The sequence below is a fragment of the Chromobacterium sp. CCUG 30098 genome (assembly GCF_059916605.1).
The window spans coordinates 954,375-1,010,878 of sequence record NZ_JAUCGS010000001.1 but is presented as its reverse complement, the minus strand read 5'-3'; the positions used below and the strand labels follow the sequence as shown (position 1 = coordinate 1,010,878).

Annotated in this window: 52 protein-coding genes and 2 tRNA genes (2 of these 54 cut by a window edge); 19 read left to right on the top strand and 35 right to left on the bottom strand. The window is 63.8% G+C overall.

The genetic code is table 11. From position 1 onward, the window contains the following. The 3 genes in view from QUG03_RS04775 to QUG03_RS04765 are tightly spaced (at most 13 nt apart) and all read left to right on the top strand, a layout consistent with a single transcriptional unit that may run on beyond the window. Positions 1-500, top strand: the 3' portion of a protein-coding gene (locus tag QUG03_RS04775) for a chemotaxis protein CheD (protein ID WP_107800496.1). Its footprint begins 25 nt before the window's first position; only the last 500 of its 525 coding nucleotides appear in the window; its start codon lies off the left edge, out of view; it ends in the stop codon at positions 498-500. Then, a complete protein-coding gene (locus tag QUG03_RS04770; RefSeq protein ID WP_107800497.1) occupies positions 497-1,597 on the top strand; it encodes a protein-glutamate methylesterase/protein-glutamine glutaminase in 1,101 nt (366 codons plus the stop codon). Before QUG03_RS04775 ends, QUG03_RS04770 begins: the two co-directional genes overlap by 4 nt. Before the next feature lie 13 nt (positions 1,598-1,610). Further along, entirely contained in the window at positions 1,611-2,813 is a 1,203-nt protein-coding gene (locus QUG03_RS04765) for an EAL domain-containing response regulator (RefSeq protein ID WP_235086801.1), read from the top strand. 9 nt (positions 2,814-2,822) lie between these two features. Here the strand turns inward: QUG03_RS04765 and QUG03_RS04760 are convergent, their stop codons facing one another. Next, complete coding sequence (locus QUG03_RS04760) at positions 2,823-3,812, bottom strand: serine/threonine protein kinase (protein WP_107800498.1); 990 nt, start codon at positions 3,810-3,812, stop codon at positions 2,823-2,825. A gap of 79 nt (positions 3,813-3,891) precedes the next feature. Between QUG03_RS04760 and selA the strand changes: the two genes are divergently transcribed. Beyond that, entirely contained in the window at positions 3,892-5,298 is a 1,407-nt protein-coding gene (gene selA, locus QUG03_RS04755) for an L-seryl-tRNA(Sec) selenium transferase (RefSeq protein ID WP_500819518.1), read from the top strand. On the opposite strand, the gene QUG03_RS04750 is transcribed toward selA, so the two are convergent. Beyond that, entirely contained in the window at positions 5,281-5,613 is a 333-nt protein-coding gene (locus QUG03_RS04750; RefSeq protein WP_107800500.1) for a GlpM family protein, read from the bottom strand. The genes selA and QUG03_RS04750 overlap by 18 nt on opposite strands. 166 nt (positions 5,614-5,779) lie before the next feature. Here QUG03_RS04750 and QUG03_RS04745 point away from each other — a divergent pair, with 166 nt between their 5' ends. Continuing rightward, on the top strand, positions 5,780-6,709 hold the full coding sequence (locus QUG03_RS04745) for a cation diffusion facilitator family transporter (protein ID WP_500819517.1): 930 nt from the start codon (positions 5,780-5,782) through the stop codon (positions 6,707-6,709). Between the two features lie 69 nt (positions 6,710-6,778). Then, entirely contained in the window at positions 6,779-8,662 is a 1,884-nt protein-coding gene (selB, locus tag QUG03_RS04740) for a selenocysteine-specific translation elongation factor (protein WP_500819515.1), read from the top strand. On the opposite strand, the gene QUG03_RS04735 is transcribed toward selB, so the two are convergent. Both QUG03_RS04735 and QUG03_RS04730 read right to left on the bottom strand, forming a co-directional pair. Further along, positions 8,659-10,413, bottom strand: a complete 1,755-nt coding sequence (locus tag QUG03_RS04735; protein WP_500819513.1) for an ATP-binding response regulator — start codon at positions 10,411-10,413, stop codon at positions 8,659-8,661. The genes selB and QUG03_RS04735 overlap by 4 nt on opposite strands. Positions 10,414-10,445: 32 nt before the next feature. Next, on the bottom strand, positions 10,446-10,946 hold the full coding sequence (locus QUG03_RS04730; protein ID WP_107800504.1) for a putative pterin-binding protein: 501 nt from the start codon (positions 10,944-10,946) through the stop codon (positions 10,446-10,448). A 723-nt stretch (positions 10,947-11,669) separates the two neighbouring features. On the opposite strand from QUG03_RS04730, the gene QUG03_RS04725 reads away from it, so the two are divergent. Beyond that, a tRNA-Sec gene (locus tag QUG03_RS04725) sits at positions 11,670-11,764 on the top strand. A gap of 357 nt (positions 11,765-12,121) precedes the next feature. On the opposite strand, the gene QUG03_RS04720 is transcribed toward QUG03_RS04725, so the two are convergent. The 5 genes from QUG03_RS04720 to flgA form a co-directional block, all read right to left on the bottom strand. After that, positions 12,122-13,459, bottom strand: coding sequence for a DEAD/DEAH box helicase (locus QUG03_RS04720; RefSeq protein ID WP_227104872.1), 1,338 nt, complete (start codon positions 13,457-13,459; stop codon positions 12,122-12,124). A 115-nt stretch (positions 13,460-13,574) separates the two neighbouring features. Beyond that, positions 13,575-14,495, bottom strand: a complete 921-nt coding sequence (locus QUG03_RS04715) for a CobD/CbiB family protein (RefSeq protein ID WP_107800507.1) — start codon at positions 14,493-14,495, stop codon at positions 13,575-13,577. Between the two features lie 162 nt (positions 14,496-14,657). Further along, positions 14,658-15,122, bottom strand: a complete 465-nt coding sequence (locus QUG03_RS04710; RefSeq protein WP_107800508.1) for a flagella synthesis protein FlgN — start codon at positions 15,120-15,122, stop codon at positions 14,658-14,660. Positions 15,123-15,145: 23 nt separating this feature from the next. Next, positions 15,146-15,442, bottom strand: a complete 297-nt coding sequence (gene flgM, locus QUG03_RS04705; RefSeq protein ID WP_019100618.1) for a flagellar biosynthesis anti-sigma factor FlgM — start codon at positions 15,440-15,442, stop codon at positions 15,146-15,148. 119 nt (positions 15,443-15,561) lie between these two features. Then, positions 15,562-16,236 (bottom strand): flagellar basal body P-ring formation chaperone FlgA, encoded by a 675-nt coding sequence (gene flgA / locus QUG03_RS04700; protein WP_227104876.1) that lies wholly within the window; start codon positions 16,234-16,236, stop codon positions 15,562-15,564. Between the two features lie 153 nt (positions 16,237-16,389). Between flgA and QUG03_RS04695 the strand changes: the two genes are divergently transcribed. Next, positions 16,390-18,498 (top strand): autotransporter outer membrane beta-barrel domain-containing protein, encoded by a 2,109-nt coding sequence (locus QUG03_RS04695; RefSeq protein ID WP_500819512.1) that lies wholly within the window; start codon positions 16,390-16,392, stop codon positions 18,496-18,498. A gap of 123 nt (positions 18,499-18,621) precedes the next feature. Here QUG03_RS04695 and thrC read toward each other — a convergent pair whose 3' ends face one another. The 4 genes from thrC to QUG03_RS04675 all read right to left on the bottom strand — a co-directional run bounded on the left by thrC (position 18,622) and on the right by QUG03_RS04675 (position 23,136). Further along, positions 18,622-20,031, bottom strand: coding sequence for a threonine synthase (gene thrC / locus QUG03_RS04690; RefSeq protein WP_500819510.1), 1,410 nt, complete (start codon positions 20,029-20,031; stop codon positions 18,622-18,624). Beyond that, entirely contained in the window at positions 20,031-20,363 is a 333-nt protein-coding gene (locus QUG03_RS04685) for a hypothetical protein (RefSeq protein WP_107800512.1), read from the bottom strand. Before QUG03_RS04685 ends, thrC begins: the two co-directional genes overlap by 1 nt. After that, entirely contained in the window at positions 20,356-21,666 is a 1,311-nt protein-coding gene (locus QUG03_RS04680; RefSeq protein WP_107800513.1) for a homoserine dehydrogenase, read from the bottom strand. Before QUG03_RS04680 ends, QUG03_RS04685 begins: the two co-directional genes overlap by 8 nt. A 237-nt stretch (positions 21,667-21,903) precedes the next feature. After that, the gene (locus QUG03_RS04675; protein ID WP_227108608.1) at positions 21,904-23,136 is read right to left on the bottom strand and encodes a pyridoxal phosphate-dependent aminotransferase; all 1,233 of its coding nucleotides are present in this window, start codon (positions 23,134-23,136) and stop codon (positions 21,904-21,906) included. Between the two features lie 247 nt (positions 23,137-23,383). On the opposite strand from QUG03_RS04675, the gene QUG03_RS04670 reads away from it, so the two are divergent. Beyond that, the gene (locus QUG03_RS04670) at positions 23,384-23,752 is read left to right on the top strand and encodes an Mth938-like domain-containing protein (RefSeq protein WP_227104880.1); all 369 of its coding nucleotides are present in this window, start codon (positions 23,384-23,386) and stop codon (positions 23,750-23,752) included. Position 23,753: 1 nt separating this feature from the next. On the opposite strand, the gene QUG03_RS04665 is transcribed toward QUG03_RS04670, so the two are convergent. From QUG03_RS04665 to QUG03_RS04655, 3 genes are all read right to left on the bottom strand, one after another. Further along, complete coding sequence (locus QUG03_RS04665) at positions 23,754-25,076, bottom strand: MFS transporter (protein ID WP_500819508.1); 1,323 nt, start codon at positions 25,074-25,076, stop codon at positions 23,754-23,756. 114 nt (positions 25,077-25,190) lie between these two features. Beyond that, positions 25,191-26,507, bottom strand: a complete 1,317-nt coding sequence (locus tag QUG03_RS04660) for an NAD(P)/FAD-dependent oxidoreductase (RefSeq protein ID WP_107800516.1) — start codon at positions 26,505-26,507, stop codon at positions 25,191-25,193. 289 nt (positions 26,508-26,796) lie between these two features. Beyond that, positions 26,797-27,471 carry a pseudouridine synthase gene (locus tag QUG03_RS04655; protein ID WP_107800517.1) on the bottom strand — a complete coding sequence of 225 codons (675 nt, stop codon included), beginning with the start codon at positions 27,469-27,471 and terminating at the stop codon, positions 26,797-26,799. Positions 27,472-27,667: 196 nt separating this feature from the next. On the opposite strand from QUG03_RS04655, the gene QUG03_RS04650 reads away from it, so the two are divergent. Further along, on the top strand, positions 27,668-28,375 hold the full coding sequence (locus QUG03_RS04650; protein WP_500819507.1) for an alanyl-tRNA editing protein: 708 nt from the start codon (positions 27,668-27,670) through the stop codon (positions 28,373-28,375). Positions 28,376-28,427: 52 nt separating this feature from the next. Here QUG03_RS04650 and QUG03_RS04645 read toward each other — a convergent pair whose 3' ends face one another. Next, on the bottom strand, positions 28,428-29,348 hold the full coding sequence (locus QUG03_RS04645; RefSeq protein ID WP_500819506.1) for a LysR family transcriptional regulator: 921 nt from the start codon (positions 29,346-29,348) through the stop codon (positions 28,428-28,430). A gap of 152 nt (positions 29,349-29,500) precedes the next feature. On the opposite strand from QUG03_RS04645, the gene lysA reads away from it, so the two are divergent. Continuing rightward, positions 29,501-30,739 (top strand): diaminopimelate decarboxylase, encoded by a 1,239-nt coding sequence (gene lysA, locus QUG03_RS04640; protein ID WP_500819505.1) that lies wholly within the window; start codon positions 29,501-29,503, stop codon positions 30,737-30,739. A 4-nt stretch (positions 30,740-30,743) separates the two neighbouring features. Here the strand turns inward: lysA and QUG03_RS04635 are convergent, their stop codons facing one another. Beyond that, positions 30,744-31,040 carry a hypothetical protein gene (locus QUG03_RS04635; protein ID WP_227104885.1) on the bottom strand — a complete coding sequence of 99 codons (297 nt, stop codon included), beginning with the start codon at positions 31,038-31,040 and terminating at the stop codon, positions 30,744-30,746. 242 nt (positions 31,041-31,282) lie between these two features. Further along, positions 31,283-31,576 (bottom strand): BON domain-containing protein, encoded by a 294-nt coding sequence (locus QUG03_RS04630; protein ID WP_158274334.1) that lies wholly within the window; start codon positions 31,574-31,576, stop codon positions 31,283-31,285. 250 nt (positions 31,577-31,826) lie between these two features. Between QUG03_RS04630 and mltA the strand changes: the two genes are divergently transcribed. The 5 genes from mltA to tyrS all read left to right on the top strand — a co-directional run bounded on the left by mltA (position 31,827) and on the right by tyrS (position 39,680). Continuing rightward, entirely contained in the window at positions 31,827-33,056 is a 1,230-nt protein-coding gene (gene mltA / locus QUG03_RS04625) for a murein transglycosylase A (RefSeq protein WP_227104886.1), read from the top strand. Positions 33,057-33,544: 488 nt separating this feature from the next. Further along, positions 33,545-35,011 (top strand): amino acid permease, encoded by a 1,467-nt coding sequence (locus QUG03_RS04620; RefSeq protein ID WP_158274335.1) that lies wholly within the window; start codon positions 33,545-33,547, stop codon positions 35,009-35,011. Positions 35,012-35,051: 40 nt separating this feature from the next. Next, positions 35,052-36,980, top strand: coding sequence for a pyridoxal phosphate-dependent decarboxylase family protein (locus QUG03_RS04615; protein WP_227104888.1), 1,929 nt, complete (start codon positions 35,052-35,054; stop codon positions 36,978-36,980). A gap of 124 nt (positions 36,981-37,104) precedes the next feature. After that, positions 37,105-38,334, top strand: coding sequence for an amino acid permease (locus QUG03_RS04610; protein WP_235086655.1), 1,230 nt, complete (start codon positions 37,105-37,107; stop codon positions 38,332-38,334). Between the two features lie 71 nt (positions 38,335-38,405). Then, a complete protein-coding gene (gene tyrS, locus QUG03_RS04605) occupies positions 38,406-39,680 on the top strand; it encodes a tyrosine--tRNA ligase (protein WP_500819503.1) in 1,275 nt (424 codons plus the stop codon). 88 nt (positions 39,681-39,768) lie between these two features. Here tyrS and QUG03_RS04600 read toward each other — a convergent pair whose 3' ends face one another. The 11 genes from QUG03_RS04600 to gmk form a co-directional block, all read right to left on the bottom strand. Continuing rightward, complete coding sequence (locus QUG03_RS04600; RefSeq protein WP_107800528.1) at positions 39,769-40,470, bottom strand: FCD domain-containing protein; 702 nt, start codon at positions 40,468-40,470, stop codon at positions 39,769-39,771. Between the two features lie 268 nt (positions 40,471-40,738). After that, positions 40,739-40,817, bottom strand: a tRNA-Ile gene (locus QUG03_RS04595). Positions 40,818-40,928: 111 nt separating this feature from the next. Then, entirely contained in the window at positions 40,929-42,860 is a 1,932-nt protein-coding gene (rpoD, locus tag QUG03_RS04590; RefSeq protein ID WP_107800529.1) for an RNA polymerase sigma factor RpoD, read from the bottom strand. A 165-nt stretch (positions 42,861-43,025) separates the two neighbouring features. Beyond that, positions 43,026-44,810, bottom strand: a complete 1,785-nt coding sequence (dnaG, locus tag QUG03_RS04585; protein ID WP_107800530.1) for a DNA primase — start codon at positions 44,808-44,810, stop codon at positions 43,026-43,028. A 45-nt stretch (positions 44,811-44,855) separates the two neighbouring features. After that, on the bottom strand, positions 44,856-45,302 hold the full coding sequence (locus QUG03_RS04580) for a GatB/YqeY domain-containing protein (protein ID WP_107800531.1): 447 nt from the start codon (positions 45,300-45,302) through the stop codon (positions 44,856-44,858). A gap of 189 nt (positions 45,303-45,491) precedes the next feature. Then, complete coding sequence (rpsU, locus tag QUG03_RS04575; protein ID WP_039756346.1) at positions 45,492-45,704, bottom strand: 30S ribosomal protein S21; 213 nt, start codon at positions 45,702-45,704, stop codon at positions 45,492-45,494. 129 nt (positions 45,705-45,833) lie between these two features. Next, positions 45,834-46,628 (bottom strand): thiazole synthase, encoded by a 795-nt coding sequence (locus QUG03_RS04570; RefSeq protein WP_199225925.1) that lies wholly within the window; start codon positions 46,626-46,628, stop codon positions 45,834-45,836. A gap of 26 nt (positions 46,629-46,654) precedes the next feature. Beyond that, positions 46,655-46,858, bottom strand: coding sequence for a sulfur carrier protein ThiS (gene thiS, locus QUG03_RS04565; protein WP_500819501.1), 204 nt, complete (start codon positions 46,856-46,858; stop codon positions 46,655-46,657). Position 46,859: 1 nt separating this feature from the next. Beyond that, positions 46,860-49,016 (bottom strand): RelA/SpoT family protein, encoded by a 2,157-nt coding sequence (locus tag QUG03_RS04560; RefSeq protein ID WP_500819500.1) that lies wholly within the window; start codon positions 49,014-49,016, stop codon positions 46,860-46,862. 20 nt (positions 49,017-49,036) lie between these two features. Next, positions 49,037-49,243, bottom strand: coding sequence for a DNA-directed RNA polymerase subunit omega (gene rpoZ / locus QUG03_RS04555; RefSeq protein WP_019103869.1), 207 nt, complete (start codon positions 49,241-49,243; stop codon positions 49,037-49,039). Between the two features lie 118 nt (positions 49,244-49,361). Beyond that, a complete protein-coding gene (gene gmk, locus QUG03_RS04550) occupies positions 49,362-49,988 on the bottom strand; it encodes a guanylate kinase (protein WP_107800535.1) in 627 nt (208 codons plus the stop codon). Positions 49,989-50,151: 163 nt separating this feature from the next. Between gmk and QUG03_RS04545 the strand changes: the two genes are divergently transcribed. Both QUG03_RS04545 and QUG03_RS04540 read left to right on the top strand, forming a co-directional pair. Further along, positions 50,152-51,450: an NCS2 family permease gene (locus QUG03_RS04545; protein ID WP_107800536.1), complete on the top strand. Its 1,299-nt coding sequence runs from the start codon at positions 50,152-50,154 to the stop codon at positions 51,448-51,450. A gap of 103 nt (positions 51,451-51,553) precedes the next feature. Continuing rightward, entirely contained in the window at positions 51,554-52,102 is a 549-nt protein-coding gene (locus tag QUG03_RS04540) for an adenine phosphoribosyltransferase (RefSeq protein WP_019103866.1), read from the top strand. 59 nt (positions 52,103-52,161) lie between these two features. On the opposite strand, the gene QUG03_RS04535 is transcribed toward QUG03_RS04540, so the two are convergent. The 4 genes from QUG03_RS04535 to QUG03_RS04520 are packed head-to-tail and all read right to left on the bottom strand — an operon-like array spanning position 52,162 to position 54,741. Beyond that, positions 52,162-52,929, bottom strand: coding sequence for a hypothetical protein (locus QUG03_RS04535; RefSeq protein WP_227104896.1), 768 nt, complete (start codon positions 52,927-52,929; stop codon positions 52,162-52,164). A gap of 56 nt (positions 52,930-52,985) precedes the next feature. Continuing rightward, positions 52,986-53,276, bottom strand: coding sequence for a DUF1700 domain-containing protein (locus QUG03_RS04530; RefSeq protein WP_146176709.1), 291 nt, complete (start codon positions 53,274-53,276; stop codon positions 52,986-52,988). A gap of 35 nt (positions 53,277-53,311) precedes the next feature. Next, on the bottom strand, positions 53,312-54,400 hold the full coding sequence (locus tag QUG03_RS04525) for a DUF1700 domain-containing protein (protein WP_500819498.1): 1,089 nt from the start codon (positions 54,398-54,400) through the stop codon (positions 53,312-53,314). Then, entirely contained in the window at positions 54,397-54,741 is a 345-nt protein-coding gene (locus QUG03_RS04520; RefSeq protein WP_107800540.1) for a PadR family transcriptional regulator, read from the bottom strand. Before QUG03_RS04520 ends, QUG03_RS04525 begins: the two co-directional genes overlap by 4 nt. A 318-nt stretch (positions 54,742-55,059) precedes the next feature. Between QUG03_RS04520 and QUG03_RS04515 the strand changes: the two genes are divergently transcribed. Beyond that, positions 55,060-56,097, top strand: a complete 1,038-nt coding sequence (locus tag QUG03_RS04515; protein WP_107800541.1) for a patatin-like phospholipase family protein — start codon at positions 55,060-55,062, stop codon at positions 56,095-56,097. Positions 56,098-56,161: 64 nt separating this feature from the next. Here QUG03_RS04515 and arcC read toward each other — a convergent pair whose 3' ends face one another. Then, positions 56,162-56,504: the 3' portion of a carbamate kinase gene (gene arcC / locus QUG03_RS04510; RefSeq protein ID WP_107800542.1), read on the bottom strand. It continues 602 nt past the right edge of the window; the window shows 343 of its 945 coding nt (coding positions 603-945); its start codon lies off the right edge, out of view — the gene reads right to left on this strand; the stop codon is at positions 56,162-56,164.

The window sequence follows — 56,504 nt, the reverse complement described above, 5'->3', positions numbered from 1 at the left end:
TCCTGCATCCCGGCGATTGGTACTTCGGCGACAAGCACCACAAGATCCGCACGCTGCTCGGCTCCTGCGTCTCGATCACGCTGTGGCACCCCAAGGCCAAGATCGGCGGCATGTGCCACTACCTGCTGGCGCGGCGCACCGACCGCAGACCGACGGCGCTGTCCGGCCGCTACGGCGACGAAGCCATGCTGCTGATGCTGCACGAGGTGCTGGCCTCCGGCCTGCCCTTGCAGGAATTCCACGCCAAGCTGGTGGGCGGCGCCGCGGTGCTGGCCGGGGTCGAGCGCGATCAGCCGCACGACGTGCCCTCGCGCAATATCGACATGGCCTACCAGTTGGTCAAGCAGCTCGGACTATCGGTGCAGGCGGAGGATTTGGGCGGCAACAGCCCGCGGTTGGTGATGTTCGACCTGGCCACGGGCGATGTGTGGGTAAAACAGACGCAGGACGCGGACATGAGCAGGATTTCCGCACACCATAAGGCAAGGACTCGGGCATGACTATCAAAGTGCTGATCGTGGACGACTCTGCAGTGGTTCGCCAGGTGCTGAGCCAGGTTTTCAGCCAGGCAACCGGCATGACGGTGATGGATGTGGCCACCGACCCCATCGCCGCGATGGAAAAAATGAAGCAGCAATGGCCGGACGTCATCGTGCTGGACATCGAGATGCCGCGCATGGACGGCATCACCTTTCTCAAACAGCTGATGGCCAGCCGGCCCACGCCGGTGGTGATCTGCTCCTCGCTGACGCAGAAAGGCACCGACATCAGCATGCAGGCGATGGCCGCCGGCGCGGTGGAGGTGATCGCCAAGCCCATGGCCGGGGTCAAGGGCTTCCTGGAGGAAAGCGCCAATCAGCTGGTGCACGCGGTGCGCAGCGCCGCCGCCGCCCGGATGAATCGGGTGCGGGTGATGCCCTCGGCCGGCGGCTCCGCGCCCGGCGGCGCCGCGCCGGCGTCCAACCCGCTGGAGACCCGGCCCAAGCTGTCCGCCGACGCCATCCTGTCCGCGCCCACCGGCGGCAATATGTTCGCCACCACCGAACGCATCATCGCCGTGGGCACCTCCACCGGCGGCACCCAGGCGCTGGAAACCGTGCTCACCGCGCTGCCGCGCACCTGCCCCGGCCTCGCCATCGTCCAGCACATGCCGGAAAAATTCACCCGCTCCTTCGCCGAGCGGCTGGACAGCCTGTCCCAGATCGAAGTCAAGGAAGCGAGCAACGGCGACCGCATCCTGCCGGGCCGCGCGCTGATCGCCCCCGGCGGCAAGCACATGATGATCAAGCGCAGCGGCGCTTTTTATCTAGTGGAGGTGGTGGACGGCCCGCTGGTCAGCCGCCACAAGCCCTCGGTGGACGTGCTGTTCCGCTCCGCCGCCAAGTTCGCCGGCAAGAACGCGCTGGGCATCATCATGACCGGCATGGGCGACGACGGCGCCAAGGGCTTGAAGGAAATGCACGACTGCGGCGCCAAGACCATCGCCCAGGACGAGGAAAGCTGCGTGGTCTTCGGCATGCCCAAGGAGGCGATCCGCCTGGGCGCGGCCGACGAAGTGATGCCGCTGGACACCATCGCCAAGGCGATTTGCCGTTGAACGAGGAAACACCATGCAACTGGATATCCAGGACGTCCTGATCATCGACGACAGCACCTTGCAGCGTCAGCACGGCTGCGAGATCTGCCAAGGCCTAGGCGCGCAGCAGATCCGCCAGGCCGCCAACGGCGAGGAAGGCCTGGAGCGGATGCGCGAGCAGCTTCCCAGCCTGATCCTGCTGGATTTGGAAATGCCCAAGCTGGACGGCGTGCAAGTAATGCAGCACATGGCCAAAGAAGGCCTGGGCGCGCCGCTGGTGGTCACCTCCAGCAAGGATTACCTGCTGATCTCCACCGTGGAGCTGATGGGGCGGGAACTGGGCCTGCCGGTGCTCGGCGGCCTAAAGAAGCCGCTGCGCCAGCCCGAGCTGCTGGACCTGCTCAAACGGGTGTGGACGCCAAAGGGCGGCGACGACCATCACGCCGAACTGTTCAGCGAGGTGGAAGTGCGCGAAGCGCTGGACAAGGGCGAGATCATTCCCTACTACCAGCCCAAGGTCACCCTCAACGGCGGCCTGCTCAAGGGCGCGGAAATGCTGGCGCGCTGGCAGCACCCGGAACTCGGCATCGTCTCCCCCGCCCGTTTCATCCCGGTGGTGGAGGCCAGCGGCTGGGCCACCGAACTGACGCTGAGCATGCTGGACCAGGGCCTGAAGCAATGGCAGGAATGGGCGCGCCGCGGCCTGCGGCTGCCGCTGTCGGTCAATCTGTCGGCGCTGTCGCTCAAGGGTGACGACCTGACCCAGCAAATCGAACAACGGCTGCTCAGCACCCATGTGCCGCCGCGCTTCATCATTTTCGAAGTGACGGAAACCGCCATCGCCGACAATCTGGCCGAAGCCATCGGCATCGCCGCCCGGCTGCGCCTGGGCGGCCTGGGCCTGTCCATCGACGACTTCGGCACCGGCTTCGCCACCTTGCAGCAACTGACCCGTTTCCCGTTCACCGAACTGAAAATCGACCAGTCGCTGGTCACCTCGGTGTCCACCAAGCCTCATCTGGAGGCGGTGCTCAACAGCGTGATCGAACTGGCCCAGCGCATGCAGCTGACCACGGTGGCCGAAGGCATAGAAACCACCACCGATCTGGACTTCATGGGCAACCGCGGCTGCTTGATGGGCCAGGGCTATTTCATCGCCAAGCCGATGGACGCGCCCCACTTCGAAAGCTGGGTCAAGGAAAGAATGCAGCAAAGCAAGGAAGCCAGCACCGGCTGAACCGCACGCTCAGGCAGACCACAGCGGCGGCTCGTCCAGCAGCGCAATCTGTTCGCGCAGCGTCAGTATCTGCTCCTCCCAGTAACGCTGGCTGTTGAACCAGGGGAAGGCGGCCGGGAAGGCCGGATCGTGCCAGCGCCGCGCCAGCCAGGCGCTGTAATGGATCAAGCGCAGGGTGCGCAGCGCCTCCAGCAGATGCAGCTCGCGCAGATCGAACTCGCAGAAATCCTCGTAGCCGGCCAGCACCTCGGCCAGTTGCGCCGACTGCTCCTCGCGGCTGCCGGACAACAGCATCCACAAATCCTGCACCGCCGGCCCCATGCGGCTGTCGTCGAAGTCGACGAAATGCGGGCCGTCGTCGGTCCACAGCATATTCCCGACATGGCAATCGCCGTGCAGCCGCAGCGCGCTCACCGCGCCGGCGCGCTGGTAAGCGCGGTCGACGCCGGCCAGCGCCTGCTCCAGCACGCCGCGGAAGACTTCGCGCAGTTCCGGCGGCAAGTCCGCGTGCCGCAATAGATAGTCCGCCGGCTCGCGGCCGAAGCTGTCCGCGTCCAAAGCCGGCCGCCGCGCGTAATCCTCCACCCGGCCCAAGGCGTGGATCCGGCCCAGAAAGCGGCCTATCCATTCCAGCGTGCGCGCGTCGCCCAACTCCGGCACCCGGCCGCCGCGACGCGGAAACAAAGCAAAACGGAAACCGCCGTGATGATGCAAGGTGGCGCCCTTGAAGGCCAGCGGCGGCACCACCGGAATCTCGCGCTCCGCCAATTGCAGCGAAAACGCGTGTTCCTCCAGAATCTGCTCATCGCTCCAGCGCTCCGGCCGGTAAAACTTGGCCACCAGCGGCGCGGCGTCGTCGATGCCTATCTGGTAAACCCGGTTCTCATAGCTGTTCAGCGCCAGCAGGCTGCCGGAGCTGTAAAGGCCAAGGCTGTCCACGGCGTCGAGAATGGCGTCCGGCGTCAGGCCGGCGAAGGGAGGCGTTTGATGTGTCTGCATCCAGGCATTATACGCAGCCGGCAGCGCTCGAGCGTAAGCGGGTAAAATGAAGGAATCTGACCTTGCGCCGGAAGCCTCCATGGACCTGAAGAACCTGTACACCCGCCTGCCCTCCGTTGACCGCCTGCTGGGCCACGAGCGCCTGGCCCGCCTGCTGGGCCGCCACGGCAACGCCGCGCTGGCCGAGGCCGTGCGCCAGACGCTGGAGCAGGCGCGCCGGACCATACGCGAACAACAGGCGCTGCCCGCCTGGGCCGACAGCGACGACAGCCTGGCCGCCGCCGTCGGCGACCGGGTCGCCGAACGGCAACGCATGCGGATGCGGCCGGTGTTCAATCTGTCCGGCACCGTATTGCACACCAATCTGGGCCGCGCGCCGATGGCCGAAGCCGCGGTGGAAGCCGTCGCCGCGGCGATGCGCGAAGCCGCCACGCTGGAATTCGATCTGCAAGGCGCCGGCCGCGGCCACCGCGACCAGGCGGTCAGCGAGCTGCTGCGCGAACTCACCGGCGCCGAAGCCGCCTGCGTGGTCAACAACAACGCGGCCGCAGTGCTCATCATGCTGTCCACCGTCGCCGCCGGCCGCGAGGTGATCCTGTCCCGCGGCGAGATGGTGGAGATCGGCGGCGCCTTCCGCATGCCAGACGTGATGCGCCAGGCCGGCTGCCGGCTGGTGGAAGTGGGCGCCACCAACCGCACCCATCTGAAGGACTATCGCAACGCCGTCACCGCGGAAACCGGTCTCCTGCTCAAGGTCCACACCAGCAATTACGCGATTCAGGGCTTCGCCAGCAGCGTGGCGGAGGCGGAACTGGCCGAACTGGCGCGCGAACGCGGCCTGCCGGTGGCCACCGACCTGGGCTCCGGCGCGCTGATCGACCTGGCCGCCTACGGCCTGCCGCACGAGCCTATGCCGCAACAGATGATCGCCGCCGGCGTTGACCTGGTCAGCTTCTCCGGCGACAAGCTGCTGGGCGGCCCGCAGGCCGGCCTGATCATCGGCAAGCGCGAATGGATAGACAAGATTCAGCAGCACCCGCTCAAACGCGCGCTGCGCTGCGACAAGATGACGCTGGCGGCGCTGGAAGCCACGCTGCGGCTTTATCTGGAACCGGACCGGCTGGCCGACACGCTGCCGACGCTGCGCCGGCTGAGCCGCCCGCAAGCGGCGATGCGCGCCAGCGCCGAGCGCTTGCTCGCTCCGCTGAGCGCGGTGTTGGGAACGGACTACCTGGTGGAAGGCGCCGCCTGCCTGTCCCAGATCGGCAGCGGCTCGCTGCCGGTGGATAGGCTGCCCAGCTGGGCGCTGGCGGTTTCGCCGGTCGACGGCCGTGGCGGCACGCTGGAACGGCTGGCCGAAGCGCTGCGCGCGCTGCCGCAGCCGGTGATCGGCCGGCTGGCCGACGGCAGGCTGTGGCTGGACCTGCGCTGTCTGGAGGACGAAGCCGGCTTCATCGCCAATCTGGCCTCATTGGCGCGTCCATAGCCAGATCAAGACGCCGGCGGCCGCGGCCCAGCACGCCGCCGCGCCCAGCAAGGCCGCGCCCAGCCGCCAGCGGTCTATCAGCCAATACAGGGCCAGCAAATAGATGAAATAAGGCAGCAGCGAAGCCATGCCGAACAGCAAGGTGGTTTTCAGCTCGGCCGCGCCGCGCTCGCTGCCGACAATATAGTGCGCGATCAACGCGAAAGTGGGGAACAGCGGCACCAGGCCGGCGATATAGTAATTCCTGGACCTGGCCAACACGCTGATCAACAGCACCGCCAGCGCGCCCAAGGCGCTTTTCAGCAATAAAGCCATTCCCCTCCCCGTTCCCGGAAAACCCCAATTGTGTCACAAGGCGTCCCCGCCGCGGCTGAGGTTCATTCTTGTTCTCATTCTCATTAATAAAAACAATCAATTTTTTAAAATTAATAGCCTTTGTGCGATAATCAGGGCATCCTACCCACTGCCGGACTGCACTGCCATGGCCCACACTCATCACGCCGTCGACGGCGACAGCGTAGAGAAACGCCGCGCCGGCCGCGTCAGCACGCTGGTCAGCGTCGCGGTCAACCTGATCCTCTCCACCACCCAGATCGTGGTGGGCGCGCTGGCGCACTCCTCCGCCTTGATCGCCGACGGCCTGCACTCGCTGTCCGACCTGATCGCCGACTTCGTAGTCTTGCTGGCCGGCAAACACAGCCACAAGGCGCCGGACAACGATCACCACTACGGCCATCACCGCTACGAGAACGCCGCCTCGCTGATCCTGGGCCTGCTCTTGCTGGGCGTCGGCCTGGGCATGCTGTACAGCGCCGCCGCGAAATTCCACGACCCCGCCTCCATTCCCACCGTCCACGCCGTCGCCCTGTGGGTGGCGCTGCTGGCCTTGGCGGTCAAGGAAGCGCTGTTCCGCTACATGCTGGCGGTGGCTAAGCGCGTGCGCTCCAGCATGCTGGTGGCCAATGCCTGGCACGCGCGCTCCGACGCGGCCTCCTCGCTGGTGGTGGCGCTGGGCATCATCGGCAGCCTGATGGGCTATCCGCTGCTGGACCCGGTGGCCGCCCTGCTGGTGGGCCTGCTGGTCGCCCGCATGGGCTGGCGCTTCGGCTGGGACGCGATGCACGACCTGATGGACCGCGCCGCCGACGACGACGCCGTCGCCGCCATCCGCCAGACCCTGCTGAGCACCCCGGGCATTCACGGCGTGCACGATCTGCGCACCCGCAAGATGGGCGACCTGATCCAGGTGGACGTGCACCTGGAAGTGGACGGCGCCATCAGCGTGGAACAGGCCCACGCCATCTCGGAAGCCGCGCGCCACCGCGTGCTTGAACGGCACCCGGTGCTGGACGTGCTCGCCCACATCGACCCCGCCGGCCATTATCTGCCGGACCCCTCGCCCGCCCGCTGAGCCCAGCCCATGGCCAAGTCCGCCGTTTCTGGCGATACTTGGCCTTTTACCCCTGCCGCTTCGCCCGCCATGATTATCGCCACCGCCGGACACGTAGACCACGGCAAGACCGCCCTGCTTCACGCCCTGACCGGCACCGACGCCGACCGCCTGCCGGAAGAAAAAAAGCGCGGCATGACCATAGACCTGGGCTATGCCTATCTGCCGACGCCCGAGGGCGGCGCGATCGGCTTCATCGACGTGCCCGGCCATGAGCGTTTCCTGAGCAATATGCTGGCCGGCGTCGGCGGCGTGCGCCACGCGCTGCTGGTGATCGCCGCCGACGACGGCGTGATGCCGCAAACCCGAGAACACCTGGCCATCCTGCAATTGCTGCAACTGGACAGCCTGACCGTGGCCATCAGCAAAAGCGACCTGGCCGGCCCGGAAGCGCTGGAAGGCGTCATGGACGAGGCGCGGCGGGCGCTGGCCGAACACGGCCTGCGCGCGGCTGCGCTGCTGCCGGTTTCCGCGCGCAGCGGCGCCGGCGTCGACGTCTTGCGGCGGCATCTGCTGCAACTGCGCGACCAAGCCGCCGGAACCGAACGCCGCTTCCGCCTGGCGATAGACCGCGCCTTCACCATAGGCGGCGCCGGCCTGGTGGTGACCGGCACCGCCTGGGGCGGCCGCGTGAACGTGGGCGACGCCCTATGGCTGAGCGGCAAGGACGTCGCCGTCCGCGTGCGCGGCCTGCACGTGCAAAACCAGCCGGCGCGGCAAGGCCAGGCCGGCCAGCGCATTGCGCTCAACCTGGTCGGCGACATCGACAAACGACAGATTCAACGCGGCGACTGGCTGCTGGAGCAAGCGGCGCCGGCGCCGGCCGTCCGCGTCAGCGTGCGCTTGCGCCTGGCCCCGGCCGCTCACGCCACTTTGCGCCACTGGCAGGCCGTCCATCTCCATCACGCCGCCAGCCACTCCACCGGTCGGGTGGCCCTGCTGGAACGTCCGCAACTCCATCCCGGCGACGAGGGACTGGCTGAACTGAGCCTGGACCGGCCGCTGCACCTGGCCGACGGCGACAAGCTGATCCTGCGCGACGCCGGCGCGCAGCACACCCTGGCCTGCGCCACGGTGCTGGAACGGCAGCCGCCTACGCGCGGCAAGCGCCAAGACGAACGGCTGGCCCATCTGCGCGCTCTGGCCGCGGCCGGAAGCGACAACGTCCAGAACCTGCGGCTGCGCCTGAGCCGACAGGCGCTTTCCCTGCCCGATCTCGCCTGGGACCGGCAATTGAGCGAAGCCGGGCTGGCGGAGCTGCTGCGCGCCGCCCCGCTGCTCACCGCCGGCCAGCACGCTTACGCGCCGGAACACTGGGCGGAGTTGCAAGGACAGCTGCTGGAACGGCTGGCGGCGCTGCATCTCCAGCAGCCGGACCAGCTGGGCGCCAGCCGCGGCCGCGCGCGCCGGCTGGCGCTGCCGCAGGAAAGCGAGGCCGCGGTCAATTTGATGATCGATCAATTGCTGGCGGAGGGAAGGCTGGCCAATACCCGCGGCTGGCTGCATCTGCCCGGCCACGTGCTGGCTTTCGACGCGGAAGAGACCGCGCTGTGGCGGCGTTTGGAACCGGCTTTCACCGATCAGGGACAGCCGCATTGGGTGCGGGATTTGGCCGCGGCGGCCGGCGTGGAGGAGGACACGGCGCGCGCCGTGCTGCGCAAAGCCGCGAGGCTGGGCCATGTCCACGCCGTGGTGCGGGACCGCTATTTCTCCAGCGCGGCGATCCGCGGCATGGCGGCCATCGTGCACAGCCTGAATCAGGACGCCGGCTACGCCGACGCCGCCAACTTCCGCGACCAACTGGGCTGCGGCCGCAAGCTGGCGATTCAAATCCTGGAGTATTTCGACCGCTGCGGCTTCACCCGCCGCCTGGGGGACAGGCATTTGCTGCGCGAAGCGCGGCTGTTCGACTAACCTGCGTGTCCAGGGCCGGACGGCGATTCCAGCGCCCGGCCCAACACCGCGCGCAACCGGCTGATATCGAAAGGCTTCTCCAGCCGCGCGGCGAACCAGGCGGCGCGCGGATCGGCGTATTCCTCGGGGTAAGCGGTCATCGCGATGATTTTCACGTCGCGGTGGCGCACGCTGCGCTTCAGCGCCTCCGCCACCGAATAACCGCTCTCATTGCCCAGCTGCATGTCCAGCAAGACCACGTTGAAGCTGGCTTGTTGCAGCTTCTGACAGGCTTCCGCCACCGAGCTGGCGGTGGACACCGCGTAGCCGTTCATTTGCAGGCAATCGGAAAACGGCTCTCGGATATTCTTGTCGTCGTCCACCACTAGCACCGAACGTTCCGGCCCCGGCGGCTGATCCGGCACCACGATGGGCAAGCGGACGATGAACTCGGAGCCCACGCCCACCACGCTCTTCAGCTCCAGCTCCCCGCCCAGCAAGGACACCAGTTCCTTGACCACCGCCAGGCCCAGCCCGCTGCTGCCCACCCGGCGCGCGTGCCCCTGGAAAAACGGCTGGAAGATGCGCGATTGAAACTCCTCCGGCACGCCGATGCCGGTGTCTATCACGCGGATATCCAGGATATTGCGACCGTCGGCGCTGTCCACGCCGGCCTCCACCGTGACCGTGCCGTGATCGGTGTAGCGGATGGCGTTGGTCAGCAGATTGCCGACGATCTGCCGCAAGCGGTCGCCGTCCAGTTTCACCGTCTCAGGCAATTCGCCCAGCCGCACATGCAGGCCCAGGCCCTTGCCGTCCAACTGCGCGCGATGCACGTCGATCACCTCGTTCAAGGTCGCCGCCACGTCCACATCGCCGATATGCAGCCGGAACTGCATATTCTTGATCGCGGAGATGTCCATGATGTCGCGCACCTGGGTCATCAGATGCGCCATGCAGGTTTTCAAGCGTCCCACCGCCTTGGCGGCCTTGCCGGCCGGATCGATGTCCGGCTCGATCAACTCCACGCACACCTGCATGGTCTGCAGCGGCGAGCGGATCTCGTGGCTTAGCGTGGCGAGGAAGGTGGTGCGGTCCAGCTCCGCGTTCACCGTGGCCTTGTGCGCCGCCCGCTCCTGCTCCAGCAGCTGCTGGCGCGCGGCGGCGTCGCGACGCGCGCCCTGATAGCGGTACAGCAGCACGAAAATCACCATGCAGATGCCGCCCAGCGCAAACCACAGCGAGGCGACCAATTGCTGGTTGTGCCGCAAGTCCTTGTTGCGCGCGTCGCGCGAAGACACCTCGGCCACGCGCGCCTGGACCGCGAACTCCGCCAGCGACGGCCGGATGCTGTCGATGCGGTCTATGTTCTGCTGCGCGCTCCGGACGCTGGGATGCAGGATGTTTTCGTCCTCGAAGAAATCCTGCAGCAGGCTGGCTGTGCCTTTGAAGCCATCGACGCGGCTCAGCATCTCCTGCATCTTGGACGGCGTGACGAAATCCAGGAAACGGCTGTTGGCCACCGCCAGCCGGAATTGCACCTGAGACTCGGGGACTTCCCCCGCCTTCAAACGCAATAAGTCAGCGCGCGCTTTCTCCAGCTCAAGCTGCATCTGCGCCACCGACCAGTACAAATCCTCGCTGCGCCCCTCAAAGCTGCGCGCCGGCACATAACGCTCGATCGCCATGTAAACGCCGATGCCCAGCAGCAAAAAGCCGAGCAAGGCCAGCGCCGGGATGCCCTTCCAGCCGGACAGCATCGACTTGTTCATCGCTCGTCCCGAGCCCTCCTGGCCGGCCGGCATCAGAACACCACCAGGCGGTTGATCTGCCACACCAGCTTGGCGTCCATCACCGGCCCTTTCTTGTCCTCCGGCATTTGATCCAGCGGATACATCAGCCATAAGGGACCGCGGTTGGTGATGTCCAAAGGCTTGTTGTTGACCGAGCGCGCCAACACCACGTCGAAGTCGTAGAACTCGCGGCGGTCTATCCAGTACACGTAATCGTTCAGGGCCCGCAGCTTGACCTTCTGGCCGCTGGCGCCCACCTTGGCCAGAATGTCCCGCATCAGCGGCCCGCTGAACACCGATTGCGGCGTCCAGGTGGTCCGGGTCACCACCGAATGCTGACGCAAGCTCTGCAAGTCCTGCTCGCGGAACTCGTACACATTCTTTTCTTTATTGGTGAACTGGCTGATCTTGCCCGACACCGTCAACACCACAGGCCCCGGCGCGGCATGAAGCGCGGCCACGCAACACGCCAGCGCCACTCCGCTCAAGACCGCCTTCCCGCTCTTCCCCATGCCAAGCTCCCAACCCTGCTCATCCCGCGCCCTTGGCCCGGCGGCTTCACGCGCCGGACTCATGACATTTGAACTTTGATTTCACAAGCAAAATAATTGAATCTAATTAGAACAAAAATGCCATTAAAATATTTACGGCCAATATATCAAGCCGTCCAACAAAACGCTATCCGCCCGCATCCAGACCAGTCCCATGGGACAGTAGCCGCGACCCGCCGCCAGGGCGGCGCGCCGCGCGCAATGAAAAAGCGGCCCCTTGGGCCGCTTTTTCTTGGCTCCGCCGGCGTCGCCGGCCATGCTTTACTTGCCGCGACGCAAGCCCGGACGGCCTGCGACATGGCAAAGCTGGATAAACAGGGAAAGAACGTGCTTCATGCTGATTTCCTTTATTCTCGGTAGACGGAATGCCCCGGCGCTCTTGCGGCGCGTTCGGCGGGGCCCTCCATTCTAACGGCATGAGGCGAGGCCAAGACATTCATTTTATTTATAAGGCATAAAATTAACTTATCGCCGGTTCACCCTCTCGCCAGCAAGACAAGGCAGGCCGGCAGCGGCGGAGGAAGCGGATCGCACTAGCCGCGCATCCGCGTTTCAAAGCGGTGCTCAAGGCCCTTTCCCCGTCTCCTTGCCGCGCGACAGATCGTGAACGGGTTCCGCGATTCCGCGATATAATGCGCGCTGGCGTCCCCGGACGCCATCGGGCCAAGAGCCCGCTCGCTCGCAGGAAGAGACGCGTCCCCGGTGGGGCGGCTGGTCTTCAAAATCAGATGGGGCCGCCAGCGGTCCCGGGCAGGTTCGACTCCTGTTCTCTTCCGCCATTCGCTTCGGCCACGCCCAGCCCCAGGCACAGCGAGCAATGGCATTGGATCGCATGCTGTTTCACCAGCGCGCGCAGACGCTCCAGCCGCTGCACCTCCGCCAGCATCACCGACACCGGCGCGGGTTTGGCTTCGGTTTTTCTCGACGCCGGCCAAGCCGTCGTCGTCGCTCCCGCCGCCGCGCCAACGCCCAACATCGCGCCGCCCACACCGATATGCCGCCATTTCACCCGCATCGCGCTCTCCTCGCCCTTGGGCAAACCGCCCAGACATCCGACTCCGCGGCCGGCGGGAAGTGCCGTCGACGCCCATAAAAAAACGGCCCCGTTCGGGACCGTTCCTTGCTCGTTCGCCAAATCAGCGAATGATTTCCACCTTGTAGCGCGGCGGCAGCAACAGCGCCGGCACTTCCCGCTTCGCCTTGCGGCTGCGGCGGCCGTTCAAGGGCTTCTTCACGCCCTCGGAGGAGCCGGCCAGAACCGAAGCCTCCGGCTTGGGCGGCGCAGACGGGCGCTCCCGTTCGCGTTCGCGCTCGTTGGGGCGCGCCAGCCAGGAGGGACGGAAGCCGTCCACGATCTGCGGCGTCAGCGTCTGCTTGGTCAGCTTCTCGATGGAGTCGTGCTGGCGGGTTTCTTCCGGAGACATCAAAGAGATCGCCACGCCCTTGGCGCCGGCGCGGCCGGTGCGGCCAATCCGGTGCACATAGTCTTCCGGGGCGTTCGGCAGCTCGAAGTTGACCACATAGGGCAGCTCCGTCACGTCCAGGCCGCGGGCGGCGACATCGGTGGCCACCAACACGCGCAGCTTGCCTTCCTTGAACGAGGCTAGCGTTTCCAGACGCGCGCCCTGCGCCTTGTCGCCGTGAATGGCTTCGGCTTGCAGACCGTCGCGCTGCAACTCGCGCGCCAGACGGTCGGCGCTGAGCTTGGTCTTACAGAACACGATGACCTGGCTCATGTCGCGGGACTTGATCAGATGCGTCAGCAGATGACGCTTCTTGAAGGCGTCCACCGAGTAAACGATCTGCTCGACCTGATCGTTGGTGGCGTTCTGACGCGCCACCTCCACCGTTTGCGGCGACTTCATGAAGTCGGCGGCCAGCCGCTTGATCTCCGGCGCGAAAGTGGCGGAGAACAGCAGGGTCTGACGCTCTTTGGGCAGCATGCCCATGATCTTGCGGATGTCCTGGATGAAGCCCATGTCCAGCATGCGGTCGCCTTCGTCCAACACCAGCACTTCCACCTTGTTCAATTGAACGGTTTTTTGCTGGATGTGGTCGAGCAGGCGGCCCGGCGTGGCGATCAGGATCTCAACGCCGCGGCGCAGTTCCTGAGTTTGCGGGTCCATATTGACCCCGCCGAACACCGTGGTGGCGCGCAGCGGCAGGTATTTGGTGTAGCTCTTGACGTTGACGCCGATCTGATCCGCCAACTCGCGGGTTGGCGACAACACCAAGGCGCGCAGCGGATGCATCGCCGGCGATACGCTGGTGTTGGCGTATTTCTTCAGGCGCTCCAGAATGGGCAGCATGAAGGCCGCGGTCTTGCCGGTGCCGGTTTGAGCGGCGGCCAGCAAATCGCGGCTGGACAAGACCAGAGGAATCGCCTTTTCCTGAATCGGGGTGGGCTGGGAATAGCCCTGTTCTTCGATGGCGCGCAGAATCTCGGGAGACAACCCGAGTTCGGAAAACAGCATGGACAACACTCCTGCAAAACTCGCGGGGCCTGTTGCGCGCATGCGCCAACACGCCCCCGTATTCAAATGACACGAACGGACAAGGCAACGCCGCCCGGACGGCGGCGTTGGGTCGTCAGCCCATGTGGCTTGCGACGCTGAGCAGCAGGATTACGGCCAACCATAGCAAGGCGGAACGCCAGACCAGACCAACCGCGCTTTTCAGGTAGTTGGGGTCCGCTTCGTCGCCCAAGCCCAGTTCGGGCCGGAAGCGTATGGAGTAATCCTGTCTGAGCGGATCGCCCAATTTCACGCCGATCGCACCCGCGGCCGAAGCCAACAAAATGCCATTAGCGTAGTTCCCCCATGTTTTGGCCTGGGAGCGCCAGCAATACACCGCATCCTCGAAATCGCCCATGATGGCGAAGCTGGCGGCGGTCAAACGCACCGGAATCCAGTCCAGCCAAGCGGCGGCGCTGGCCGAGAAACGGCCGAACGGGTCCTCGTTCGCGTCGCGGTTGCCCCATTTCTGATTCAGCATAGAACAGAGGCGGTACAACAGCGCGCCGGCCGGACCCGGCAACAGCACGAACCAGAACATGGTGCCGAACACGTGGCGGTAACTGTCCACCACCCCCTGCTCGATCGCCAGCCGGGAAATCTCCTCAACCGACAACTCCGCGGTGCCCTGTCCGGTCCAGTTCGCCAAGGAGGCGCGCGCGTCCAGATCCCGCCCTTCGGCCAAGGCCTGGGAGATTTCGGAGAACGCGCTGGAGAAATGGCGGAAACCCATGGTCAGATACAAGACCAGGACATTCCACAACATCGCCAGAATCGGACTCAAGGCGTGCAGCGCGTAATAGATCAGCAAGCTGAGCAAGACCGCAGGCACGATCGCCAAGGACCACGCCAACACGCCATGACGGTTGGAGCCGGCATTCAGATTGCGTTCCAAATGATTGGCGTAGCGGGTGAACAGCAGCCAGACGCGATTGCGATTGCCCAAGGGCCGCAACTGCTCCAGTGCCAGAGCGATAATCAAGGAAATCAGGGTCATTGGTTCCGGATAGTGGTTTTCTCAGGCCCGGAGAGGAAGATACCATAAAGGCCAGGGCATTCCCACTGCTCCTTGAGAATAGACTCTAAAACCGTCGGACGGAAACGCCAAGAGCGCCGCAACGGCGCTCTTGCATGCCCCCTCGGGAACGGCTTCAAACGCTCAGGCGGAGCCGAGAAAGCGTCGCCCGGCGGCCAGTTCCGGCAATTGGCCGGCCTTGTCGTAGCCCACGGTGGACGCGGCGGCGTCCTTCAAGGTGTTCAGCGCGCCCTCCACCAGCGACAAGCGCTGATCGATGAAGCTGCCGTTGAGCTGATTGATGCTCTGCGCCCGCTGGATCGCCTCTTCCAGCCCGGTCCAGGCCAGGCTGGCCTCCGGCTTGTCCGCCAGCCAGATGTAAACCGTCTCGCTGTCCTGCACGCCGATCCGCCGCATCAATTCGCCGCGCTGGGCGGCGCTGACGGCCAATAGGTCCAACACGCCGCTCTTGCTCTCGGCCAGGGCGTCCAGCTGAACGTCAAAGCCCTGCACCAGCACCTTCTGTTCCTGCTCCAGCAACGCGATCAGCCGGGCGACGAGAGCGCTCTCGGCCCGGCACAGCTGGCAGAATTCTTCAACAACGTTCATGCCTGACTCTCACCTGCGCGCGCTCAGCGCGCCAACAATTCCTTGGTGGAGGCGATCAAGCCGTCGGCGATCTTCTCCGGATTGACGTTGAAGGTGCCCGCGGCTATCGCCGACTTGATCGCGGCCACTTTGCCTGCGTCGAAGCCGGAATCGCCGCTGACCTTGCTTTCCACCGCGCTCAGACGGCTGGCCAAAGGGTTGATCGTCACGCTGTCGGATCCACTGGCGGCAGGGTTGGCGTTGGCGGCCGCGTCGCGCGGCGCCGCCTTGTTCTGGGTGCTGTAGCTTGCTGACAGCTTGCCCGAGTTATCTACTTTCATGGCATGGCCTTCCCAAAGGGAACCTGGATTACCTCTATTATCGGACGGAAAAACAATATCTTGAAGACTTTCGCCCAATTATCCGCCGCTGCGCGCCGAGACCTGCCGGCGAACCGTCTCTAATATATCACCATCACGCTGCCGTCCGCTTGAACTTGCCCGCGTATCACCCGCCCGGAAGCCATGCGCACCGACACTTGCTCGCCCTCGGCGGCATTGCCTATCGCCAAACCGTCGGCCGCCGCGGCGAAGCCCTCGCCCGAGGCCACCACTTTGACCCGCTGGTTGCTGTTCACCAGATAAGGCGCGCGCACCATGAAGCTGCGCAGCCAGGCGCCGGCCGGCGCGCCGGAGCGCATGGTCTTGCCTATCGCCTGCTGCAGATCGTCCAGCACATTGCGCGCCAGGCTGGGGTTGGCCACCTCGACCAGGCGCAGGTCGGCGGCGCTCAGCACCTCGCCGGCCGCCACCGCGCGGCTCAAAGCCACGCCCATTTTCTTTTCATTGATCCGCACCGGAATCCGCAGCGCCCACCCCAGTTCCGGGCAGGACACCGCGACGAAGGTGGAACCGGTGGTCACCCCCGGCGTCGCCCAATCCGCCTTGGGCTGCGCGCAGGCCGGCACCGCCAGCTTGCGGTCCAGCTGCCCCAGCGTCCAGGTGGCCGGCCGCATCGACAACTCGTGCTTGAGAAAGTCGCCGGCCAAAGCCTCCAGCCGCCCCAGATCCTGCATGGCGGCCGACGCCGCCACGCTCCAGGCGCAGCACATCATCCACAGTAGTAAACGTCGCATTCCCGCATTCTAGCGCAAGCGGGCCCAGGGCTGCAGCCTGGGGCCGCTATTGACAATGCGATGCATACATTCAAATAATCGTTCGAATAGAGCTTAGACTCTTAAATCTAAATTAAATAAAACCAAAGTTTTATCCGGAAGGGGACATTCCAAATGCGCAAGCGCCTGAACACGCTGGCCGTGGCCACTCTGCTGGCCCTGCCGGCCGCCGCCAACGCCTATAGCAATTTCTATTTTTTCGGGGACAGTCTTTCGGACGTCGGAGCTTTCGGCGGCCTGGGCGGTCTGCCGTCCAACGCTCGCTGGACCACCGGCAACGGAGCCAACTGGACCGACGCGCTGGCAGCACGATACGGTTTGAAATCCATTGCCAACAACTCCAGCAATCCAAACACAAGTCCGAGCGGCAACAATTACGCCCAAGGCGGCGCTGTGGCTCAACTCTACAGCGACATTACCGTCTTTCCCGGCACCACTGGCGCCAATGGCTCGGTCGAACAATTCGGCCCGGACAAAACCACCGCCATTCAGGAGCTGCCGCAGCAAATCAGCGCCTACTTGGCCGCCAGCGACGGCAAAGCGAACCCCAACGCCATTTATTCAGTCTGGATCGGGGGCAACGACATTGCCGCCGCCGCCGGCACCGTCACTGCGGACCCCACTAAAGCGAGCGCCACCAAACTGCTGATGAGTTCAGCGAATTCGACCAGCTCCGTGATAGGTCAATTGCAAAGCGCGGGAGCCCAGACCATCATCGTGCCCAATGTCCCCAATCTGGCCTCCACTCCCGCCGTGATTTACCAAACGGTGCAGGGCGTGGCGACAAAGATCGGCACGATGAACGGCTTGAGCGGGACCGCGCTGAGCAACTACGTCACCCAGGCCGTCGGCGCTGCCTGGCAGGTGTTGAGCAGCAACGCGTCAACCTCCGGCAATCAAAACACGGTTATCCAACAGGCTCTCGCCGCGGCCAACGCCGCCATCGGCCTGCCTGACTCAGCCACCACCCTCACCTCAAGCTACAATACGGCCTCCGCCGGATTGCAAGAACTGAGCAACGGCTACAACGCGTTGGTGGATAACGCCTTGCTAAGCAGCGGCCGGCAACACGGCATCGTCCGCGCCAACATCTCATTGCTGTTTCAGGAGGTGCTGGCAAATCCGGCAAAGTACGGTTTCACCAATGTACTGGGTTCATCCTGCCCCCAATCTGCGATCAACTGCCCCGCGAACATCCTTCCCGCGCAAAACTATCTGTTCAGCGACGCGCTACACCCAACCCCAATCGCTCACGCGATGATCGGTGAGTACATTTACGGCCTGCTGCAAGCGCCCTATTTCGCCGGCGCGCTGCCGGAATCCGCGCTGAACAACGCCCGCCAGTTGGGCGGGACGCTGGACAGCCGCTACCAGGCCATCCGCGCGCAGAAGCGCGAAGTCGGCGCGGTCAGCGCCTTCGTCAGCGGCGCCTTCAACGACGACAAGGTCGGCTACGACGACGTATCCGCCAAGCCGCAAGGCCGGCTGTACACCGTGGGTCTGGACTTCCAGGCCAGTCCGGCGCTGAGCCTGGGACTGGCGATGTCCCGCCAGAACGGCAAGACCGACATCAACGGCATCGCCACGCCGGGCAGCGTAGACGACCGCAGCACCTTGATGAGCGCGCTGTTCAGCTATAAGCAGGAGCGGTTCTGGCTGGACGGCGACGCCCATATCGGCGCCGGCGATATCGACACCCGTCGCCAGGTCTCGCTGGGCGCGGCCCGGATCACGCTGAACGGCAGCGCGCGCCAGAGCCAATACGGCCTGCGCGTAGCCGGCGGCTATCTGATGCCGCTGGGCGCCTACCGCACCGGCCCCATCGCCGGCCTGGACTACGCCCACGTCAAGGTGAACGGCTTCACCGAGCAAGGAGGCAACAGCAGCAGCATGGCCTTCAACGCGCAAAACGGCACGTCCCTGGTGGCGCGCGTCGGCTGGCAGCTGGAAGCCGACATCGGCCGTTTCAGCCCCTACGCAAAACTCAGCTACGCGCACGAGTTCAAGCGCGACGACCGCGTGGTCACCGCCGGCCTGGCCACCACCCTGGGCGATTACAGCGTCAAGCTGGGCAAACCCAAGGCGGACTGGCTGGAATGGACCGCCGGTCTCAGCGCTCAATTGAGCAAGAGCGTGTCGATGTTCGGCCAGCTCAGCGCCGCCAGCGGCCGCAGCGGCAGCAATCAGACCGCCGGCAATGTCGGCGTGGCGCTGACGTTTTAAGAGCCTGTTCAATGTCTGTCGCGCGTCGGCGAGAGGGATGGAACGGGGCCTTGAACAGGCTCTAACGCCGCGGCGGACGCAAAAAAACGGCCCCTTTGGGGCCGTTTTTTCGTCCGACGCGCGTCAGCTCAAACTCCGCTCGATAAAGGCTTTGACCTCGCCCGCGTCCGCCGGGAACACCGACACTTTTTGCGGCAAGTCCTCCAGGCCGTCGAAACCGGCCGGCCGCGGCGGATCGCGGTCCAGCGCTTCGCGTATGGTGGCGGCGAACTTGGCCGGCAAGGCGGTTTCCAGGCAAACCACGGTTTCGCCGGGGCGGCGCAGCTCGCGCGCCACCTTGACGCCGTCGGCGGTATGGGTGTCCACCACCACGCCGTCTTCGCGGTCCAGCTGGCGAATGGTGGCCAACCGGTCCGCATGCGCGCTCTTGCCGGAAGCGAAGCCGAACACCTCGGCCGCGGCGGCCGTTTGCGCGGCGGACAGCGTGAAGCCGGTGCCGGCGTCCACCTGGCGCCACAGCGCTTTCAGCGCCTCGGGGTCCCGTCCCAGCAGATCGAACACGAAGCGCTCGAAGTTGGACGCCTTGGAGATGTCCATCGACGGGCTGGAGGTGACATAGGTGTTGGCCGTGCCGCGCGGACGGTAGGCGCCGGTGCGGAAGAACTCGTCCAGCACGTCGTTCTCGTTGGTGGCCACCAGCAGGCGTTCTATCGGCAAGCCCATCTGCCGCGCGATGTGGCCGGCGCAGACATTGCCAAAGTTGCCGGACGGCACGCAGAAGCTGACCTTCTCCTCATTGCCGGCGGTGGCGTTGAAATAGCCCTTGAAGTAATACACCACCTGAGCCACCACTCGCGCCCAGTTGATGGAGTTGACGGTGCCGATCTTGTGGCGCGCCTTGAAAGCATGGTCGTTCTGCACCGCCTTCACGATGTCCTGACAGTCGTCGAACATGCCCTTGATCGCGATATTGTGGATGTTGGCGTCCTGCAGGCTGTACATTTGCGCGCGCTGGAACGGGCTCATCAACCCGTCCGGGCTCAGCATGAACACCTGGATGCCCGCCTTGCCGCGCATCGCGTACTCGGCGGCGCTGCCGGTGTCGCCCGAGGTGGCGCCCAGGATGTTCAGGCGCTCGCCCTTCCTGGCCAGCACGTATTCGAACAGATTGCCCAGCAGCTGCATCGCCATGTCCTTGAAGGCCAACGTCGGGCCGTTGGACAGTTCCAGGACGGCCAGGCCGTCGTGCAGCCGCTTGAGCGGCGTGATCGCCTCGCTGCCGAAAGCCGCGCGGGTATAGGTGCGCTCGACGATGGATTTGAGATCGTCTTCCGGGATGTCTGTGGCGAACAAGCGAATGATTTCAAAAGCCAATTCGGCGTAGGACAGGCTGCGCCAGGCGTCCAGCTGCTCGCGGCCGATCTGCGGATAGCTTTCCGGCAACACCAGGCCGCCGTCGGGCGCCAGGCCCATCAGCAGGATGTCGCTGAACGATTGCGGGGCCATGCCGCCGCGGGTGCTGATATAACGCATCAGGGGGTTTCCAGATATTGGGCGCAGGCGGCGGAGGCGTCCTTCATCCGCTGTTTGCCGCGCGGGTCGTCTTTCTTGATCTGGCCGGTCAGCACGCCCATCACCTCTTCCGAGGAGAAGCGGCCGGCCAGATGCTGGCTGGCGCATTGGCAGTATTTCTGCACTTGCTCCGAGGAGCGCTGGCCGACGCCGTCCGAGGCCGGCGTGCGCTTGACGCAGCCTCGCATCAAAAAGCCCTGCAACAGGCTGTGCTGGCCGGGGGACAAGGGCGTCGCCCCGGCGCTCGCCAGGATCAGACCGGCGCCGAGGCCGGTCAGCCAGCGTTTAATCATTCAGCTCTTCCATGCGCAGGCGCACCACCTTGCCGGTAATGCTTTCCAGCGCCTCGATGCCGGTGATGGCGCGGTCTATCGCCTGTTCCTGAACGCGATGGGTCAGGATCACCACCTCGGCGGTGCCGTCGGACACCGAGCCTTTCTGGATCACCGCCTCGATCGAGATGCCGTTCTCCGCCAGCAAGCGGGTGATGTTGGCCAGCACGCCGGCGCGGTCGGCGGCGCCGATGCGCAGATAGTAGGAGCTGACCACGTCGGAGATCGGCAGGATGGGCAGGTTCTGCAGCTGGTCCGGCTGGAAAGCCAGATGCGGCACGCGGTGCTCCGGGTCCGCCGTCAGCAAGCGGGTCACGTCGACGATGTCGGCCACCACCGCGGAGGCGGTGGGCAGCGCGCCGGCGCCGGCGCCGTAGTACAAGGTCGGCCCCACCGCGTCGCCCTTGGCCAGCACCGCGTTCATCACGCCGTTGACGTTGGCGATCAGCTGGCGCGCCGGGATCAGCGTCGGATGCACGCGCAACTCGACGCCGGCGGCGGTGCGCCGGGTCAGGCCCAGCAGCTTGACGCGGTAGCCCAGCTCCTCGGCGTACTTGATGTCGCGCCCTTCCAGCTTGCTGATGCCTTCCAGGTAACAGCGGTCGAACTGCATCGGGATGCCGAAGGCCAGCGCCGCCATGATGGTGAGCTTGTGGCCGGCGTCATGGCCTTCGATGTCGAAGGTGGGATCGGCCTCGGCGTAGCCCAGCTGCTGCGCCTCGGCCAGCACTTCGGCGAAGCTCGCGCCCTTGTCGCGCATCTCGGTCAGGATGAAGTTGGAGGTGCCGTTGATGATGCCGGCTATCCACTCGATGCGGTTGGCGGACAGGCCTTCGCGCAGCGCCTTGATGATGGGGATGCCGCCGGCCACCGCGGCCTCGAAGGCCACCATCACGCCCTGTTCTTGGGCGCGGGCGAAGATTTCGGTGCCGTGCAGCGCCAGCAGTTTCTTGTTGGCGGTGACCACGTGTTTGCCGTTGGCGATGGCCTTGAGCACCAGTTCCTTGGCCACGGTGTCGCCGCCTATCAGTTCCACCACGATGTCGACGTCGGGGTTGTTCACCACCTGCATCGCGTCGGCCACCACGTCCACGTCCGGACCCAGCAGCGATTGCGCGCGCGCCTGATTGCGGTTGGCCGCCTGCAGCAGGCGGATTTGACGGCCGGCGCGGCGGCTGATTTCCTCGGCGTTGCGTTTGAGAACGGTGGCGGTGCCGCCACCTACAGTCCCCACGCCCAATAGGCCGATATTGATCGGTTTCATTCTTGCTCCCTGTCTCTAGTATTCTGTCCCTGCCCGCGGCGGCCAGGCGCAAGATCCTTGCGCGCGGCCCGCGCCGGCGGCCGGCCCTGATCAAGAGCCGCGCCGCCAGGCCGCTGCTGGCGCAGCGGGCACGTGTCCCAAGTTTTCCTTGGCAGCGGACGCTATCCGCTGTCAAGGAAAGCCTGATGGCCAAACGGGGGCCGCAGCCCCCGTCCGCCGGCTCAAGCCGCCATGATTTCAGGCTTCGCCGCCGTGGCGCTTGCGATAGTTTTCCAGGAAGCGCGCGATGCGGCCGATGGCCTCCACCAAATCGTCCGAGTTGGGAAGGAATACCACGCGGAAGTGATCGGGCGCAATCCAGTTAAACCCTGAACCCTGCACCAGCAGCACCTTTTCCTCCTGCAGCAGTTCCAGGATGAACTGCTGATCGTCGCCGACCGGGTAGATCTTGGGATCCAGCTTGGGGAACAGGTAGAGCGCGCCCTGCGGCTTGACGCAGCTGACGCCGGGAATGTCGGTCAGCAGTTTGTGCGCCAGGTCGCGCTGGCGCGCGAGGCGGCCACCCGGCGCCACCAGATCGTCAATGCTCTGGTAGCCGCCCAAGGCGGTCTGGATCGCGAACTGCGCCGGCACGTTGGCGCACAAGCGCATCGAGGCCAGCATGTTCAGGCCTTCGATATAGTCCTTGGCGTGTTTCTTCTCGCCGGACAGAATCATCCAGCCGGCGCGGTAGCCGCAGGCGCGGTAATTCTTGGACAGGCCGTTGAAGGTGACCACGAACAGATCCGGCGCCAAGGAGGCGATGGAGGTGTGCTTGACCTCGTCGTACAGCACTTTGTCGTAAATTTCGTCGGCGTAGATGATCAGCTGGTGCTGGCGCGCCACTTCCACGATCTGCTTGAGCAGCGCCGGCGGGTAGACCGCGCCGGTGGGATTGTTCGGGTTGATCACCACGATGGCGCGGGTGGCCGGCGTGATCTTGGCGCGGATGTCGTCGATGCTGGGGAACCAGCCCTGCTCTTCGTCGCACAGATAATGCACCGCCTTGCCGCCGGCCAGGCTGACGCCGGCGGTCCACAGCGGGTAATCCGGCGCCGGCACCAGCACTTCGTCGCCGTTGTCCAGCAGCGCCTGCATCGACATCACGATCAGCTCGGACACGCCGTTGCCGACGATGATGTCGTCCATGCCCACATTGGGCAGCTGCTTTTGCTGGGCGTAATGCATGATCGCCTTGCGCGCGGCGAACAGGCCCTTGGAATCGGAATAGCCGGAGGCGGACGGCAGGTTGACGATCACGTCCTCGATGATTTCGTCCGGCGCGAAAAAGCCGAACGGCGCCGGGTTGCCGATGTTCAGCTTGATGATGCGATGGCCTTCGTCTTCCATCTTCTTGGCGTGCTCAAGCACCGGACCGCGGATGTCGTAACAAACGTTGGCGAGTTTTTGCGATTTATGGACTGGCTGCATGACGACAATGGTTTCCGTGGCTTGCCGCCCGCCGGAGACGGCGGTCTTGCCCTGGCGGCGCGGTTTGTGTTCTTTCATCTGATCTCTTTGGATGTCCCCGCTGAAGCGATGGCCACGTTGACGTTGTGGCGGCAATCAGCGGCGGGGTCGAGTTATAATCCTATCCCAATCTCTGATGCACTGCAGCAGGTATTCGCGCCCGGAAAGGGCCGTCCGCCGCAGCGCTCGCAATCGGGAATCCGCTCACATGAAAATGCAGCAATCGCTGGGGCAAGGCCGCAACTTGTTCACCGGCTATGGCGACGGCCATGTTCTAATCAACGCCCAGCGCCACGAGGGCAATCTGATCGTCACCGCGGACAGCGTGGCGCCCTGGCCGGTGGACGCTTTCGAGGATTTGCAGGAAAGCCATTTCAGCGCGCTGCTGGCGCTGCAGCCGGAAGTGGTGCTCTTCGGCACCGGCAAAAGCCTGCGCTTTTGCCATCCGCGTCTGTCCGCCGCGCTGGCCAACGCCGGCATAGGCGTGGAAACCATGGACACCCAGGCCGCCTGCCGCACCTTCAACATCCTGCTGGCGGAAGACCGCCGCGTCGTCGCCGCGTTGCTGGCGATCTGACTCAGACGGCGGCCGGCCGCGCCGCCTGCGGGCACATCCACACCAGCCAGGCCGCCAGCAAGGCCGGCGTCGCGGCCAGCATAAACAGGCTGGCCAGGCTCCAGTCCTGACGCAGCAGCTCGCCGCCCAGCCACGGTCCCAACACCGAGCCCACCCGGCCCACGCCCAGGCTCCAGCCCACACCGGTGGCGCGCAAGGACGTGGGATAGGCGTTGGCCGCCAGGGCGTTGATCGCCGGCTGGCCGCCCACCACGCAAAAACCGGCGGCGAACAATAAGCAGAACAAGCCGGCCTGCTGCGTCCCCCACTGCCCCAGCATGGCCACGGCGGCGGCGGCCAGCGCGAAACTGGGCAGCATCACCCGCAAGAAGCCCAGTCTGTCTATCCAGACCCCCAACAGCAAGGTGCCGGCCACGCCGCCCAGTTGCAGCGCGGCGCCGGCGAGGATGGCGTTTTGCGTGTTCAGGCCGGCGTCCCGCGCCAAAGCCGGCATCCAGTTGGACAGGAAGTAGAGCAAGAGCAGGTTCAGAAAGCTGAGCGCCCACAAGGTCAGCGTCAGTCGCGCGCGGCCGGCCCGAAACAAATGCGGCAACGACGCCGCGGCGACGGGTTCGCGCAGCGCCAGGCTGGACGCCGCCGCTCCGCTCATCGCCGGGTCCAGACGACACAGCCAGGCCAGCGCCTGTTCCCGCCTTTGCCGCGACAACAGAAACTGCAGCGACTCCGGCAATTGCCGCCACATCCACAGCGCCAGCAGCAGCGGCGCGACGCCGCCGGCCAGGAACACCGCGCGCCAGCCGTGCGCGGGCACCAGCCAAGCCGCCAACAAGCCGCCCAGCAGCGCGCCGACGGTAAAGCCGCAGGAAATCAGCATCATCATGCTGACTCTGCGCCGGCTCGGGCTGTACTCGCCGGCCAGCGCCATCGCGTTCGGCATGATGCCTCCCAGGCCCAGACCGGTCAGGAAGCGCAGCCACAGCAACTGCTCCAGCGTGGCGGCGAAGCCGGTGGCCAACATGCCCAGGCCGAACCACACGGTACACAGCAGCAGCAAGGCGCGGCGGCCGAAGCGATCCGCCAGCGGGCTGAACAGCAAGGCGCCCAGCAGCAGACCCAGCAAGCCGGCGCTGAACACCGGCCCCAAGGCCGGCTTGGCCAAGCCCCAGTCCGCCAATAGCGCCGGCGCGACGTAGGCCATGGCCTGCACGTCGAATCCGTCCAGAATCATCAGCAAGCCGCAGATCAGCAGCAGCCGGCGCTGAAACCCGCCCAGCGGCCGTTGATCCAGCCAGGCGTCTATCTCCAGGCGAGAAGCTTGCGTCATCCCCATCCCCATTTATGCAAATGGCAATAAAGATGTTCGCAAACCGCCGCCCGGTCAAGCCGCGCCAACGAAAAGCCCACCTCGAAGGTGGGCTTGGCATTGGACGGGAGCGGCTCAGTGCAGCTTCAAGGACGGCCGCGCCGCGCGGCGCAGCTTGTCGCCGACGTAGAGCAGAGTGGCCAGCACCCAGCCATGCACCGCCGCCTGATGCATGCGGTACAGCGAGCTGTAGATCAGTTTGGCGCCGAGGCCTTCCACATAGTAATCGCGTTTGGGGCCGACCACCGCCGCCAGGCTGCCCACCGCGCTGTGCTTGCCCAGCGACACCAGCATGCCCTGCGGTTTGAAGACGAAGGGCTTGCCCTGGCGACCGGCCACGCGCCGGCTCAATTCGTCCGCCAGATAACGCGCCTGCTGGTGCGCCACCTGGGCGGTGGCCGGCAGATTGCGGCCGCTGTCGCCGTCCGGCGCCTCGGCGCAATCACCCAAGGCGTAGACGCAGGCGGCGCCCTGGCAACGCAGCCACTTATCCACCTGCAGTTGATTGATGCGGTTGGTCTGCAAGCCGGCGAGGCCGGCCAGCCAGGTCGGCGCCTTGACGCCGGCGGCCCAGACGGTGATGTCGGCCGCCACCTTGTCGCCGCCCTGCAATTCCACACCGTCGGCGCGCACCGCCGCCACCCGGCTGCCGGTCAGCACCTTGATGTTGCGCGCGGCCAATTGCTCCTGGGCGTAAGCGGACAAGGACGGCGGCGCGGCGGCGAGGATGCGGTCCGCGCCTTCGATCACGCTGATTTCCACGCGCTCCGGCTGCAGGCGCGCGCCGTAATGATGCAGTTCGCACAGGGTGTGGTTCAGCTCCGCCGCCAGTTCCACCCCGGTGGCGCCGCCGCCGACAATGGCGATGCCCAGCTTGGACAGCGGTTGCTGGCCGCTGCTGCAGCGGAAGGCCAGTTCCAGCACCCGGTGACGCAGCTTCTCCGCATCGTCCGGGGTGTTCAGGAACATCGCGTGCTCGCCGACACCGGGCGTGCCGAAGTCGTTCGCTTCCGCGCCCACCGCCAGCACCAGCCAGTCGTAGGGCACCTCGCGCGGCGGGCTCAGCTGCTCCCCGCCGGCGTCGCGCACTTCGGCGAGCTGAATGCAGCGCCGCTCGGTGTCCAGCGACTGCATATAGCCGAACTCGAACTCGTAGCCGTTGCGATAGCCATGGGCGAAGTAATTGACCTCGTCCTCGCCGGTGTTGAGCGCGCCGGTGGCCACCTCGTGCAGCAGCGGTTTCCAGATATGGGTGGGCGAACCGTCGACCAGCACGACGCGGGCCTTGTGTTGCGCGCCCAAGCTGCGTCCCAGACGAGTGGCCAGCTCCAGGCCGCCGGCGCCGCCGCCGACGACGACGATGCTGGGCAATGCGGAATTGCGACTTAACATGACAGATCCTTACAAGGTAGAAATCACTAAACAAGCATTCTGGCGGCAGCACGCTTGTTTAGTGAGTTCTTGCTTCAGATCAAAACGGAAGTATGCACAGACTGGCAAGGCAAGCCAATCTTTCCGTGCCACAAAATGCCGAAGACATTGTAAAAAACGGCTCCGGGCAAGGCGCCGCTACGCTGTGGACGGAACAAGGGGGAAGATCAGGGCGAGGCGCGACCGTCAAGAATGGCCGCGCAAGAGGAGAGGAACGGCGGCGCGGCCAGGCCGCGCGCTGACTGCCGACTTAGAATGGCGCTTTGGCGTCGAAGCTCATCTCTTCGCGAGTAATGGGATGGCGCAGCGTCAGGCGATCCGCGTGCAGCAGCAGGCGATCGGCCTTGGCCAGCACCGCTTCCGGCGCGTAGATGTCGTCGCCCAGGATGGGGTGGCCCAGATGCAGCATATGCATGCGCAGCTGATGGGCGCGGCCGGTCAAGGGCTCCAGCTCCACCCGGCTGGTCTGGCGCAAACCGTCGCGCAGCACCACACGGAAATGGGTGATCGCCTGCTTGCCGTGTTCGAAATCCACCTTCTGACGCGGACGGTTCGGCCAATCTATGATCAGCGGCAGATCCACGGTGCCGCTGTTCTGTTCCACGATGCCGTCCACCACCGCCACATAGCGCTTGTCCACCTTGCGGTCCATGAAGGCGATGGACAGTTCTCGCTGCATGCTGGCGCCACGCCCCATCACCACCAGGCCGGACGTCGCCATATCCAGCCGATGCACGGTCAGCGCGTCCGGATAGACCCGCTGCGCGCGGCTGATCAAGCAGTCCGCCTTGTCTTCGCCGCGCCCCGGCACCGACAGCAAGCCGGAAGGCTTGTTCAGCACCAGCAAGGCCTCGTCGGCGTAAATCACGTCTAGGCCGGCGTCCGGCGGCGGATTGTAATGTTCCAGATTATGGCGAATGGTCATGAGAGCAATGGGCAGGAAGGCGGAAAAAGTCGGCGATTATCTGCGCTAAACGCTGTTGCGACAAGCTGTTGCCATGATTTTTCGCCAGCGCTGTCTCTTGAAATACACAGCCGGCGGCAGCATTCTCAAAATTATCGGGACCGGCGGCGACAAGCGACGCAGGTCTTCCCAGCATAGTCTGAAAAGGAATCACCGCATGGCAGAGCGCTTTTACATCGATCCCTACCAAACCCGCCTGGAAACCCGCGTGGCGCGGCATGACAACGCCGGCCTGGTGCTGGAGGACACGCTGTGCTATCCGCTGGGCGGCGGCCAGCCCGGCGACAGCGCCGCGCTGAGCTGGGACGGCGGCGGCTGTGCGATCAGCGATACCCGTCGCGACCGCGAAACGCGCGCCATCGTCCACCTGCTGCCCGCCGATGCGCCCCGGCTCGCCGCCGGCACGCCGGTCGTCCTGGAACTGGATTGGGCGCGCCGCCACCGCCACATGCGCATTCACACCTGTCTGCACTTATTGTCCGTGGTGATCAAGGCCGGCGTCACCGGCGGCAATCTGAGCGCGGAATCCGGCCGTCTGGACTTCGATCTGCCGGAAGGCATGGAGCTGGACCGCGAGCACATCGAGCGCGAGCTGAACCGGCTGGTGGCGGAGGACCGCGCGGTGCGCATCGAAATGAGCAGCGGCGAGGCGCTGCGGCGTCAGCCGGAGCTGATCAAGACCATGTCGGTGACGCCGCCGCTGCACCTGCCGGAAATCCGCTTGATCAATATCGACGGCATCGATCTGCAGCCCTGCGGCGGCACCCATGTGCGCAGCACCGGCGAGATCGGCCCGGTCGTGGTCAAGAAGATTGAAAGCAAGGGCGCGCGCAATAAGCGGGTGGTGGTGGCGCTGCGCGACTAAGAACCGGCTCAAAGCCTGCGCTCAGGCTAGCTCGCGAAACTTTGAACTGCCGCTAAGCCCCCGTCGGCGCGGCCAGCCTCCGGCTGACCGCGGCCAGCTCGGCCTTCAGACTGTCGACGAAGCGCTCCAGCAGCGGGGAGGCGGGCCGGTGCAGCGGCCGCACCAGATTGACCGCGAACGGAATCGACACGCTGAAGCGCCTTGCGGCCAGGCCTGAGCCGGCATAATCCAGCGCCGTCAGCGGATTGACGACGGCCACGCCTATGCCCTGCCTCGCCATAGCGCATACCGAGGCGGCGCTATGCGTCTCCACCACCATGCGCCGCTTGACCCCCCGCTCGGCGAACACCTGATCCAGCTGTTGCCTATAGCTGTCGGTCGCCGCCAGGCTGATGAAGGCCTCGCCTTCGAAATCCTCCGGCGTCAACACCGTCTTGCTCAGCAGCCTATGCCCCTCCGGCAACACGCACAGCTCGTCCGCCAGCAGCAAGGGCTCCATCCGCGTCCCCGCCGGCGCGTGCGCGCTCTCGCTCAAACCCAGGTCATGACGCTGCGCCGCCAGCCACTCTTCCAGCAAAGGCGACTCCTGCGGCGCGATGTTCAGGCTGATGCCCGGCGCTTGCGACAGAAATCGCCGGCACGCCGCCGGCAACAGCGACTGCGCGAACACCGGCAAACAGGCAATCGATAACTGCCCCTGCTCGAACTGGCGAATCGCCGCCGCGCTGCTGACGATGCGTTCCAGGCCTTGATAGCTGCGCTGCACTTCCTCGAACAACTGCAGCCCCTGCGCGCTTGGCCGCAAGCGGCCGCGGCTGCGCTCGAACAAGACCATGCCCAGCAATTGTTCGCAACGCGCCAGTTCTCGGCTGACCGTGGGCTGCGAGGTGCGCAGCAGGACGGCCGCCTCGGTGACGCTGCCGGTGGTCATCACCGCGCGAAACACTTCAATGTGGCGCAGACTGATTTCCATCCCCTACCCCTTGCGCATAGGCGGCGCCAAGCCCGCCTTTCCCCTTGGCAATCCATATCATAAATGAAAGAGGCAGCGATAATTTGATATTTTATTTTTGCCGCGGCGCACGCCATGATGCAGCTGTCTATCACCTACGCCATCGCCACGCCATGAAATGCTTCGACGCCCGCCAACTGGCCGAACTCGCCCGCCAATACGGCAGCCCGCTCTGGGTGTACCACGCCGACACCATTCGCCGGCGCATTGCCGAGCTGAAAGGCTTCGACGTGATCCGCTATGCGCAAAAAGCCAACTCCAACACCCATATCCTCAGCCTGATGCGGGAACAGGGCGTCAAGGTGGACGCGGTGTCGCTGGGCGAAATCGAACGCGCGCTGGCCGCCGGCTATCGGGCGGACTCCGCCGAGCCTTCCGACATCGTCTTCACCGCCGACGTGCTGGACCGGGCCACGCTGGCGCGAGTGGCGGCCGAAGGCATCGCCGTCAACGCCGGTTCCATCGACATGCTGCGTCAGCTGGGCGCGGCTTCGCCCGGCCATAGGGTCTGGCTGCGCGTCAACCCCGGCTTCGGCCATGGCCATAGCCAGAAAACCAATACCGGCGGCGAGAACAGCAAGCACGGCATCTGGCATGAACAGGTGGCCGACGCGCTGGCGGTGATCCGCCAGTTCGGCCTGCACTTGGTGGGCTTGCACATGCATATCGGCTCAGGCGTCGATTACGGCCACCTGCAACAGGTCTGCGGCGCCATGGTCAGGCTGGCGACCCAGTTGGGCCACGGCATCGAGGCGATCTCCGCCGGCGGCGGTCTGTCCATCCCTTACCGCGACGGCGATGCCCGCATCGACACCACGCATTATTTCGAGCTGTGGGACGAGGCGCGGCGGCGGATCGCCGCTCACCTAGGCCACCCGGTGCGGCTGGAGATCGAGCCCGGTCGTTTCCTAGTGGCGGAATCCGGCGCCCTGATCTCCGAGGTGAGGGCGGTCAAAACCATGGGCAGCCGGCGCTTCGTGCTGGTGGACGCGGGCTTCAACGACTTGATGCGCCCCGCCATGTACGGCAGCCACCACGATATTTCCGTCCTCAGCGCGGACGGCGAGGAAAAATCAGGCGAGCGCGCCCCCTGCGTGGTGGCGGGCCCCCTGTGCGAATCGGGGGATGTCTTTACCCAACAGGAGGGCGGCGTGGTGGAAAGCCGCCTGCTGCCGGAGGCTCAGGTAGGGGATTTGCTGGTGTTTCACGACGCCGGCGCTTACGGCGCCACCATGTCGTCTAACTACAATAGCCGGCCGCTGCTGGCCGAGGCCATGATAGACGGCGCCTCCAGCCGGCTGATCCGCCGCCGTCAAACCATGGCGGAGTTGCTGGAGCTGGAACGCGTCTAAGTGCTCAGCTGAGCTTCAGGTCGGCCAGCGTCTGCTGGAAGGCCTGATAGATGTCCTGATAACTGGCGTAGCCGTCGAACACGCCCACCACCTGGGGCGATTGCAAGCCGCGCGCCAGCAATTGCTGGCCGCGGCGCGAACGCGGACTCAGCGCGCGCAGCCGCTGGCTGCGTTCGTCCCAATACACCAGCTTGGCTTCGTCCGCGCCCTCCAGCCGTGAAATCAGTTTGTCCACCTGCTCCGCCGGTTGCAGCATCATGCGGTGGGAAACCCTCTTGCCAAGTGCGGATGCATATTCCATGAGTCGTGTCCGGTGCTTCGCAGTGGGCCGCGAGCGATCCATACTGCTGATTGGAAAAACCTTGCCGGCTCCAGCCTCCGGAAAGGCCGTCAGCCGGCAACACCACATATTTTTCGCAATAAGAGAAGGCACCACAATCGGATTAATCTTAAATTCCCGACGAAAAACTGGATGGATAAAATGACAAAAGGGCGCCGAAGCGCCCTTTGCTGCCGCCGGACAAGCCGCCGGAGCAAACCTTTTTAGTTTTTCAGCACCATATTGTTGATGACAAACTTCACGCCCGGCACTTTTTCGGCAATCTGCCCCGCTTTGAACATCTGCTGGTCGTCGGTCATGCCGCCTTCAATCGTCACCTCGCTCTTCTTGCTGCTCACCTTCAGGCTCAGCGGCTGCAGTTCGGCATCGCCGTTCAAGGCCTGTTGCACGCTGGCGGCCAACTCTTCATCGGTCGGCGGGGTCTGCTCGGCGTAAGCCGGCAGGCCGGCGGACAGCAAGGTGGTCAACAACAAGGCGCGGATGCAAAAACGTTTCATCAGATTCTCCAGTGATATGGCCTGCATGCGCTCAAGCCCAAGCTTCAGCGCGAATGTTTTACCGCATACTAGCGAGGAAACTTTTCAATTTTGTTGCCGGTCCATGACAACGCGGCACGACGGTCTCGCCTGTTGGCGCCGCCGCAACAATCGCCGCGGCCGTCATCACCCCGTCATGCGCGTCCCAGCGTAGAATCAGACCGGTTCGCAGCGCGTCGCTGCCCTAGCCCCGTTTCAGAGAACTTAGCGCATGTTAAAAAAATGGCTGTTGTTACTGCTTGTCGTCGGCCTGGCCGCCTGCTCCACTTCCAGTCCGCCCGGCAAGACGGGAGGGGCGGCGCGGGAAAGCGGCGCGCCGACCGCCTTGCCGGCCTGGAGCCAGCAGGACTTGGGCGATACCCTCGTCGCGCTGAAGCAAAGCTGTAAGGCCATCGCCAGAAAACCGGGCTGGACCGAAGTGTGCCGGCAAGCCGACGGCATCGCCGCCGACAACGCGCAGGCGGTGCGCCAGTTTTTCGAAAACCGCTTCGCCGCCTGGAAGGTCAACGACGGCAGCCGCGACAGCGGCTTGATCACCGGTTATTACGAACCGCTGCTCAGCGGCAGCCGGACGCGCAGCGAACGCACCCCCTGGCCGGTATACGGCATCCCTGCCGATTTTTACAGCGTGGACGTTCCGCCCTCGGTTCGCGGCAAGTCCAGCCTGACGGCGCGCCGCAGCGGGCCCAACCGGCTGGCGCTGAGCGCGGCCGGCGATATTGAAATCCGCCCCGGCGACTTTCCCGCCGACAACCGCGGCACGCGGCTGAAGGGCCGCCTGGAAGGCAAACGCCTGCTGCCGTATTACACCCGCGCGGAAATCAACCAGGGCAAGGGCGTGGCCAACGCGCCCATCCTCGCCTGGGTCGAAGATCCGGTGGAGCTATTCTTCCTGCAAGTGCAGGGCTCGGGCCGCATCCAGCTGGACGACGGCAGCTTCATCCATATCGGCTACGCCGAGCAAAACGGCTACGGCTATCAATCTATCGGCAAATGGCTGGTGGACAAGGGCGAGCTGACCATGGGCGACGCGTCCATGCAGGGCATCAAGGACTGGCTGGCGCGCAATCCGCAACGCCGGCAAGAGCTGTTCGCGGTGAATCCCAGCTATGTGTTCTTCAAAACCTTGCCGGGCGACAACGGCGGCCCCATGGGCGCGCTGGGCGTGCCGCTGACCGGCGGCTACAGCATCGCGGTAGACCCGCGCTACATCCCGCTGGGCGCGCCGGTCTACCTGCTCACCACCTGGCCTCATTCCACCCAGCCGCTGGCGCGGCTGGTGCACGCCCAGGATACCGGCAGCGCGATCAAGGGCGCGGTGCGCGCGGACTTCTTCTGGGGCTTCGGCACCGAGGCCGGCATGTACGCCGGCAGAATGAAGCAGCAAGGCAATCTGTGGATGCTGCTGCCCAAAGGCATGAACCCGTCCCAGGCCCTGTAAACCTTTAGCCTCTTCCGGCGGCGCATCCCGGCTTGCGCCGCCGCTTCCGCGCCCCACGGTCCTCCTCCAGCACACCCATCCCGTCTTCTCGCCGTCCCGCGACGTCAGCGCCGCTTCACACTCTGCTGCGCCAGGCGTGACGCAAAGCGCTGAGCGCCGCCCGAAGCCCTCATCCGCCGTGCGTGGGTTCCGTTTCTCAGCCGCAAGGCCTTGTCTCTCTCGCTTGCGAGAACGTAAACAGGCGGCCAAAACCGCCGCCGCGCCAGCGCCAAGCCAAATTCATCCTCAATAGCCTGATCCGCTCCAAGACCAATCAAAGCCTTGCCTCGCAAGGCTTTGCCGGCCTACTCCAATTATTCCATAAGAATTATCGTTTATCGAATTTTCCTAATATTGACTTTCATCAAACGCTGAACATGGCGAAATAAATAATATTTTCGAAATTTTATGTTTGAACGTTTTTATTTATTTGTTCGATGGAGATGAAAATGACGACAATCGATAAGGCGCCTCCCAAGATCAGCGTCTTCGCCTTCGTCATGATCACCGCCGCCGTAGTCGTCAGCGTCCGTACGCTGCCGATGACGGCGCAGCCGGGGATGATGACGATTTTCCTGACCTTGGCGGCCGCGCTGCTGTTCCTGGTGCCCACCGCGCTGGTGTCCGCGGAGCTGGCCACCGCCTGGCCGCAGGACGGCGGCCTGTTCATCTGGGTGCGCGAGGCCTTCGGCGAGCGCATGGGCTTTGTCGCGGTGTGGATGCAGTGGATACAGATGGTGTTCGGCATGACCTCCATCATCATGATCATCGCCGCCACCTTCGCCTATGTGTTCGACCCTGCTCTCGCCAGCAACAAGCTCTATATGCTGGCGATGATTCTGGGCATCTGGTGGGCCTGCACCCTGGTCAACATGCGCGGCGTGAAAACCCTGGGTTGGGTCTCCACCATCTGCGTGAGCCTGGGCGTGTTCCTGCCCGGCGTGGTGCTGATCGGCTGCGGCATCGCCTATCTTGCCGGCGGCCATCCCATCATGACCGACGTGTCCTGGAGCTGGAACAATCTGGTGCCCAGCTTTAGCGACAGCGGCACCCTCGGCCTGTTCATCGGCTTCATCTTCGTGGTGATGGGCATGGAGGTGTCGGCGTCCAATGTGTCCTCCATCAAGGATGCCCGCCGCAATTATCCGATCGCCATCATCCTGGTGTCGGTCATCATGGTGCTGCTGTCCGTGATCGGCTCCGCCGCGATCTTCATCGCCATCCCCAAAGAAAAGATCTCGATGACCGCCGGCCTGATGCAGGCCTTCGAGCTCTACTTCAATCAATGGGGCATGGGCTGGCTGGCCCCGGTCATGGGCCTGTGCATCGGCCTGGGCCTGGTGGGTCAGGTGAACTCCTGGGTGCTGGGCCCGGTGCGCGGCCTGCAAGCCACCGCCGACTCCGGCGCGCTGCCCAAATTCCTGCAGACGACCAATCGCCACGGCGTGCCGGTGACCCTGGTGCTGATCCAGGCGGCGGCCATCACCATCGTCGGCGTGCTGATCACCGTGATGCCCAATGTGGACAACTTCTACTTCATGCTGATGGGCCTGACCGGGCTCGTCTATCTGGTGGCCTATCTGTTCATGTTCTCCGCCGCCATCTATCTGCGCTACAAGCGCCCGGACGTGGAACGCAGCTTCCGCGTTCCCGGCGGCAAGGCGGGCATGTGGATCTGCTCCGGCCTGGGCATCGCCATCTCCCTGCTGGCCGGCTACCTGGGCTTCATCCCGCCGGGCAGCTTCCATGGCTCCGCGCATGAATACCTGCAGTTCCAGCTCATCGGCCTCGCCGTCATGCTGGTGATTCCCTTCCTGGTGTACGCCTACGGCCAAAAAGCCAAGCACGCCCGTTCCGCCGGCGTCGCCCCGCGCACCTCGCCCGCCAGCAAAGCTCGTCCCGCCGAAGGCAAATGAGCCGGCTCACGCCTCTCTTAAATAACAAGGTTACTCAGTCATGACCAATCCGACTTTCTCCCCGCTTAACGTCGATGCCCTGTTCATCGGCCCCAAATCCGAAAACCGCGTGTTCTTCAAGGAAATGATGGAATACGCCGTGTCCGAACACCTGCACTGGCGCGCGGACTTTCACCCGGAAGACCCGGCGCTGGTCACCCCGGTGGAACAGCACGCCGGCGATTTCCGCCAGACCCTGTATCGCACCGAAGGCATCTTGCGCCAGCTGTCCTCCAAGCTGAAGAACACCTCGGTGCCCTGGTTCTCGCCGCGTTATCTGGGCCATATGAATGCGGACACGCTGATGGTGTCCAATCTGGCCTACGTGATGACCATGATGTACAACCCGAACAACTGCGCGCACGAAGCCTCGCCCACCACCACCGAACTGGAAGTGGAAGCCGGCCTCGATCTGTGCCGGATGTTCGGCTACGACCCCAAGCGCAGCTGGGGCCACATCACCTCCGGCGGCACCGTGGCCAACTACGAAGGCATGTGGGTGGCGCGCAATCTGAAGACCATGCCGCTGGCCATCGCCCAGCATGAAAAAGCCCGCGATCTGGTCGCCGGCAAGAGCGAGCGCGAACTGCTGAACCTGTCGCCCAGCGCGGTGCTGGACCTGACCGACGAATTGAAAAAACGCGGCCTGTTCGAAGAAGTGCGCGCGATGTCCTGCCGCGGCGTCGGCATCAAGCAAGGTTCGCTGGGCAAGATCCTGGTGCCGCAATCCAAGCACTACTCGTGGATGAAGGCGATGGACGTGCTGGGCATCGGCCAGGAACACATCGTGCCGCTGCCGGTGGACGAGAACTACCGCACCGACGTGGCCAAGATGCGCGAGATCACCTTCCGCCTGATCGAGGAAGGCCACCCCATCCTGGCCATGGTCTCCGTGGTGGGCACCACCGAGGAAGGCTCGATCGACCATGTCGACGAAGTGATCAAGCTGCGCGCCGAGTGCGAACAGAAATACGGCGCCTCCTTCTACGTGCACGTGGACGCGGCCTACGGCGGCTATGTCCGCGCGATGTTCCTCGATGACAACAATCAATTCATGGACTACGACGCGCTGCTGGCCCGCTACCGCGCCGAAGACATCATCCCGGCCGGCGTGACCTGGCCCAAGCGCGACGTCTACGAAGGCTTCAAGGCGATGGCGGAAGCGGACTCCATCACCGTGGACCCTCACAAGGTGGGCTACATCCAGTACGCGGCCGGCGCCGTCTGCATGAAGGACAAGCGCATCGTCGACCTGATCTCCTACCACGCGGCCTATGTGTTCGAAGAAGTGGACGAGGCCGAAGGCGCGGACACCAAGGTGGTGCTGGGCTCCTCCATCATGGAAGGCTCCAAGGCCGGCGCCACCGCCGCCGCGGTATGGGCGGCCCACCGTCTGGTGCCGCTGAACATCGGCGGCTACGGCAAGGTGATCGGCCGCGGCATCGTCACCGCCGACTGGTTCGCCCAGCGTCTGGCCGCCGCCAAGCCGCTGACCGTCGGCCGCCGCCAGTTCGAAGTGCGTCCCATCATGCACCCGGACTTCCACATGGTGAACTTCACCTTCAAGGAAATCGGCAACGACAGCCTGGAAGACCACAACCGGCTGAACAAGAAGATGTACGAGATCTGCTCCTACGCTTCCGGCCGCACCTACACCAACGACTTCCTGACCTCCTCGACTTCGCTGTCGGTGGAAGAGTACGGCGACACCCCTTGGCACTACGTGGCCAGCCGCGGCTTCAGCCGCGCCGAATGGGACAAGGTGGAAAGCGTCTACATCCTGCGCGCCGCGGTGATGACCCACTTCCTGCGTAAGGCCGAGGACTTCGACGCCTACTGGGAACAGCTGCGCGAAGTCTTCGCCGCCAAGCTGGCCCAGATCGTGGACATGGAAGACAAGACCGGCGCCGACGCCCTGATCGCCGCCTGATCCCCCTCCGCTCCCGGCCAGGCCGGGAGCGTTTTTTTCACTACCAGACCCAATACCGACTATGAGTTTGTCCGGTTTTTACGAACGCATCCTTCTCTTCATCAAGGATGGTTGAGGATTCCACATGCAAGTCAATTTCAAGGCCATCGGGGCCACCTTGCTGATTTCCGGCACCATGCTGGGCGCCGGCATGCTGGCGCTGCCGCTGGTGTCCGCCGGCATGGGCTTCGGCTACGCCTGCCTGACCCTGTTTCTGATCTGGGCGCTGATGACCTATACCGGCCTGATGCTGCTGGAGGTCTGTCTGTCCTTTCCCGAAGGCTACGGCTTCGACGCCATCGCCCGCTCGCTGTTCAACGCCAAGGGCAGCTATCTGATCAACGCCAGCCTGTTGCTCCTGCTCTACGCGCTCTCCTCCGCCTATATCTCCGGCGGCGGCTCCACCTATCAATCCGGCCTGCACCAATACCTGGGCCTGACCCTGTCGCCCGGCCAGGTCTCGCTGGCCTTCACCGCGCTGATCGGCGGCATCGTCTTCGCCAGCACCACCGCGGTGGACAAGGTCAACCGACTGCTGTTCAGCCTCAACATCCTGATCTTTCTCTCGCTCAGCGCGGTCATTCAGCCCTATGTCGACACCGGCAACCTGTCGGAAAACACGGACTCGGCCAAATACATGCTGGCCGCCATCCCCATGTTTCTGACCGCCTTCGGCTTTCACGGCAGCGTGCCCAGCATGGTCAAATACCTGGGCCGCGACCAGCCCCGCACACTGCGCAATGTCTTCATCGCCGGCAGCCTGATTCCCATGGGCGTCTACCTGCTGTGGGTGTTCAACACGCTGGGCGCGCTGCCGCGCTACGGCAGCCACAGCTTTCAGGCCATCTCCGCCCATAACGGTTCGGTGGGCATGTTCCTGGACGAATTCCACGCGCTGGTGCCCACGCCGCAAGTGCCCTCCCTGCTGTCCGCCTTCTCGTCCATCGCGCTGTTCACTTCTTATCTGTGCGTTTCGCTCGGCCTGTTCGACGCCATGGCCAGCACGCTGAAGCGCGGCGACAGCCTGCGGCAGCGGCTGCAGACCGCGCTGATCACCTATCTGCCGCCGCTGGGCTTCGCCCTGTTTTTCCCCAGCGGCTTCATCGCCGCGCTGGGCGCCGCCGCCATCTTCCTGGTGATTCTCGCCATCCTGTTCCCGGCGCTGGCCCTGATCAAACTGCGCCGCCAGGACAACTACCGGCCCGGCTACCAGGTCAGCGGCGGCGGCACCCTGCATTGGGCGATAGGTGGTTCCGGCCTCGCCATCATCCTGTTCCAGATCCTGGTGATGCAAGGACTGCTGCCCGTGTTCTGACGGCGCAAGCGCGCCGTCGTCCGGACGCGCGGCCAATACGGCCGCGCGCCGCAATCATGGAGGTAAACGAAATGAAGCAATCGACCCTGATCCGGGATCTGCAGCAACGCGGCCTGATCTCGCAGGCCACCGACGCGGACGCGCTCGACGCGCTGCTGTCCCGGGAAACGGTCACCCTATACTGCGGTTTCGACCCCACCGCCGACAGCCTGCACCTCGGCCACCTGGTGCCGCTGCTGTTGCTCAAGCGCTTCCAGATGGCCGGGCACCGCCCTATCGCCCTGGTCGGCGGCGCCACCGGCATGATAGGCGACCCCAGCTTCAAGGCCAGCGAGCGCAAACTCAACACCTCGGACGTGGTGGCCGGCTGGGTGGACAAGATCCGCCGCCAGGTGGAACCCTTCCTCAGTTTCGAAGGCGACAACGCCGCCCTGATGGCCAACAACCACGATTGGTTCGCCCAGATGAGCGCGCTGGACTTCCTGCGCGACGTCGGCAAGCATTTCTCGGTCAACGCCATGATCAAGAAGGAGTCGGTGCAGCAGCGGATCAACCGCGACGATGTCGGCATCTCCTTCACCGAGTTTGCCTACAGCCTGCTCCAGAGCCACGACTTCGTGGAGCTGAACCGCCGCTTCGGCTGCAAACTGCAGATCGGCGGTTCCGATCAATGGGGCAATATCACCGCCGGCGTCGACCTGGTCAGACGGGTGACCCAGCAACAGGCCTTCGGCCTGACCATGCCCTTGATCACCAATAGCGACGGCACCAAGTTCGGCAAAAGCGAAGGCAACGCGGTGTGGCTGGACCCGAGCAAGTGCTCACCCTACGCCTTCTACCAGTTCTGGCTGGGCGCGGCCGACGCCGACGTCTACCGCTTCCTGCGCTACTTCACCTTTTTGTCCAACGAGGAGATCGAGGTCATCGAGGCCGAGGACCGCACGTCCGGCGGCAAGCCGCGGGCGCAACGCATCCTGGCCGAACAAGTGACCGAGCTGGTTCACGGTCCGGCCGCGCTCGCCGCCGCCCAGCGCATCACCCTCAGCCTGTTCGACAACGATGTGGAGCGGCTCGGCGCCGCGGACTTCGCCCAACTGGCGCAAGACGGCATGCCCCGGCTGGCCTTGCCGCGGCAGTCCACGCCCTTGGTCGACGCCTTGGCGGCCAGCGGCCTGGCCGCGTCCAAAAGCGAGGCCCGCACGCTGCTGCAAAGCGGCGCTGTCAGCGTCAACGGCGCCAGGACGGACGCGTTGGACGCGCGCCTGGAGCAGGCCGACCACCTTCATCAGCGCTACACGCTGTTGCGACGCGGCAAGAAACAGTACTGTCTGTTGATTTGGGAGTAAGCGCGTGAAACGGCCCGGGCGCTGAAGCGCCGGGCTCGCCCCGTCCGGCCGCCCAAGCGCGCATGGGCGGGGCAGCCGGCTGGATAGGCTAGCGGGGCAGAAAAGCCTCTGTGCTCAGGCCTTCCACCACCTGCATCACGTGGGAATAATGCTGATCCAGCAATTGCAGCGTCCGGTCCGCGTCTCTGGCCAGCACCGCCTGCATGATGGCCTGATGCTCGCCCTCGTCGCTATAGCGCTTGGAGGTCGGCAAGGCCGGGTCGAACCAGATGTGCCGATAGCGCTCCAAGCGGTTGTACAAGGACTCCATCACCTCCACAATCACCGGCGAGTGGCTGCCGCTGATGATGGCCAGGTGAAACGCCATGTGGCGGTCCGCCCAGTCCTGCAAATCCACATTCACGTCGTTCAGATCTATCCGGCTCAAACGGTGGTAGCTGGCCAACACCTCCAGCTCCCACGCCTCGTCGCCCTGCGCCAGAGAACGGCGCACCGCCTCCTCCGCCAGCACTCGGCGCACCAGCAGGATGTCGTAAAGCTCATGGTGGGAAATCGGCGCCACCCAAAAGCCGCGCTGCGGCTCCATCACCACGTATTTGCACCAGCTCAAGCGCAGCAGCGCCTCGCGGATCGGCGAGCCACCGGCGTCGTAGCGCGCCTTGAGATCATGCAATAGCAGCTTCTGCGACGGGCGGTACACGCCCAGCAGAATGTCCCGCCGCAACTCCTGGAATACCTTGTCGGCCAATGTGGCGTTGCTGCTTGCCGCCTTTTTTTCCTTCTGGGGCATTCGGTCTTTTCCACATGAGAGCGCGCAATGATGCGCGAAACGCTAGATAGTAACTTAAAATGGCGCAGCATATTGATTTTCCCCATCGGCATAGCAGGGAAATAGCTAAAAGCTACGTCTCTCCGGCATGGAGATCGGGCGGGGAAACCCCAAAGAAAAGGCGGATAGGGAGGCCGCGGCGGCGCGGCCGCCGCAACAAAAAAGCCGACTTGAGCGTCGGCTTCCGATATCAATGCGCCAAGCGCCGCCGCATGCTGCGCGGGAGTCTTGGTGGGCCCCCGGGGAGTCGAACCCCGCACCAACGGATTATGAGTCCGCTGCTCTAACCAGGCATGAGCTAGAGGCCCAGAGCAACGCATTATAACAGCCAAAAAGCAAAACCCCAAGCGTCGAATTCCGACGGCTTGGGGTTTTCATCCGGCTCAGGCCATCGGCCTAGACCCGGTCTCGCGATCCGATCACTGACCGCCCGGCTCGTTGTCCAGGAAACTGCGCAGGCGTTCCGAACGGGTCGGATGACGCAGCTTGCGCAAGGCCTTGGCTTCGATCTGGCGGATGCGCTCGCGGGTCACGTCGAACTGCTTGCCCACTTCTTCCAGCGTGTGGTCGGTGTTCATATCGATGCCGAAGCGCATGCGCAGCACCTTGGCTTCGCGCGGCGTCAGCGTGTCCAGCACTTCCTTGGTGGCGTCCTTCAGGCTGGAATACATCGCAGCGTCGGACGGCGCCAGGTTGTTCTGGTCCTCGATGAAATCGCCAAGATGGGAATCGTCGTCGTCGCCGATCGGGGTTTCCATGGAGATGGGCTCCTTGGAAATCTTCATGATCTTGCGAATCTTCTCTTCCGGCATCTCCATCTTTTCCGCCAACTCGGCCGGATCCGGCTCGTGGCCGGTTTCCTGCAGAATCTGACGGCTGATGCGGTTCATCTTGTTGATGGTCTCGATCATGTGCACCGGAATGCGGATGGTGCGCGCCTGGTCCGCGATGGAGCGGGTGATCGCCTGACGAATCCACCAGGTGGCGTAGGTCGAGAACTTGTAGCCGCGGCGGTATTCGAACTTGTCCACGGCCTTCATCAAACCGATATTGCCTTCCTGGATCAGATCGAGGAATTGCAAACCGCGGTTGGTGTACTTCTTGGCGATGGAGATCACCAGGCGCAAGTTGGCCTCGATCATCTCTTTCTTGGCGCGGCGCGCCTTGGACTCGCCCGCCGACATCTGGCGGTTGATTTCCTTCAGCGCCTTGATCGGCAGCATCGCGCGATCCTGCAGCTCGGACAGCTTGGTCTGCTTCTCGATGATCGCGTATTTGAAGCGGGTCAAAGCTTCCGCCCAGGCCTTGCCGGAATGGATTTCGTCTTCCACCCAGTCAAGATTGGTCTCGTTGCCCGGGAACACCTTGATGAAGTGGGCGCGCTCCATGCGCACGCGGCTGACACAGATATCCTGGATGTCGCGTTCGTAAGTGCGGATTTCGTTGACGCGGCTGCGCAGCGAGTCGCACAGACTTTCCACCTGGCGGGTGGAGAAGCGCACCAGCATGAACTCGGTGGTGATCGCGTCCTGCAGCTCCAGGTATTCCTTGCTCTGCGCGCCCTTGACGGACAGCACCTTGACCATCTTGTCGAACAACATGCGCACGCCGGTGAAGTGCTCCAGCGCCTGCTGCTTCAGCTCTTCAAGGTTGACGCCGGCGGCGTCGGCGGCGTCGCCGTCCTCGTCCTCGCTCTCGTCTTCCTCTTCGGCCTCGGCTTCGAGCAACTCGTCTTCGTCCGCCGGCTCGGCGAACGCGGCATCCTCTTCGGACGGCGCGTTCAGATCGATGAAGCCGTCAACCACTTCGTCCACGCGCACTTCGTCGCGGCCGACGCGCTCAACCAGCTCGAGCACTTCGGCGATGGTGCCCGGACAAGCCGAAATCGCCTGGATCATGTACTTCAGGCCGTCTTCGATCCGCTTGGCGATTTCGATCTCGCCTTCGCGGGTCAGCAGCTCCACCGAGCCCATTTCGCGCATATACATGCGCACCGGGTCCGTGGTGCGGCCAAATTCGGAATCCACCGAGGACAGCGCCGCTTCGGCTTCTTCCACGGCGTCTTCGTCGGCCACCGGCGGGGTGGCGTCGGACATCAGCAGCGTGTCCGCATCCGGCGCCTCGTCATAAACCTGGATGCCCAGACCGGAAATCATCGTGACGATGTTTTCGATCTGCTCTGCGTCGGACACGTCTTCCGGCAGGTGGTCGTTGATTTCCGCGTAGGTCAGATACCCACGCTCCTTGCCCAAGGCGATCAGCTGGCGCAGGCGTTTACGCTGCTCTTCCAGGCTCATCACTTCGGTTTCGTTTTCCTGCACGTCTTTTTGATTTTCGGGAGAGGCCGCCATTTCGCTTCCTGCTTGAAATAAGCCGAAAAAAACAGTTGATAATAACACAAGCAAATAACGCTGTTTGTGTAGCCCTGCGGGGCGCTTTCTACCGCCGCGGCATCGCTTTCGGCAGTCCGGCGCGTACGCCAGACCGCTCTGCGATCTGCCGGGGCGGCGACGTCGTCAAGCGTTTGGCGTCAGCAAATCCCGCAGCAATTCCCCTAGCAATCTGACTTCTTCCGGAGTCAGGCCTTCGTTCCGGTCCTTTTGTTTTAGCCGCTCCACCTGAGTTTGATGCAGCATTTTCAGGAGCTTGGCCGCGCCGTCCTGAAACTGCTGCCTATCTTCCTCGCTGGGATCGGCGAACTCATCCGGATCCTGCATGGCCTGCTGCAGAACACTATCCACCAGCCCTTCATATGGAGTGCCACGCAGGCTTTCCATCAATTGCGCCGTATTCGGCGGCTGGTCGTGCCCTTGCACGCATTCGGCCAACATGGCAAAACAGGCAAGCTCGTCGGACAGCGCCATGCTGTCCGGCAAGCGCACATCGCCAGCCCAACCAGGATTCAACAGCAGCCATTTGATCAGGCGCGTCACCATGGAGGACTGTTGCGGACGATGCGATACCTCCGGCAAACGGTGCTCCCGCTTGCCTTTGCGCTCCGACTTCCTTTGGCCCGTCGTCAACATGTCGAATTCGTCGACATCAACACCGGCAAGTTCTGCCAGTCTTTTCTTGATGATGAAGCCCAGTGCCGGAGCGGCAATCTGCGCCAGAAGGGGGGCTGCCTGACGGATCAGATCGGCCTTGCCTTCCGGCGTGGTCAGGTTCACCTCGCGACACAGCTCGCGGGTGAAGTAAACGGACAGAGGCAGGCTCTGCTCTTCCAATACTTTTTCAAAGGCCTCGGCGCCGAACTCGCGGATATAGCTGTCCGGATCATGTTCCTGCGGCAGGAACAGAAAGTTCAGTGCCTTGCCGTCCTGCAATTGCGGCAGGCTGTTTTCCAGCGCGCGCCAAGCCGCTTTTTGACCGGCCTTGTCGCCGTCGAAGCAGAAGTACACCTGGTCCGCGTGGCGCATCAGCTTGCGCGCGTGCTCGCCGGTGGTGGCGGTGCCCAGCGTGGCCACCGCGTAAGCGACGCCGAACTGAGCCAGCGCCACCACGTCCATATAGCCTTCGACCACCAGCACGCGGTTTTTATCCCGTATCGCCTGCCGCGCTTCGTAGAGGCCGTACAACTCCCGGCCCTTCTCGAACAAGGGCGTTTCCGGCGAATTCAGATACTTGGGCTCGCCCTTGCCCATCACCCGGCCGCCGAAGCCGATGATGGCGCCGCGCTGGTTGCGGATGGGGAACATCACCCGATCGCGAAAGCGGTCGTAACGCTGGCCCTTCTCTTCATTGACGATGACCAGGCCGGTATCCACCAGCTTGTCGTCCTGGTAGTCCGGAAACACCGCTTCCAGGTTCTGCCAGCCGTCCGGCGCGAAGCCTAGACCGAAGCGGCCGGCCACTTCGCCGCTCAAACCCCGGCCTTTCAGATAGGAAATGGCGTTGGGCGCGGACTTCAGCTGCTGTTTGTAGTAGCCTGCCGCCATCTGCATCATTTGTTCCAGCGACAGCTTGCGCTCGCGCGCGGCGCGGCTGGCTTCCGGGTTGGCGTGGGCGCGGCTGTCCGGCACCTGCATGCCGATGCCTTCGGCCAGCAGCTTCACCGCGTCGACGAAGCCCAGCCCCTGGTATTCCATCACGAAGCCGATGGCCGAGCCGTGAGCGCCGCAGCCAAAGCAGTGATAGAACTGCTTGGACGGGCTCACCGTGAACGACGGCGACTTTTCCTTATGAAACGGGCAGCAGGCCAGATAGTTCTGGCCGCCCTTTTTCAAGGGGACGTAACGGTCCACCACGTCGACGATATCGACGCGGGACAATAACTGATCGACAAAATCCTGAGGGATCAAACAAGGTCACCAATGGCGCGGGCCGCACACGCGGCCCGAAGCCGGCTAGCCGGCCAGCTTGGCCTTGATGGAGGCGGAAACCTGCGCCATATCGGCGCGGCCGGCCAATTGCGGCCGCAATAGCCCCATCACCTTGCCCATGTCCTGCATGCCGGCGGCGCCGCTGTCGGCGACGGCCTTGGCCACCAGCGCGTCAATCTCTCCGGCGGACAATTGCTGCGGCATATAGGCCATCAGCACGTCCATCTCGAATTTTTCCTTGTCGGCCAAATCCTGACGCTGAGCCGCCTCGTACTGGCTGACCGAATCGCGGCGCTGCTTGAGCATCTTGTCGATGACGGCGACCACGCCGGCGTCGTCCAGCTCCACGCGCTCGTCCACTTCCTTCTGCTTGATGGCCGCCAGCAACAGGCGGATAGCCGCCAGCTTGTCGCTTTCCCGCGCTTTCATTGCAGATTTCATGTCGTCGCTGATTCGCTGCTTGAGGCTCATTGCTTGCTTTCCGGAAGATGACCGCCACTCGTCGCCGGCGGCGAGCGCGCACTTTAGAGAGAGTCAAACCCTGATGACATTGGTTTTGAATCGTTCAAAACCCATGCCGTCAGAGTCTGCAAACGGGGAACTACAAATGGCAAAACCGCAGGCTAAGCCTGCGGTCCTGCTTACTGACCAGACGAACTCTTAGTAGAGTTTCGGCGGCAGCATTTGGCTGCGGATGCGCTTGTAGTGGCGCTTAACGGCAGCTGCGTGCTTGCGCTTGCGCTCGGCAGTCGGTTTTTCGTAGAACTCGCGGGCGCGCAGTTCGGTCAGCAGACCGGTTTTTTCCACCGCGCGCTTGAAGCGACGCATTGCAACTTCAAACGGCTCGTTCTCTTTAACGCGAATGTTCGGCATTGAATCTAGTATCCTTAGTTCCTAGCGTCCAGACGTGGCTGGAGCTATAAAAAACAGCATTTTAACAATCTTACGCGGTTTGGAAAAGTCTGAAGCGTTCCGACCAAGCAATCTGTGGCGCTTTACGCATCACGGCTTGACGGAAGAAATCACCCCCTCACTAGGAGAACTAGGTACTGCACTATAAAAACGTTTCGGCATCCGGCCGGCAAGATATGCCGATCGGCCTGCTTCTACAGCCTGTTTCATGGCGTGGGCCATCAACACCGGTTGTTGCGCGGCGGCAATCGCGGTGTTCATCAGCACGCCATCACAGCCCAGTTCCATCGCAATCGCCGCGTCGGACGCGGTGCCGACGCCGGCGTCAACCAGCACGGGAACCTTGGACTGCTCGATAATCAACTTCAAATTCCACGGATTCAGAATCCCCATCCCCGAGCCGATCAGGCTGGCCAGCGGCATGATGGCGCAGCAGCCCATTTGCTCCAGCTCCCGGGCTATGATGGGATCGTCCGAGGTGTACACCATCACATCGAAACCTTCGGCCACCAGCACTTCGGCCGCTTTCAGGGTTTCCTTGACGTTGGGGAACAAGGTATTCGGATCGCCCAGCACTTCCAGTTTGACCAGACGATGGTCGTCCAGAAGCTCTCTGGCCAGGCGCAAAGTGCGAATGGCGTCGTCGGCGGAATAACACCCCGCCGTATTGGGGAGAAGGTTATACCGGTTTTTCGGCAAAAAGTCCAGCAAATTGGGTTCGCCGGCATTCTGACCCAGGTTGACGCGACGAATGGCGACGGTGACGATTTCCGTTCCCGACGCGTCCAGCGCCCGGGCCGTTTCCTCAAAATCCCGATACTTGCCGGTTCCCACCAGCAAACGCGAATTGTAAGCCTTGCCTGCGATGATCAGTTGATCCGCCACTCCTGCACCTCTATCAGCTTTGCCGCTCAGCCTCCGCCGACGGCCACCACGATTTCGAGTTCGTCGCCGTCGGCCAGCCCGGTGGCCGGATACTGGCTGCGCGGCACGATCTCGCCATTCTTTTCCAGCGCCACGCGCTTGCCGACAAGGCCCAGCGCCGCCACCAGCTCGGCCACATTGGCGACGTCGCTCAGTTCGCGGCCCTCGCCGTTGATCTTGAGTTTCAGCATCTCATCTCCTTTGCACGCGCTGCACCACCGGCAGCACGCGGATGGCGCTCAGCACGCGCTCCAGATGCTCGACGCCCTCCACCTGCAAGCGGAAGTGGATGTTGAACAGGCCGTCGCCGTCGCGGCTGCTGTCCTGGGTGTCGGCGCTTTCGATATTGGCCGAGGCCTGGGAAATCGCGGTGGCGATGTCGGCCAGCGCGCCGCGCTCATTGCGGGACAGCACGCCGACGGTGACGCCGAACATGCGGTCGCGCTGCGCTTCCCAATTGACGTCCAGCAGCTTGTCGTGATCCGCCCGCCGCGCGTTCGGGCAGCCCTTGCGGTGGATGACCAGGCCCTGGCCCTTGGTGATGACGCCCAAAATGTCGTCGCCCGGCAGCGGGTTGCAGCACGGCGACAGCTGCACCATGCCGCCCTCGTTGCCGCGTATGGTCACCGGCCCCACTTTCACTTCCTCGCCCAAGCGCTCGCCGGCCAGCTCCAGCAGCCGGCGCGCCACCACGATGGGCATCAGCTTGCCGGCGCCGATGTCGGCCAGCACGTCCTGCTGCGAGGCGAGCTTCTCGCCGAAAGCGGCCAGATACTCCACCCACAGCTCCTCGCTCAAGGCCAGCGGCGTTACCGCCAGCGCGCCTATCGCCTGCTTGAGCAGCTTCTCACCCAGGCCGACCGCTTCTTCCTGCTGCAAACTCTTCAGGTAGTTGCGGATGCCAGAACGCGCGCGGCCGCTCTGCACGAAGGTCAGCCAGGACGGATTGGGCTTGGCCTGGGTGGAGGTGATGATTTCCACGGTGTCGCCGTTGCGCAGCACGGTGCGCAGCGGCACCAGCGCGTGATTGACGCGCGCGGCGATGCAGCGGTGACCGATGTCAGTGTGCACCGCGTAGGCGAAGTCCACCGGGGTCGCGCCCTGCGGCATCACCATGATCTTGCCCTTGGGCGTGAACACGTAGACTTCGTCCGGGAACAAGTCGATCTTGATGTGCTCGAGGAATTCGACCGGATCGTCGCTCTCCTCCTGCATATCCATGATTTTTTGCAGCCACTGGTGGGTGCGCTGCTGCGCGGTGTTGACGCCGTCGCCGCTCTTGTACATCCAGTGCGAGGCCACGCCGGCCTCGGCCACGCTGTTCATTTCGCGAGTGCGGATCTGCATCTCCACCGGCGTGCCGTAGGGGCCGAACAAGGTGGTGTGCAGACTCTGATAGCCATTACCCTTGGGAATGGCGATGTAATCCTTGAATTTGCCGGGAATCGGCTTGTACAGGCTGTGCAGCGCGCCCAGGGCCAGGTAACAGCCGGGAATGTCGTTGACGACGACGCGGAAGCCGTAGATGTCCAGCACCTCGGAAAACGACAGGTGTTTTTCCTGCATTTTCTTGTAGATGCTGTAGAGGTTTTTCTCTCGCCCCTTGATGGTGGCTTCGATATTGCTCTGCACCAGCTTCTGGCTGACGGATTGCAGGATCTTGGTGACCACTTCGCGGCGATTGCCGCGCGCGGCCCGCACCGCCTTGGACAACACGCCGTAGCGATGCGGGTGCAGATGCTTGAACGCCAGGTCCTGGAGTTCGCGGTAAACCTTGTTCAGGCCGATGCGGTTGGCGATCGGCGCGTAGATTTCCAAGGTTTCCAGCGCGATGCGGCGGCGCTTGTCCTCGCGCATCGAATCCAGCGTGCGCATATTGTGCAGCCGGTCCGCCAGCTTGACGATGATGACACGGATGTCGCGCGCCATCGCCAGCACCATTTTGCGGAAGCTTTCCGCCTGCGCGGTTTCCTTGGTCTGGTACTCCAGCCGTTCCAGCTTGGACAAGCCGTCGACGAGGTCGGCGATGATCTTGCCAAACTTCTCGATCAGCGTCGGCTTGGTGACGCCGGTGTCTTCCAGCACATCATGCAGCAGCGCGGCGGCCAGCCCCTGCACATCCAGCCGCCATTCGGCCAGCATGCCGGCCACCGCCAGCGGATGGGTGATGTAGGGCTCGCCGCTCTTGCGGGTCTGCCCCTCGTGGGCGGCGCGGCTGACTTCGAAAGCCTGCCGCAACAGCTGGACGTCTTCCGGCTTGAGATAACGCGCGACCGACTCGAAGAACGCTTGCGCTTCGCTGTCGATCAGGGCGTCGTAGTCGATTTCATCCTCAATGCCGGTTGCCATAACCCACCACCCACTTGCTATCAGGCTTTGCCGCGGCTCAGAACTTCCTTGCCGACGTGGCCGGCGGCGATTTCACGCAGCGCGACGACGGTGGGCTTATGGCGGCCGGCTTCAACGAAGGGGCTGGCGCCGGAAGCCACTTGGCGCGCGCGGTAGGCGGCGGCCAGGGTCAGGTCGAAACGGTTCTGGATGCGGTCCAGGCAATCGTCAACAGTAATACGGGCCATGTGCTTTCTTTCTTCAAAGTTGCCAAGGGCGTTGTCGGTCGCCGTTCTTGCGGCCGCGGCAACGCCCAGAGGGATCACTATATCTAAATTTTAGTCGACTCACCAACAAACGGTCGGATCAGCCGGTCTGTCCCATCCGCGCCAGCATCGTCGCCAGCTTGCGGCATTGGATGGCGCTGCGCAGCCGATTGGCGCGCACGACGCTGATCAGGTCGAGGCGGGCGCGCTCGAAATCGTCGTTGACCACGATGTAGTCGTATTCGGCGATCTTGTCGATCTCGGCGCGGGCGGAAGCCAGCCGGCGGCGGATCACTTCCTCGCTGTCGGTGGCGCGTCCGCGCAGGCGGCGCTCCAGCTCTTCTATCGACGGCGGCGCGATGAAAATGCCTATCGCCTCGGGGAAGACCTTGCGCACTTGCTCGGCGCCCTGCCAGTCTATCTCCAGCAGAATGTCCTGCCCCACGGCCAGGCGGCTGCGTATCCACGGCGCGCTGGTGCCGTAGTAGTTGCCGTAGACTTCCGCGTACTCGAGAAAATCGCCGCGCTCGATCATGGACTTGAACGTGGCCTGATCGACGAAGTGGTAATGCTTGCCGTCCTCTTCGCCCTTGCGCGGCGCGCGCGTGCTATAAGAAATGGACAGTTCCACAGACGGCTCCGCCTGGAGCAAGGCCGCCACTAGCGAGGTTTTCCCCGCGCCGGAAGGAGCGACCACGATAAAAATATTACCGGTTGGCTGGCTCATGAAAGGTACTTCCTGCCAAATGAGTAATTCTCCAGAATACCATAAGCGCGTACCGGCTGTTAATCGCCAAGTTATTTTCACGTCAAGATTTAGGTAAATCTCTTCAGGCTGAATAAAATGGCTGGTTTTTTTCCTACCTATCTCCTTTGGAGCGCGTTTCGCCATGCAATTCCTTGACAGCTTCTTCAAGCTGAAAGAAAACGGCACCACGGTGAAGACCGAAGTCATCGCCGGCTTTACCACCTTCTTGACCATGGCTTACATCATCCTGGTCAACCCGCTGATCCTGTCGAGCACCGGCATGGACCTGAACGCCGTCTTCGTCGCCACCTGTCTGGCCGCGGCGCTGGGCACCGCCATCATGGGCCTGGTGGCCAATTACCCGATCGCGCTGGCGCCGGGCATGGGCTTGAACGCCTACTTCACCTTCAGCGTGGTCAAGGGCATGGGGCTGTCCTGGGAAACCGCGCTGGGCGCGGTGTTCATCTCCGGCATCGTGTTCCTGGCGGTCAGCCTGTTCCGCGTGCGCGAGGCCATCGTCAACGCCATCCCGCAGTCGCTGAAATTCGCCATTTCCGCCGGCGTCGGCATGTTTCTCGCCATCATCGCGCTGAAGAACGCCGGCGTGATCGCGCCGCACCCGGAAACCTATCTGACCCTGGGCGACATCCACAAGCCCACCACCCTGCTGGCCATTCTGGGCTTCTTCCTGATCGTGGCGCTGGAATACCGCAAGGTGCCGGGCTCCATCATCATCGGCATCCTGGTGGTGACGGTGCTGTCCATCGCCATGGGCCTGTCTCCGTTCAAGGGCGTGGTGGCGCCGGTGCCGAGCATGGCGCCCACCTTCATGCAGATGGATATCGCCGGCGCCTTGCAAGCCGGCCTGATCGGCGTGATCTTCGTCTTCTTCTTCGTCGATCTGTTCGACACCACCGGCACCCTGGTGGGCGTGTCTCACCGCGCCGGCCTGCTGGACAAGGACGGCAAGCTGCCACGCCTGAAGCGCGCGCTGCTGGCCGACTCGGTGGCGATCACCGCCGGCGCGGTAATGGGCACTTCGTCCACCACCGCCTATGTCGAGTCCGCCGCCGGCACCGCCGTGGGCGGCCGCACCGGCCTGACCGCCATGGTGGTGGCGCTGCTGTTCCTGGCCTCGCTGTGGCTGTCGCCGCTGGCCGCCACCGTGCCCGCCTACGCCACCGCGCCCGCGCTGTGCTATGTGGCGGTGCTGATGGCGCGCGGCCTGGCCGAGATCGACTGGAGCGATCTGACCGAATCCGCGCCGGCGGTGATGACCGCGCTGGCGATGCCCTTCACCTTCTCCATCGCCGACGGCATCGCCTTCGGCTTCATCAGCTACGCGGTGATCAAGATTCTGGCCGGTCGTTTCTCCGACCTGAAGCCGCCGGTGCTGGTGATCGCCGCGCTGTGGATCTTCAAGCTGGCTTTCTTCCACTGAAACGTCAATAATTGATGCGGACTCCTAGCCTGCCGCGCTGCGCGGCGGGCTTTTTCTTGTGGGGCGCGCGGCGACTCTCTTTATTTCGAAGTACAATAAGGCCATGGAAAACCTTAGCAATCTCGACTACTCCAGCTATCTGAAAGGCTGGATCCGCACTGTGCCCAACTGGCCGCAACAAGGCGTGATGTTCCGCGACATCACTCCGCTGCTGCAGAACCCCAAAACCTTCCGCATGCTGATCGACATCTATGTGCATCGTTACATGATGGAGAAAGTGGACCTGGTGGCGGGCCTGGACGCGCGCGGCTTCATCATCGGTTCGGTGCTGGCTTACGAGTTGAACGTAGGCTTCGTGCCCATCCGCAAACGCGGCAAGCTGCCCTTCACCACGGTGGAGGAGGAGTACGAGCTGGAATACGGCAACGCCGCGGTGGAAATGCACACCGACGCCTGCAAGCCGGGCGACCGCGTCATCCTGATAGACGATCTGGTCGCCACCGGCGGCACCATGATGGCTGGCTACAAGCTGCTGAAGCGCATGGGCGCCGACGTGCTGGAAGCCGCCGCCATCATCGAACTGCCCGAACTGGGCGGCGGCAAGCTGGTGCGCGACGGCGGCCTGGAGTTGTTCACCGTCTGCGCTTACTGAGCCGGATTCGTCGGCCAAGCGAACGGAGCCCTCGGGCTCCGTTTTTGTTTGGCCGCGTCTTAATCCGCCTCCACCGCCACTTTCAGCGCCTGCCCGCGCGCGCTCAACTTCAGCGGCGCGCCGGCGGTGCTGGGCAGCTTGCTGTCCACCGAGGCCGCCGTGCCCCGCACCTCGTATTGCAGCGTTGCGGACTTGGGCAGCGTCAGCGACAACTTGCCGGTGGTGGCGTCCAGCGACAAGGAGCCGCTGGGCTTGGCGTCGGTCAGCTTCACCTTCGCCTTCACCGCCTGGCCGTCAAAAACCATGTCGCGGCTGCTGCCTTCGAAACCCAAGGTCAGCGCCTGCCCCTTGAGCGCCAGCTTGTCGTAAGCGCCCTTGGCCTGCGCCCTGATCGCGTCGGCGGACATGGACAGGCTGGCGGCTTTGCCGTCCAGCGTTAGATCCACCGCCCGGCTGTCCACCCGGATCGCCGAATACGCGCCGCGGATCGACCCCTTGACCGCGGCCAGCCCCAATTCCACCTGTTTGCCCGGCTTCAGATTGCCGGCGATCTCCAACCCGCAACTGCTGCCCAACAGCTTGTCGTTGAGCTTGACCGTGATCGTGACCACGCCGCCTGCGCGCCGCACCAGGGCGCTGCACTGCTTGGCGTCCCAATTGCTTTTGTTCAGGTCCAGCTGATACGGCCGCTTGTCGTCCGCGCTCAGCTTGAGCACGGCCGCGTCGCCGTTGATCACCAGCTTTTCAATCGGCGCTTCCGCCGCGTAAGCCGCTCCGCCGCCCATCAGCCCCGTCAATGCCAGCAAGCGCACTATCCCACGCCTCATCACGCACCCCTTTCCCAAGTAGAAGTCGCCGCCTTGGCCGGCGGCGGTGGTTTTCCTCACTGCATGAACAACCAGTACATCGCGATCACGCCGCAAGCGGCCGCCATCCCGCCCACCGCGTGGCGGGCCAACCGCGCCCACTGAGCGCTCAGCGAGCCTTTGCGCGCAAGAATCGAAACGGTCCGTCGCGAATCCGCCCACGCGGCGATCAGGCGGCTCTCATTACGCTGATCGGCCACCGCCTCGCGAATGTATTCGCGATAGTCGCTGAGAATCTTGCGCAGCTCGGCTTCGGGCAAGCGCTCCATGGTCAGCTGCAATTGTTGAATGCATGCATCGTGTTTCATGCTTCTCTCCCAAGTCCGGTCAAAAACACCACTCCTCACACCGCGTTGCCGCCCAAGCCCCTGCCCGCCACCAAATCGATCTGATAACGGACGTAACGCACCAGCCCGCGCCAGGTCAGCCGCGTCAGCCATACGCAGAACACCAGCCCCAATCCGCCAACCAATAACAGCACCAGGCCGCTGACCGCCGCCGAGCCCTGCAGCGACAAGCCCGGAATGCCGTCGATCTCGATATGGTCCTTGCCATCCTTCAGCGACAGCCGGTTATCCTTGATCACCAGCGAGCTCTCGCCGTCGTTCAACACCAGATCGCCGGCTTCTTCGGCTTCGCCTACGGCGGCGGAGGCCTGCGCCGAGATCATCCGCCAACGCAGCGAACGGCCATCCCCATCCTGCGCCAGCACCATGCTGTCGCCGCCGTCCGAAACCAGCGTCAGCGCGCTCAGCTGGCCGCGCTCCAGGCTGACGGAGCGTTCGCTCTCGCGTTTGATCGTTTGCCGCGCCGCCGGATTGCTGGCGTCCACTTTCAACTCGCCGCCGTCGTAGCTGACCCTGACCGGCTCTCCGCTACGCAACTTCAGGCTGGCGGTTTCATCCTCCTCCAGCGTCAGCAACAGCCTCCCCTGCTTCAGGCTCACGCCGTGGACCGGCTCCCCGTCGGCTTGAAGCTTGAACTCGATCTTGCCGTTCTCGGGCGACAGGCTGGGCTCCAGTTCCGGCCAGCCGAACAGGCTGTTGCCGCCCCAGGCCGCCACCAGCGCCACGCCGGCGATCAACAGGCTGCCGGACACCATATAGCCTATGGACAGGCATAGCAGGTAGATCATGAAGGGCAGCGCCAAGAAGAAGTTCAGCACGCCCAGGCCGGCGACCGAAGCCACCACCCTCATCAAATTGCCGAAGGAACGATGGCTTTCCCATTGGCGGTAATGCGCCTGCGCCTTCAGTTCCTTGGCCAGCTTCTGCGGGCTGCCCAGGGCGGCGACCACCTCGTTCTCGTCGCGGCCGGCTTCTTGCGCGTCGCTGAAGTACTCTTGGTAGTCGGCGACGATTTCACGGATTTCCTCGGCCGGCATCCCCGCCAGGGCCTGTTCCAATTGCGCCAAAAACGCTTTGCGGTTCATGCTTGTTGTTCTCCCGGCTGGCCGGCCGCCGGCAGGCGGCTCAGCACGCTGTCCACTTCGCTGACGAATTCCTGCCACTCGCGCCGCATCAATTCCAACTCCCGTTTGCCCGCCTCGGTCAGCGTGTAATATTTACGCGACGGCCCGGACGCCGACTCCACCAGATAGGTGCTGACCCAGGATTCGTTCTGCAGCCTGCGCATCAACGGATAGATCGTCCCTTCGCTGATTTCCATCGTGCGCGACAAAGTGCTGACCAATTCATAGGCATAGCTGTCGGACTGGGCCAATACCGCCAATACGCACATGTCCAGGGTCCCCTTCTTCAACTGGGTTTTCATCTTGCCTTCCTTGAAACCGCCCGGTCCTTTCCACTCAACTACCTTGCATTGCAAGATAGCTAGACGGACCAAGGCATCGATCTGCTTGTGATTGCACTATACAAACCACTACCTTGTACCGCAAGGTATCTTTCATTACCCAATGACAAATCACTGTCACTGCGGCTTTCTCGCAACAAATCAGAATGTCATTACTGACACCATATTGCGTTGCAAAATACGCCTTGGCATCCATAATTCAACAGCAACAATGACATTGAACTAAATCATACTCCCAACCGGTTGCAACAACCGGCCACTCTCTCGACGAGGACTCCGATGGCAAAAGCAAACAGGCCCAGCATCGCGCTGGTCTTGGGCGGCGGCGCGCCCAACGCAACCTTGATGGCCGGCGCGCTGGTCGCACTGATGGAGGCCGGCGTCGAATTCGACATCATCTCCACCTCCGGCGCCGGCGCCATCGTCGGCCTCTTGTACGCGGCGCCGCGCAAGGGCTCGCCGCTGGACAATTTACGCCGGCTGGCCGATCTCGGCGTATCCGATCCGATCTACCGGCTGCTGCCGATCAACTACAAGGTGTTCAACAAACCCGGCCCGGCCGCCGACCTGTGGCGCAGCTGGCAAAGCCAGAACCCCTTGTTGCAGAGCATTCAACAACAGGCCGATCAAGGGCCTTGGCAGCGTCTGCTGGCCGACTGGACATCGCTGCTGCTGGCCACGCTCTGCCCCAGCGATCTGGGCCCCAACAGCCAAGGCCTGTGCGCGCACGTGCCCTTTATCGAGGAGATCGTGGATTTCGACCGCCTCAAGACCATTGCGCCGCAGTTCTACCTGAACGCCTACAACATCAGCCGCGGCGAGATGCGTTGCTGGGACAAGAGCGAGATCGGTCATGAACACTTCCTGGCCGCGCTGTCCTTTCCCTTCATCTACCCGCCGTATCCGCTGGCCGACGGCGATTACATCGAAGGCGCGGCCATAGACACGCTGAACTTCAAGCAATTGTTCCGCGATCATCCGCACATCGACTACACCCTGGTGTTCGACGTGCTGGGCAGCGACCGACTCCTGCATCCGCCGCGCGGCCTTTACGACGCCTGGGTGCAATCCATCATCACCCCGCTGACCGAAATCGCGCGCGACGACCTGAAGCTGTTCGAAGCCTTGCACAATAAGGACGAGCAAGGCCGGCCGCGCACCGAGGTACTGAAGATCCAGTTCGACCAGCTGATTGACCCGCAACGCCGCGCCGAGGAGCTGGACTGGTCGCACTCCAATCTGTCCCAGCTCTACCAGATCGGCTATCAAGCCGGGCAGGACCTCCTCCGCCAGCACCGCGGCAAACTGCTGGGCTAGACGTCGCCAATAAAAAAGGGCTGCCTGACGGCAGCCCTTGACGCTTGGCTAAGCACAAACGGCATCAATACCAGCTGATGCCGGCCTGCTCGGTGGAGATCACCGTGCCGGCCTCGCCCTTGACGATTTTCTCGATATCTTCCAGCGCGCCGATCACGGCCTTCTTGCCGGTCAGACGGGCAAACTCGCAAGCCGCCTCCACTTTCGGGCCCATCGAGCCGGCGGCGAAACCCAGTTTGTCCATCTCGTCCGGATGCGCCTGCTTGATCGCCTTGGCTTCCGGCGTGCCCCAACCGATGAACACGCTCTTCACGTCGGTGGCGATCACGAAGTAATCGGCGTCGATTTCACGCGCCAGCAAGGCGGAAGCCAGATCCTTGTCGATCACCGCTTCCACGCCCACCAGC

Bases quoted from the DNA above. Each gene is read 5' to 3' on its own strand.
- QUG03_RS04535 (WP_227104896.1), bottom strand. From the start codon at position 52,929: ATGAGGCGTGGGATAGTGCGCTTGCTGGCATTGACGGGGCTGATGGGC.
- QUG03_RS04645 (WP_500819506.1), bottom strand. From the start codon at position 29,348: ATGGAAATCAGTCTGCGCCACATTGAAGTGTTTCGCGCGGTGATGACC.
- QUG03_RS04695 (WP_500819512.1), top strand. From the start codon at position 16,390: ATGCGCAAGCGCCTGAACACGCTGGCCGTGGCCACTCTGCTGGCCCTG.
- QUG03_RS04635 (WP_227104885.1), bottom strand. From the start codon at position 31,040: ATGGAATATGCATCCGCACTTGGCAAGAGGGTTTCCCACCGCATGATG.
- QUG03_RS04735 (WP_500819513.1), bottom strand. From the start codon at position 10,413: ATGAACAAGTCGATGCTGTCCGGCTGGAAGGGCATCCCGGCGCTGGCC.
- rpoD (WP_107800529.1), bottom strand. From the start codon at position 42,860: ATGGCGGCCTCTCCCGAAAATCAAAAAGACGTGCAGGAAAACGAAACC.
- mltA (WP_227104886.1), top strand. From the start codon at position 31,827: ATGTTAAAAAAATGGCTGTTGTTACTGCTTGTCGTCGGCCTGGCCGCC.
- QUG03_RS04760 (WP_107800498.1), bottom strand. From the start codon at position 3,812: ATGCAGACACATCAAACGCCTCCCTTCGCCGGCCTGACGCCGGACGCC.
- QUG03_RS04750 (WP_107800500.1), bottom strand. From the start codon at position 5,613: ATGGCTTTATTGCTGAAAAGCGCCTTGGGCGCGCTGGCGGTGCTGTTG.
- QUG03_RS04655 (WP_107800517.1), bottom strand. From the start codon at position 27,471: ATGACCATTCGCCATAATCTGGAACATTACAATCCGCCGCCGGACGCC.
- QUG03_RS04675 (WP_227108608.1), bottom strand. From the start codon at position 23,136: ATGCAGCCAGTCCATAAATCGCAAAAACTCGCCAACGTTTGTTACGAC.
- QUG03_RS04580 (WP_107800531.1), bottom strand. From the start codon at position 45,302: ATGAGCCTCAAGCAGCGAATCAGCGACGACATGAAATCTGCAATGAAA.
- thrC (WP_500819510.1), bottom strand. From the start codon at position 20,031: ATGCGTTATATCAGCACCCGCGGCGGCATGGCCCCGCAATCGTTCAGC.
- QUG03_RS04630 (WP_158274334.1), bottom strand. From the start codon at position 31,576: ATGAAACGTTTTTGCATCCGCGCCTTGTTGTTGACCACCTTGCTGTCC.
- QUG03_RS04650 (WP_500819507.1), top strand. From the start codon at position 27,668: ATGGCAGAGCGCTTTTACATCGATCCCTACCAAACCCGCCTGGAAACC.
- flgM (WP_019100618.1), bottom strand. From the start codon at position 15,442: ATGAAAGTAGATAACTCGGGCAAGCTGTCAGCAAGCTACAGCACCCAG.
- QUG03_RS04660 (WP_107800516.1), bottom strand. From the start codon at position 26,507: ATGTTAAGTCGCAATTCCGCATTGCCCAGCATCGTCGTCGTCGGCGGC.
- rpsU (WP_039756346.1), bottom strand. From the start codon at position 45,704: ATGCCGAACATTCGCGTTAAAGAGAACGAGCCGTTTGAAGTTGCAATG.
- QUG03_RS04620 (WP_158274335.1), top strand. From the start codon at position 33,545: ATGACGACAATCGATAAGGCGCCTCCCAAGATCAGCGTCTTCGCCTTC.
- QUG03_RS04730 (WP_107800504.1), bottom strand. From the start codon at position 10,946: ATGGGGAAGAGCGGGAAGGCGGTCTTGAGCGGAGTGGCGCTGGCGTGT.
- QUG03_RS04540 (WP_019103866.1), top strand. From the start codon at position 51,554: ATGGAAAACCTTAGCAATCTCGACTACTCCAGCTATCTGAAAGGCTGG.
- QUG03_RS04610 (WP_235086655.1), top strand. From the start codon at position 37,105: ATGCAAGTCAATTTCAAGGCCATCGGGGCCACCTTGCTGATTTCCGGC.
- lysA (WP_500819505.1), top strand. From the start codon at position 29,501: ATGAAATGCTTCGACGCCCGCCAACTGGCCGAACTCGCCCGCCAATAC.
- thiS (WP_500819501.1), bottom strand. From the start codon at position 46,858: ATGCTGAAACTCAAGATCAACGGCGAGGGCCGCGAACTGAGCGACGTC.
- QUG03_RS04685 (WP_107800512.1), bottom strand. From the start codon at position 20,363: ATGATTAAACGCTGGCTGACCGGCCTCGGCGCCGGTCTGATCCTGGCG.
- QUG03_RS04615 (WP_227104888.1), top strand. From the start codon at position 35,052: ATGACCAATCCGACTTTCTCCCCGCTTAACGTCGATGCCCTGTTCATC.
- QUG03_RS04670 (WP_227104880.1), top strand. From the start codon at position 23,384: ATGAAAATGCAGCAATCGCTGGGGCAAGGCCGCAACTTGTTCACCGGC.
- QUG03_RS04770 (WP_107800497.1), top strand. From the start codon at position 497: ATGACTATCAAAGTGCTGATCGTGGACGACTCTGCAGTGGTTCGCCAG.
- rpoZ (WP_019103869.1), bottom strand. From the start codon at position 49,243: ATGGCCCGTATTACTGTTGACGATTGCCTGGACCGCATCCAGAACCGT.
- tyrS (WP_500819503.1), top strand. From the start codon at position 38,406: ATGAAGCAATCGACCCTGATCCGGGATCTGCAGCAACGCGGCCTGATC.
- QUG03_RS04545 (WP_107800536.1), top strand. From the start codon at position 50,152: ATGCAATTCCTTGACAGCTTCTTCAAGCTGAAAGAAAACGGCACCACG.
- QUG03_RS04665 (WP_500819508.1), bottom strand. From the start codon at position 25,076: ATGACGCAAGCTTCTCGCCTGGAGATAGACGCCTGGCTGGATCAACGG.
- QUG03_RS04600 (WP_107800528.1), bottom strand. From the start codon at position 40,470: ATGCCCCAGAAGGAAAAAAAGGCGGCAAGCAGCAACGCCACATTGGCC.
- QUG03_RS04525 (WP_500819498.1), bottom strand. From the start codon at position 54,400: ATGAACCGCAAAGCGTTTTTGGCGCAATTGGAACAGGCCCTGGCGGGG.
- QUG03_RS04520 (WP_107800540.1), bottom strand. From the start codon at position 54,741: ATGAAAACCCAGTTGAAGAAGGGGACCCTGGACATGTGCGTATTGGCG.
- QUG03_RS04680 (WP_107800513.1), bottom strand. From the start codon at position 21,666: ATGAAACCGATCAATATCGGCCTATTGGGCGTGGGGACTGTAGGTGGC.
- QUG03_RS04710 (WP_107800508.1), bottom strand. From the start codon at position 15,122: ATGAACGTTGTTGAAGAATTCTGCCAGCTGTGCCGGGCCGAGAGCGCT.
- selA (WP_500819518.1), top strand. From the start codon at position 3,892: ATGGACCTGAAGAACCTGTACACCCGCCTGCCCTCCGTTGACCGCCTG.
- QUG03_RS04745 (WP_500819517.1), top strand. From the start codon at position 5,780: ATGGCCCACACTCATCACGCCGTCGACGGCGACAGCGTAGAGAAACGC.
- QUG03_RS04515 (WP_107800541.1), top strand. From the start codon at position 55,060: ATGGCAAAAGCAAACAGGCCCAGCATCGCGCTGGTCTTGGGCGGCGGC.
- selB (WP_500819515.1), top strand. From the start codon at position 6,779: ATGATTATCGCCACCGCCGGACACGTAGACCACGGCAAGACCGCCCTG.
- QUG03_RS04560 (WP_500819500.1), bottom strand. From the start codon at position 49,016: ATGGCAACCGGCATTGAGGATGAAATCGACTACGACGCCCTGATCGAC.
- QUG03_RS04765 (WP_235086801.1), top strand. From the start codon at position 1,611: ATGCAACTGGATATCCAGGACGTCCTGATCATCGACGACAGCACCTTG.
- gmk (WP_107800535.1), bottom strand. From the start codon at position 49,988: ATGAGCCAGCCAACCGGTAATATTTTTATCGTGGTCGCTCCTTCCGGC.
- flgA (WP_227104876.1), bottom strand. From the start codon at position 16,236: ATGCGACGTTTACTACTGTGGATGATGTGCTGCGCCTGGAGCGTGGCG.
- QUG03_RS04530 (WP_146176709.1), bottom strand. From the start codon at position 53,276: ATGAAACACGATGCATGCATTCAACAATTGCAGCTGACCATGGAGCGC.
- QUG03_RS04720 (WP_227104872.1), bottom strand. From the start codon at position 13,459: ATGCTGTTTTCCGAACTCGGGTTGTCTCCCGAGATTCTGCGCGCCATC.
- QUG03_RS04715 (WP_107800507.1), bottom strand. From the start codon at position 14,495: ATGACCCTGATTTCCTTGATTATCGCTCTGGCACTGGAGCAGTTGCGG.